Here is a 57,671-nt window from a genome sequence, read left to right on the forward strand (position 1 = left end):
TGTTTTTGCACTTACAACAACATTATTTGGAACATAACCGCCAGCACCATCAGACATAACCCCATCTCCTACAAGACCAGTTTCACGTCCAATTAAAGATTCTTCTAAGGTTCCAGCATATCTACCCCAAGCATAGGTCATAGAGTGAACGTCACCGCCAACTTTAGCATCAATTAAAGTGCTGAAATCGAAACCTTTGTATTTCATAGTAAAGTTAGCTCCTCCAGTCCAGTCCGGTGTGATATTGCCTAATACTTTTTTATCACTTTCAATAACAGGTAATCCATTTACATAAATCACATTTCCGTTTGGATCTTTTGAAAATCCTCTCCCAACCAAAGCACCATAAGATTGTCCTTTTCTTGCTTCTAATGTAATACCCCATTGTTGACCTAAAATATAAGTATCTAATCCGCCAAGTGAAGTAACAGTATTATCATTCTTTGCAAAATTTAAATCGATATCAAAACTAAAATCTTCAGTTTTCAAAGCAGTAACTCCTAACTGCAACTCAATCCCTTTATTCTCCATTGAAGCAATGTTATCCCAAACACTTGTGAATCCTGTAGATGCTGAAACTTGAATTGGAACCAATAAATCAGAACTTTTTTTAGTGTAATAAGTACCTGCAAAACGTAATCTGTTTTTGAAAGCATTTAAATCAATACCTACTTCGGTACCTACAACGGTTTCAGGTTTTAAATTTGGATTAAATTGAGTATTGGGTGTTGAAGCTTGATTTCCCCATCCGCTATTTGACAGGGCATAAGTAGAGTTTAAATTATAAGCCCCTAAAGCTCCCGTTCCTCCTACTTTTGACCATCCTCCTCTTAATTTAATATAGTTAACAGCAGATTGTGTGGTGTTAAAAATCTCAGATAGGACTAAAGATCCTGAAACTGCAGGATAGAAAAAAGAGTTGTTTTGGACTGGAAGTACACTTGCCCAGTCATTTCTTCCTGAAAAATCAAGATAGAAATAATTTTTATAAGAAACTTGTCCAAAACCATATAAAGATCCAATTCTAACTTCATTGTAATTATTCCCAAATTGAGGAGTAGTACCTGATTTTATATTAGATAAATTATAGAAATTAGGTAATTCTAAAGCTGTAATGGCTCCAAATGTTTGAGTTGATTTTCTTCTCATCTGGTTGGCGCCAAAATTAATGTTGAAGGCAATGTTTTTAGTAATATTGTTTTTGTATCCTAAAAGCATTTCTGTGTTTATCTCAGAATATCTTAAAGTATTTTCGCTAAAAGTTCCATCAGGGGCTGAATTTGAACCCCATGCCTGTCTTTTAGTAATTACTTGAGAGTAATGGTCTAAGGACATTTTACCGGTTGCGGTAAGATTTTTTCCAAGTTCGTAGGTCATAAATGCTGAGCCAGTAAGCCTGTCTTTGTCAAATGTGTTTCTATTGGTAGCTAAAACCCAATATGGATTGTTTTGGAAGTTATTGTTCCAGTTGATTGGAGTTCCAGCAGCAGGTGTGTTTTCTGGAGCTAAAGGCAAATTATTAAAATCCTTAAAATCACTGAAATTCACATTTCTAGCTGACCAGATGAATTGTTGAGCTACATTTTCATTATCATATCCACCAGTTGGTAAATTATTACTTTTATCATTAAAATACATTAATGACACACCTGAAGAAAGTCTTTCGTTTAATTTTATATTTCCATTTAGACTAACACTTAATTTTTTAAAGTCTGTTGAAGGTAACATTCCTTTTTCATCCGTATTACCAATAGACATTCTAAAATTAGCATCTTCATTGCCTGAAGATAAGGATAGGTTGTTAGACGTTGATACAGCTGTTTCGTAAAAACTTCTTACATTGTTAGGGTGGGAAATCCAAGGTAACGGTGCACCACCTACTTTGTATGAATCCCATTGAACAAAAGATAAACCTTTGTCTAATGCAGGACCCCAGCTTTCATCCACACCGTCATTGTAACCACCACCAGCACCGTCAACATATTCAAAATAATCAGAAGTGGCACCTTGACCATATGAATTTTGGTAATTTGGCACTACCAAAGGGTTTGAAAATGTAGTATTTGTATTAAAGGAAACAACGCTTTTTCCTTTTCCAGATTTACCGGATTTTGTAGTAATAATGATTACCCCATTACTTGCTCTAAGTCCATATAATGCAGCAGCATTTGGCCCTTTTAATACTGTCATACTTTCAATGTCATCAGGATTGATACTGGCAACACCATTTGGCAAATCATTTCCTCCATTTGAATCTGATTTACTGTAAGATGAGTTGTCAAAAGGAACGCCATCAACAACAAATAAAGCTTGGTTATTTCCCGTGATAGAAGAGTTACCTCTTAATACTACTCTTGAAGATGCCCCTACTGCTCCGGAACTATTGGTTACTTGAACTCCGGCAATTTTACCGCTCAAGGCATTTACTAAATTACTTTCTCTTGCTTCAGTAAGCGATTCTCCTTTAATGCTTTGAGCAGCATATCCTATTGCTTTTTCTGATTTTTTAATCCCCAAAGCAGTCACTACAACTCCTTCAAGCTCCATGGCTTCACTAGCTAATTTAACCTTTAGGTTTGTAGAACTAGCTGACATTTGTATGGTTTTCATACCCACGTAGCTAAAAATCAGCATATCAGTTGACTTTGCTTTGATGGAATATTTCCCATCAAAATCAGTTTGTGTTCCAGTATTTGTTCCTTTCACTAATACACTCACGCCTGGTATTGGCAATCCTGCATTATCAGAAACAACACCTGAAACAGATCTTTCTTGCGCAAAAGTAAGCTGCGCCATAAGTACTACAAGTAGTACAAAGAATCCATTGAACTTTAGTTTCATTTTATAAATATTTTGAATTAGTTTAGCAAATCTCTTAATAATTTGTTAATATTCCTAATTATTTATCGTTAAAATTTAACAATAATTTAATATTTTCAATAAATACTATTAATTAGTCAATATTTTTGTTTTTTTTAAACAAAAATCAGGAGATATCTCATGAAAACATAATATTGTTTAAATAGGATGATAATTGTTTGCGGATATCTAGATTTTTTTTTACTGCTATGTTTGTCTGTAGTGTAAATGTTCTGTTAAAAAAAGTATGGGCTGGATATTGTGCCTTACTGGATGCAAAGAAATAGAGACGAAAACTGTTTGCCATGTCAAAAAATGTTTTCTAATTCTTTTATTTAAGTTTTGAAGTAAATTAGAAATTAATTTTAATATGCTATTCGCAATGTTTTTTGATTTTTAAATTTTGACTATTTTTAATAGAACAAAAGTCGTATAATCGGTTTCTAATGTTTTAAAAAGTGACATTATAGCTGATGTGTACAATTGTATTGTTTATTTCTAGTGGTTGATTTGTGGTGCTCCCACTGGCAAGTGCTAATTTGAATAATCCATTTTTTGTTAGTAATCCCAATCCCATTCCAATGCCTATTAAGTTTTCTTTTTTGTCTTGTTGGTCTATTGCGGATTTATCTTTGAAAATACTGTAATCTAAAATTGAATGAACGTAAAGATTGGGAGATACAATATAGCGATACTCCGTGAGTAGTGAAGTCATGAGGTAGGCTTGCAGGCTATTTTCAGCAAAACCTCTTACGCTGTTGAATCCCCCAAAACGATATAATTCGTTTGTGACATAATTATTGCTTTGTAGATAATAATTTAGACTATTTACATAGATGGAATTTTTTTTATTCAGGTTAAAGTTGTGTACACCTTGAATGTTTATAAAAAACTGGTTGCTTTTTGTTGTATTTTCGGATAGGGTATAAAGAACTCTGCTTCCTATTCCGGATTGTAGTGTGAGACTTGATTTTATTGAAAAAATAGAATTGGCTGCGTTTAATTTGATATAATTAAAACTCGACGTTAGGAACGAATTATTGAAATCGCTAATTGGATTATTGTTTAAATTTTGGATAGCGCTGGATTCTGTTTTTTGGTATCCTAAATAAAACCGGGTGTTGTAATTAATGAAGTAGCTCAGGTCTATTGCGGTTTTAGTGTTTTGAAAGGTCGTGTCTTGTCGGAATAGCTGAATCTGTGCTTTTAGGCCTATTGGAGTTTTTAGTAAATAGGGCAATTCTACACTTGCTTTAAATGTTTTTTGGTCATTGCCATCGCTTTTCCAATATACTGAAAGTTGTTCGCCGGTACCTAAAATATTTTGGAGTTGTACATCTAAATATCCATTTAATGTGATTTTTTGATTTTCATTGTTAGAAAACCCAATGAAACCGTCAAATGTGTTTGATTTTCTTTTTTGAAGATATACGTATACTTTTGTGGTATCTTTTGTAAATAAAATTTCCGGATATTTTATTTGACTGATGAATCCAAAATTTTCAAAATCAGTGTAAATCTGATCGAGTACTTTTTGGTTAAAAATGCTTGTTTTGTATTTTCTGTTTAGTTGAGCAAAATGTCCGGATGGGAATTTTGTAGTTGAATTTGTGTCTTCGTAATTTATGGTTATCGCATTTAAGATTCTTTTCTTGTCGGTTTCTATTTTTAAATTGGCATACAAAACGGCATTTATTCTTTTGATGTTTGTCAGCTTTAGTTTAGCTAATGCAAACCCATTTTGTTCTAATTCTTGTATTTTTTTACGCAAGTAAAAATCTATTTCTGGGTAAGGTAGTATAATAGTATCTTCTTCTTCTTCTTTTAAAAGTATAGGAAGGTTTGGTTTTTTGTTGCTACCTATATATATATGTATCGCTTTTATTTTTTCTCCTAAATGTATTTTAGCAAGATAACTGGAGTCATTTATTTGGATTGGTGGTCCGGTAATGTTGTCAATGTATCCAATTCTTGAAAGATCTTCGGACAGCCTGTTTAATTCAATCTCAATTGATTTTGTGTTTGTGTGTTTTGGGTTATATTTTAAAGAGTCGATTGTCTTTGTTTCCAATATTGATTTTCCTGTAATGAGTACCTGAAAGCTTTGAGCAGAGCAGTGTAGGCCCAAATTAAAAAGGAGAATATAAATAAGGAAGTGCTTCAAGTGAATTTTGTTTTATTAAATAGAATGTAAATATCTGCTTTTTGCGATTAAAATCGAATGATAAAATAATCTTATTGAAAATTAGTGGATTAACGTTTGTAGAATAAAAAATATTTTCTACATTTGCAACCCCGTAAAAAGCGGGAATTTAATATAATAAGAAATTTTTAGTATTAATTATGCCAACAATTCAACAATTAGTAAGAACAGGAAGAACTCAGATAACTAAGAAGAGTAAATCGGTTGCTTTAGATTCTTGTCCTCAAAGAAGAGGGGTTTGTACGCGTGTTTACACTACAACACCAAAAAAACCAAACTCTGCAATGCGTAAAGTAGCGCGTGTACGTTTGACAAATGGTAATGAAGTAAATGCCTACATCCCTGGTGAAGGACACAATCTACAAGAGCACTCGATAGTATTAGTTAGGGGTGGAAGGGTAAAAGATTTACCAGGAGTTAGATATCACATCGTTCGTGGTGCCCTTGATACGTCAGGAGTAGCAGGAAGAACGCAAAGAAGATCTAAGTACGGAGCAAAACGCCCAAAAGAAGCAAAAAAGTAATTTAAAAAGTTATTCTTGTAAAGCCGCGATTCGTCGCGACTATATTAGTATGACGTTTTATTAAAAAAAAGACATGAGAAAAAGAGCGGCAAAGAAGAGACCACTTTTACCAGATCCTAGGTTTAATGACCAACTGGTAACACGTTTTGTGAACAACTTAATGTGGGATGGAAAAAAATCGACAGCGTTTAAAGTATTTTATGATGCAATTGACATCATTGAGTCTAAAAAACAAGATGCGGAGAAACCATCATTAGAAATTTGGAAAGATGCCTTAACCAATGTTATGCCTCACGTAGAAGTACGTAGTCGTAGAGTAGGTGGAGCTACATTCCAAATTCCGATGCAAATTCGTCCAGACAGAAAAATTTCTATGGCGATGAAATGGTTAATTCTTTATTCTAGAAGAAGAAACGAAAAATCGATGGCTCAGAGGTTAGCTTCAGAATGTTTAGCTGCGGCTAAAGAAGAAGGAGCTGCTGTTAAGAAAAGAATGGATACTCACAAAATGGCAGAAGCTAATAAAGCATTCTCTCACTTTAGATTTTAATTCTTAAGAAATGGCTAGAGATCTAAAATATACAAGAAACATAGGAATTGCTGCTCACATTGATGCTGGTAAAACAACAACAACAGAGCGTATATTATTCTACACTGGAAAATCACACAAAATTGGTGAAGTACACGATGGTGCTGCAACAATGGACTGGATGGCACAAGAGCAAGAAAGAGGTATTACAATTACTTCTGCAGCTACAACTTGTGAATGGAATTTTCCAACTGAACAAGGTAAAGTTTTATCTGAAACAGCTCCTTATCACTTCAATATTATCGATACACCGGGACACGTTGACTTTACAGTTGAAGTAAACCGTTCTTTGCGTGTTCTTGATGGTTTGGTTTTCTTATTTAGTGCTGTTGATGGTGTTGAGCCACAATCAGAAACGAACTGGAGATTGGCAGATCAATACAGGGTGCCACGTATTGGATTCGTTAATAAAATGGATAGACAAGGATCTAACTTTTTGATGGTTTGTCAACAAGTAAGAGATATGTTGAAATCAAACGCAGTTGCAATCACTTTGCCTATTGGTGAAGAAAATGATTTCAGAGGTGTTGTGGATTTAGTTAAAAATCAAGCTATAGTATGGCATGAAGAAGGTTTAGGAGCAACGTATGATATTGTGCCTATTCCAGAGGATATGCTTGAAGAAGTGAAGGAGTACAGATCGATTCTTATTGAGGCAGTAGCTGATTATGATGAGACTTTACTTGAAAAATTCATGGAAGATGAAAACTCTATTACAGAGGAAGAAATCAATATTGCATTGAGAGCTGCTGTAATGGATATGGCTATCATTCCTATGATTGCTGGTTCTTCTTTTAAAAATAAAGGAGTTCAATTCATGTTAGATGCAGTATGTAAATATTTGCCATCTCCAATGGATAAAGATGGTATTGAAGGAATTCATCCTGATGATGCTGAATTGTTAGAAGAAGATCAAACTAAAATATTGCGTAAGCCCGATGTTAAAGAGCCATTTGCTGCTTTAGCTTTCAAAATTGCTACTGACCCATTCGTAGGTCGTTTAGCTTTCTTCCGTGCTTACTCAGGACGTTTAGATGCGGGTTCTTACGTTTTGAACACACGTTCAGGAAATAAAGAAAGAATTTCTCGTATTTACCAAATGCATGCAAACAAACAAAATCCAATCGATTATATCGAAGCGGGTGATATTGGAGCGGCAGTTGGATTTAAAGATATCAAAACTGGAGATACGTTGTGTGATGAAAAACACCCAATTATTCTTGAGTCTATGAAATTTCCAGCACCGGTTATTGGTATTGCAATTGAACCTAAAACTAAGGCTGACGTAGATAAAATGGGTATGGCTTTGGCTAAATTAGCTGAAGAGGATCCTACATTTACGGTTAGAACAGATGAGGCTTCTGGGCAAACTATTATCTCAGGTATGGGTGAGCTTCACTTGGACATCTTAGTTGATAGAATGAGACGTGAATTCAAAGTTGAAGTAAACCAAGGTGAGCCTCAAGTTGAATACAAAGAAGCATTTACAAAATCTGCTCAACACAGAGAAACGTACAAGAAACAATCTGGTGGTCGTGGTAAATTCGGTGATATCGTATTTAGATTAGAGCCAGCTGATGAAGTTGATGGTAAAGCTCCTGTTGGATTGCAGTTCGTTAATGCTGTCAAAGGTGGTAACGTTCCTAAAGAATATATACCATCTGTAGAAAAAGGTTTTAGAGAAGCTATGAAAACTGGTCCTTTAGCAGGATATCAAGTAGATAGTTTGAAAGTAACTTTATTGGATGGGTCTTTCCACCCTGTGGATTCTGATGCACTTTCTTTTGAGCTTGCAGCAAGAATGGGGTATAGAGAGGTAGCTAAAGCAGCTGGTGCTGTTATATTAGAGCCAATCATGAAAATGGAAGTGATTACACCTGAAGAAAACATGGGAGATATCGTAGGTGATATCAACCGTCGTAGAGGTCAGGTAAATGATATGGGTGATAGAGCGGGTGCTAAAACCATTAAAGCCGATGTGCCATTATCAGAAATGTTTGGTTATGTTACTACTTTAAGAACTTTATCTTCAGGTCGTGCAACATCAACAATGGAATTTTCACATTACGCTGAAACTCCTTCGAATATTTCGGAAGCAGTTATCAAAAAAGCAAAAGGAAACGCTTAATCTTTAAGAAAATGAGTCAAAAAATCAGAATAAAACTAAAATCTTACGATCACATGTTAGTAGACAAGTCTGCTGAAAAGATTGTAAAAACAGTTAAAAGTACAGGAGCAGTTGTTACAGGTCCAATACCATTACCAACTCACAAAAAACTTTTCACAGTATTACGTTCTCCACACGTTAACAAAAAAGCAAGAGAGCAATTTGAAGTAATGTCATACAAGAGATTGATTGATATTTATTCCTCTTCATCAAAAACTATTGATGCCTTGATGAAACTGGAATTGCCTAGCGGTGTTGAAGTAGAGATCAAAGTTTAAGTAGCTTACTAGTAAGAAAAGGACGCTGTTTTTAATCGAAAATTATTTTTTTGGTTTGTGTGTAAATAAGTTATACATTTGCACCCACTTAAAAAATAGGATTTGGTTAAAAGCTGCGTTCTATATTTATATTTAATAATTAATAATTAATAATTATGTCTGGGTTAATTGGTAGAAAAATCGGCATGACTAGCATTTTCGACGAAAACGGGAAGAATATTCCTTGTACAGTAATCGAAGCTGGACCATGTGTTGTTACCCAAGTCAGAACCAAAGGTGTTGACGGGTATGAAGCGTTGCAACTTGGTTTCGATGACAAAAACGAGAAACATTCCACAAAAGCGGCTTTAGGTCACTTTGCAAAAGCGGGAACTGTAGCTAAGAAAAAAGTCGTTGAATTCCAAGATTTCGCAACAGAACAAAAATTAGGGGATCTTATTGATGTTTCTATTTTTGCTGAAGGAGAATTTGTAGATGTGCAAGGTGTATCTAAAGGTAAAGGTTTTCAAGGGGTTGTTAAACGTCACGGTTTTGGTGGTGTTGGTCAAGCAACTCACGGTCAACACAACCGTTTAAGAGCGCCGGGTTCTGTAGGAGCGTCTTCTTATCCATCCAGAGTATTCAAAGGAATGCGTATGGCTGGACGTATGGGAGGAGACAATGTAAAAGTTCAAAACCTTAGAGTTTTAAAAGTAGTGGCTGAAAAGAACCTACTTGTTATTAAAGGATGTATTCCTGGATGTAACAACTCTTATGTAATCATTCAGAAGTAATGGAAGCAAAAGTATTAGATTTCAACGGAAAAGATACTGGAAGAAAAGTGCAACTTTCTGATTCAGTATTTGGTATAGAACCAAACAATCACGCAGTATACCTTGATGTTAAGCAATATCTTGCTAATCAAAGACAGGGAACGCACAAAGCTAAAGAAAGAGCTGAAGTAGCGGGAAGTACGCGTAAGATTAAAAAACAAAAAGGAACTGGTACTGCTCGTGCGGGTAGTGCAAAGAATCCATTGTTTAAAGGTGGTGGAACAGTTTTTGGACCAAGACCAAGAAGCTATTCATTTAAATTGAATAAAAGCTTGAAACGTTTGGCTAGAAAATCTGCTTTCTCTATTAAAGCTAAAGAATCGAATATTATCGTTCTTGAAGACTTTAATTTTGAAACACCAAACACTAAAAATTTCATCAACGTTTTGAAAGCTTTAGAGTTAGAAAATAAAAAATCCCTGTTTGTGTTGGGTGATGTAAATAAAAATGTATATTTGTCGTCACGCAATTTAAAAGGCTCTAGCGTAGTAAGTAGCTTAGAACTAAGTACTTATGCTATATTAAATGCTAATAATTTAGTGCTTTTAGAGAGTTCTTTGGAGATAATTGAAGAAAATTTAAGTAAATAATAGGATATGAGCATCATAATTAAGCCTATAGTAACGGAAAAAGTAACCAAAGAAAGTGAAGTTTTAAACCGCTTCGGATTCGTTGTTGATAAAAAAGCAAACAAAGTGCAAATTAAGAAAGCTGTTGAGGCTGCTTATGGAGTAACTGTTTTAAGTGTCAATACGATGAATGTAAGGCCAGATAGAACTACTAAATACACTAAAAGTGGTTTAATAAGTGGAAAGACGAATGCAACTAAAAAAGCAATTGTTCAAGTACAAAAAGGAGAAACAATTGATTTTTACAACAATATCTAAGATAGAAAAATGTCAGTAAGAAAATTAAAACCTATTACCCCAGGTCAGCGATTTAGAGTTGTGAATGGTTATGACGCCATTACAACTGATAAGCCGGAACGCTCTTTGATAGCGCCGATAAAAAACTCTGGTGGTAGAAATAGTCAAGGAAAGATGACCATGCGTTATACGGGTGGTGGTCACAAGCAGAGATATCGTATCATTGATTTTAAACGTACTAAAGAAGGAATTCCTGCTACGGTAAAATCAATTGAGTATGATCCGAATCGTACTGCATTTATCGCTTTGTTAGCGTATGCTGATGGAGAGAAAACGTATGTTATTGCTCAAAACGGATTGAAAGTTGGTCAGAAATTAGTTTCTGGTCCAGAATCTCAACCCGAAATTGGGAATACATTACCGTTGAGCAGAATTCCTTTAGGAACTGTTATTTCTTGTATCGAATTGAGACCAGGTCAAGGAGCTGTAATAGCTCGTTCTGCTGGAACATTTGCTCAATTAATGGCAAGAGATGGAAAATACGCAACAATCAAAATGCCTTCTGGTGAGACAAGATTGATCTTGTTGACTTGTTCGGCTACAATTGGAGCGGTTTCTAATTCAGACCATCAATTAGTTGTATCAGGAAAAGCTGGTAGAACAAGATGGTTAGGTAGAAGACCTAGAACAAGACCTGTAGCGATGAACCCTGTCGATCACCCAATGGGTGGTGGTGAAGGTCGTTCTTCTGGTGGACATCCACGTTCAAGAAATGGAATACCAGCAAAAGGTTATAGAACTCGTTCTAAGAAAAACCCGAGTAACAAGTATATCGTAGAACGTAGAAAGAAATAATAAGATATGGCACGTTCATTAAAAAAAGGACCTTTCGTTCATTATAAGTTAGACAAGAAAGTTCAAGAAAACATTGCAGGTGGAAATAAAGGAGTTGTTAAGACATGGTCTAGAGCTTCTATGATTACTCCAGACTTTGTTGGGCAAACTATCGCAGTTCATAACGGTCGTCAATTTGTGCCAGTTTACGTAACAGAAAACATGGTAGGTCACAAATTAGGAGAATTTTCACCAACTAGATCTTTTAGAGGTCATGCTGGAGCAAAAAATAAAGGTAAAAAATAAGAAGCAATGGGAGTTCGTAAAAGAGAAACAGCAGATGCGAGAAAAGAGGCTAATAAGTCTATTGCTTTCGCAAAATTGAATAACTGCCCCACTTCACCTAGAAAAATGCGCTTAGTAGCGGACTTGGTAAGAGGTCAGAAGGTAGAAAGAGCATTGAACATCTTAAGATTTAGTTCTAAAGAAGCTTCAAGAAAATTAGAAAAATTGGTTTTGTCTGTAATTGCCAACTGGCAAGCAAAAAACCCTGACGCTAATATGGAAGAAGCAGGTTTATTTGTAAAAACGATTACAGTAGATGGTGGAATGATGTTGAAAAGACTTCGTCCAGCTCCACAAGGTCGTGCACACAGAATAAGAAAACGTTCTAATCACGTTACAATCGTGCTTGGATCTATTAATAACACACAAGCAATTTAATAAAGATGGGACAAAAGACAAATCCAATTGGAAATAGACTTGGTATCATCAGAGGATGGGACTCAAACTGGTATGGTGGAAATGATTACGGTGATAAACTTGCCGAAGATTATAAAATCAGAAAGTACATCCATGCTCGTTTATCAAAAGCTAGTGTATCAAAAGTAATCATCGAGAGAACTTTGAAACTTGTAACCGTTACTATCACTACAGCCAGACCGGGTATTATTATCGGGAAAGGTGGACAAGAGGTAGACAAGTTGAAAGAAGAACTTAAGAAAGTTACTGACAAAGAGGTTCAAATCAACATCTTTGAAATCAAAAGACCTGAGCTTGACGCGTATCTAGTTGCTACCAGCATCTGTCGTCAAATCGAAAGCAGAATTTCTTACAGACGTGCAATCAAAATGGCAATTGCCGCCTCTATGCGTATGAACGCAGAAGGTATCAAAGTTTTGATTTCTGGTCGTTTGAATGGTGCTGAGATGGCTCGTTCAGAAGGTTTCAAAGAAGGTAGAATTCCTCTATCAACTTTCAGAGCTGATATTGATTATGCTTTGGCAGAAGCTCATACTACTTATGGTAGAATGGGGATCAAAGTGTGGATCATGAAAGGTGAAGTTTATGGAAAGAGAGATCTTTCTCCACTTGCCGGAATGGACAAAAAACAATCTGGTGTTGGTGGTAAAGGTGGCGATTCTCCTAGAGGAGACAGAAAGCCTTTTAATAAAGGTGGTAAACCAGACGCTCGTAAACGAAAGTAAATTTTTAAATTAAAGAAAAATGTTACAGCCTAAAAGAACAAAATACCGTAAGGTACAAAAAGGTAAAATGAAAGGGAATTCTCAAAGAGGACATGAACTTTCTAATGGAATGTTTGGTATTAAATCTGTACATGAAGATGGAATGTTCTTAACTTCTCGTCAAATAGAAGCTGCACGTATCGCTGCAACTCGTTTTATGAAAAGAGAAGGGCAGTTATGGATCAAAATATTTCCAGACAAACCAATTACTAAGAAGCCTCTTGAGGTACGTATGGGTAAAGGTAAAGGAGCAGTTGAGTATTGGGCTGCCGTTGTTAAACCCGGAAGGATTATGTTTGAAGTTGGAGGAGTTCCTTTGTCAGTTGCTAAAGAGGCGTTACGTCTTGCAGCTCAAAAGCTTCCAGTAAAAACTAAATTCGTCGTTGCTAGAGATTTCGAAGCATAATCTATATTATATTATGAAACAATCAGAAATAAAAGATCTTTCTGCAGCAGAGTTGCAAGAAAAGCTTAGCCAAACTAAGAAAACATACGCTGATCTAAAAATGGCTCACGCTATTTCACCAATTGAGAACCCACTTCAAATTAGAAGTGTAAGAAGAACAGTTGCAAGATTAGCTACTGAACTTACTAAAAGACAATAACTGTAGTCTGCTGAAAGATGGAAGAAAAAAGAAATTTAAGAAAAGAAAGAGTTGGTGTTGTAACTTCGGACAAAATGGATAAATCTATTGTTGTTGCAGAAGTGCGTAAAGTAAAACACCCATTATACGGTAAGTTCGTGTTGAAAACTAAAAAGTATCACGCACACGACGAAATGAACGACTGTAACATTGGAGATACGGTAAGGATTAGCGAAACGCGTCCTTTAAGTAAAACCAAATGTTGGAGGTTAGTTGAAATCTTAGAAAGAGCTAAATAATTATGGTACAACAAGAATCAAGACTAAAAGTAGCAGATAATACTGGAGCAAAGGAAGTTTTAACTATCCGTGTTTTAGGAGGTACCAAAAGAAGGTATGCCTCTGTTGGTGACAAGATTGTAGTTTCTATCAAAGATACTGCTCCCAACGGAAGCGTTAAAAAAGGAGCTGTTTCAACTGCAGTTGTTGTACGTACCAAAAAAGAAGTAAGAAGAGCCGATGGTTCATACATTAGGTTTGATGACAACGCATGTGTGTTATTGAATGCTGCTGGTGAAATGAGAGGAACTCGTGTTTTTGGTCCGGTAGCAAGAGAACTTCGTGAAAAACAATTCATGAAAATTGTATCATTAGCACCAGAAGTGCTTTAATTCGTTTTAAGATGATAAAGCTAAAAATAAAATCAGGTGATATAGTAAGAGTAATTGCTGGAGACCATAAAGGTGCTGAAGGTAAAGTATTACGTGTTTACCGTGAGAAAAACAAAGCGATTGTTGAAGGTGTTAACATGGTATCGAAACATACGAAACCAAGTGCAAAAAGCCCTCAAGGTGGTATCGTAAAGAAGGAAGCTTCTATACAAATATCTAATATTTCTTTAATAGATCCTAAAACTAAGGAAACAACAAGAGTTGGTATTAGAGTAGAAGGAGATAAGAAAGTAAGATTTTCAAAAAAATCTAATCAAGTACTATAGTAATGGAGTATATACCTAGACTAAAAGAAGAATATAAGAGCAGAGTAATTGCTGCTCTTAAAGAGGAATTCGGATACGTAAACGTAATGCAAGTTCCAAAATTGGAAAAAATCGTTTTAAGTAAAGGAGTTGGTGCAGCTGTATCTGATAAAAAACTAATCGACTACGCGGTTGATGAGTTGACAAAGATTACTGGACAGAAAGCAATATCTACTATTTCAAAGAAAGACGTTGCGTCATTCAAATTGAGAAAAGGGATGCCTATTGGAGCAAAAGTTACTTTGCGTGGAGAAAGAATGTATGAGTTTTTAGATAGACTTATTACTTCAGCTTTACCACGTGTAAGGGATTTCAGTGGTATTAAAGCTACTGGTTTTGATGGAAGAGGAAATTATAACCTTGGAGTTTTGGAGCAAATCATTTTCCCGGAAATTGATATTGATAAAGTTAACAAAATTTCAGGTATGGATATTTCTTTTGTAACTACTGCAAAAACAGACAAGGAAGCAAAATCATTATTGGCTGAACTAGGTTTACCTTTTAAAAAGAATTAAGACATGGCTAAAGAATCAATGAAAGCCCGCGAGGTTAAGAGAGAAAAAACAGTTGCTAAGTATGCTGAGAAAAGAAAAGCTTTGTTAGAAGCTGGAGATTTCGTAGGTTTGCAAAAGTTGCCAAAAAATGCTTCACCAGTTCGTTTGCACAATCGTTGTAAATTAACAGGTAGACCAAGAGGGTATATGCGTCAATTCGGTCTTTCACGTGTTACATTTCGTGAAATGGCAAATAACGGATTGATACCAGGTGTTAAAAAAGCATCTTGGTAAAATTCAATTATGAATTTCAAATTATGAATTACCTTTTAAAAAGTAATTCGTAATTTGAAATTTGTGATTATAGAAATTTATAAATTGGTTTCAGGTTCGACAAATACTTTGTCGAAAACCGTTGCCGCAAATCAATACACATGTATACAGATCCTATTGCAGATTATTTGACGAGAGTTAGAAACGCTGTGGCTGCAAACCACAAAGTCGTTGAGATTCCTGCATCTAATCTAAAAAAAGAAATAACTAAGATCTTATTTGATCAAGGTTATATCTTGAGTTACAAATTTGAAGACAACGCTGTTCAGGGTTCAATCAAAATTGCTTTGAAGTATGATAAAGATACTAAAGAGTCCGTAATTAAAGATATCCAAAGAATTAGTAAACCAGGTTTACGTAAATATTCAAGTTCTTCTACCATTCCTAGAATCCTTAATGGATTAGGCATCGCTATTGTATCTACTTCTAAAGGGTTGATGACAGGAAAAAAAGCGAAGCAATTGAATGTAGGTGGTGAAGTAATTTGTTACGTATACTAATTTAAAGACTATAATAAGATGTCAAGAATAGGTAAAAGTCCGGTTGTAATCCCTGCTGGTGTAACTGTTGAAGTTGCAAATGGTATTATTACAGTAAAAGGAAAAAATGGTCAACTAACTCAGGAGTTTTCGGACGTTACTGTTACAGTTGAAGGGGATCTAGTTCAAGTAGAAAGATCTTCTGATCACAAAGACCAAAGAGCAAAACACGGTTTGTATAGATCTTTGATCAATAACATGATTATCGGTGTAACAGATGGTTTTACTAAGTCATTAGAATTGGTAGGAGTTGGTTACAGAGCTTCAAATCAAGGACAAAAATTAGATTTAGCACTTGGTTATTCTCACAATATTGTTTTAGAAATTGCTCCAGAAGTGACTTTAGAAACAATATCTGAAAAAGGTAAAAACCCTATCGTGAAATTAACATCATTTGACAAACAACTTTTAGGGCAAGTAGCTGCGAAAATCAGAGGTTTCCGTAAGCCTGAGCCGTATAAAGGAAAAGGTGTTAAGTTTGTAGGGGAAGTATTAAGAAGAAAAGCAGGTAAATCAGCTTAAAAAATAAGATTATGTCATTAACAAAACCTGAAAGAAGACAACGAATTAGATTCAGAATTAGAAAAACAATTAGTGGTACTGCTACTAATCCAAGACTATCTGTATTTAGAAGTAACAAAGAAATTTACGCGCAACTTATTGATGACGTAAACGGAGTTACTATATTGGCGGCTTCTTCAAGAGAAAAAGAAATAGGTAACGGTACGAACATTGAAGTTGCTACAGCAGTTGGAAAACTAGTTGCTGAAAAAGCTTTAAAAGCTGGGATAGACGTAGTAACTTTCGATAGAGGAGGTTATTTATATCACGGACGTATTAAATCATTAGCGGAAGGCGCAAGAGCGGCTGGACTTAAATTCTAATATAGTATGTCTAATAGTAAATACAAGAATGTAGAGTTAGTAAAACCAAGTGGTCTTGAATTAAAAGATCGTTTGGTAAGTGTAAATCGTGTTACTAAGGTTACAAAGGGTGGTAGAGCTTTTGGTTTTTCTGCTATTGTAGTTGTAGGTGATGAAAACGGAGTGGTTGGACACGGATTAGGAAAATCTAAAGATGTTTCTGAAGCAATTGCGAAAGCAGTAGAAGATGCTAAGAAAAATTTAGTAAAAATTCCTTTGAATGGTCAGTCAGTTCCTCACGAACAAAAAGGTAAATTTGGTGGTGCACGTGTATTCTTAATTCCTGCCTCTCATGGTACAGGAGTTATTGCTGGTGGAGCTGTTCGTTCAGTTCTTGAATCAGTAGGAATTCATGATGTATTATCTAAATCTCAAGGATCTTCAAATCCTCACAACGTGGTAAAAGCAACTTTTGATGCTTTATTACAAATGAGAAGTGCTTATACTGTTGCAAAACAAAGAGGCGTTTCTTTAGAAAAAGTTTTTAAAGGTTAATTCAAGGAAATTATGGCTAAATTATTAGTAAAACAAGTTAGAAGCAAAATCAACTGTCCTCTTACTCAAAAGAGAGGTTTGGAAGCTTTAGGTCTACGTAAAATGGGACAAGTTGTAGAGCATGATTCAAACCCTACAATCCTTGGGATGATAAATAAAGTTAAACACTTAGTTTCTGTTGAAGAAGCTAAATAACAAATACTGTTATGAATTTAAGTAACTTACAACCTGCTGAAGGTGCTACACACAATCAAAATAAAAGGTTAGGTAGAGGAGAAGGTTCTGGAAAAGGTGGTACTTCTGCAAGAGGTCACAAAGGAGCCAAATCTCGTTCTGGTTATTCTAAAAAGATTGGTTTTGAAGGGGGACAAATGCCTCTTCAAAGACGTGTACCTAAGTTTGGTTTTACAAACATCAATCGTAAAGATTACGAAGGTGTAAATCTTGATACACTTCAACTATTAGTTGATAATGGTGTTATTAAAGATACTGTTGATATGACAGTTTATGTTGCTAATCGTTTAGCTACTAAAAATGAAATCGTTAAGATTTTAGGTAGAGGTGAATTGACAGCAAAATTAAAAGTAACCGCTCACAAATTTACTGCTACTGCAAAAGCTGCTATTGAAGCTGCTGGTGGAGAAGCTGTAACAATGTAATTTTTCAATTAATATGAAGAAATTTATTGAGTCAATTAGTAATGTTTGGAAAATCGAAGAACTGAAAAATAGAATCCTAATTACATTGGGTTTGCTTTTAGTGTATCGTTTTGGGGCTCAAGTAACCTTACCAGGTATTGATGCTACACAGTTGGGTAATTTAGCCGGGCAAACTAAAGAAGGAATTGGTTCAATTCTTGATATGTTTACTGGAGGAGCTTTTTCACAGGCTTCTGTTTTTGCCTTAGGAATAATGCCTTACATTTCTGCTTCAATTGTTGTTCAGTTGATGGGAATTGCGGTTCCATACTTGCAAAAACTTCAAAGCGATGGAGAAAGCGGTAGAAAAAAAATTAATCAAATTACACGTTGGTTGACTATTGGTATCACCTTGGTTCAAGGTCCTACTTACATCTACAATTTATATAGAACGTTACCTAATAATGCATTTTTATTGGGATTCAATTCATTTGAATTCTTATTTTCGTCAGTAATTATTTTAGTCACAGGTACAATTTTTGCGATGTGGTTAGGAGAAAAAATTACAGATAAGGGAATAGGAAATGGTATATCTTTGTTGATTATGGTGGGTATTTTGGCAAGATTGCCTCAGGCATTCATCCAAGAATTTACCACGAGAGTGACTAATAATAACGGTGGTCCGATGTTGTTAGTTATCGAAATTATCATTTGGTTATTGGTTATTGTTTGTTGTGTATTGTTGGTTATGGCGATTAGGAGAATTCCTGTTCAATATGCCAGACGTACTACTTCAGGGGATTTTGAACAAGACATGTTAGGTGGAAATAGACAGTGGATCCCTTTAAAGCTTAATGCTTCTGGGGTGATGCCAATTATTTTTGCTCAAGCAATTATGTTCATTCCAGCTGCTTTGGCAGGGCTGTCTAAATCAGATGCTTCGCAGTCAATCGTTGGCGCTTTTAGTAATATGTTTGGTTTCTGGTATAATTTAGTTTTTGCAACGTTAATAATTGTATTTACTTTCTTTTATACTGCAATCACAGTTCCTACTAACAAGATGTCTGATGATTTAAAGAGAAGCGGTGGTTTTATACCGGGTATCAGACCAGGAGTTGAAACTTCTGATTATCTTGATAAGGTGATGTCTTTAATAACTTTTCCAGGATCTTTATTTCTTGCTTTGATTGCCGTGTTCCCGGCGATAATTGTAAGTGTTATGGATGTTCAACAATCCTGGGCAATGTTTTTCGGAGGTACTTCATTGATAATTATGGTAGGTGTTGCCATTGACACAATGCAGCAAATCAATTCATATTTGCTAAATAAGCATTATGATGGTTTAATGAAAAGTGGTAAAAATAGAAAAGCAGTAGCTTAACTTTATGGCAAAACAATCAGCAATAGAACAAGACGGATCGATCATTGAAGCATTATCAAATGCAATGTTTCGTGTAGAGTTAGAGAATGGACATATAGTAATTGCACATATATCTGGAAAAATGCGTATGCATTATATCAAATTATTACCTGGTGATAAAGTGAAACTAGAAATGAGCCCTTACGATTTGTCAAAAGCAAGAATTACTTATAGATATTAAAGGATATTCAAAATGAAAGTTAGAGCTTCAGTAAAAAAGAGAAGTCCCGAGTGCAAAATTGTGCGAAGAAAAGGGAGATTGTACGTAATAAACAAAAAGAATCCTAGATTTAAACAAAGACAAGGATAATTATGGCAAGAATAGCAGGGGTAGATATCCCAAAAAATAAGAGAGGTGTTATAGCACTTACCTACATCTTCGGATTAGGAAATAGTAGAGCTATTGAGATTTTAGAAAAAGCTCAAGTAAGCCAAGATAAAAAGGTTCAAGACTGGAATGATGATGAGATCGGAGCGATTCGTGAAGCAGTGTCCACTTTCAAAATTGAAGGAGAATTGCGTTCAGAAGTTTCTTTAAACATCAAACGTCTAATGGATATTGGGTGTTACAGAGGTATTCGTCACAGAACTGGTCTTCCATTAAGAGGACAAAGAACTAAGAATAACTCCAGAACAAGAAAAGGTAAAAGAAAAACTGTTGCCAACAAGAAAAAAGCAACTAAATAATAAGTAATATGGCTAAAGCAACTGCAAAAAAACGTAAAGTTATCGTTGAATCAACGGGAGAAGCTCATATTTCTGCTACCTTCAATAATATCATCATTTCTTTGACTAACAAAAAAGGTGAAGTTATTTCTTGGTCTTCAGCTGGTAAAATGGGTTTTAGAGGTTCTAAAAAGAATACTCCATACGCAGCCCAAATGGCAGCAGAAGATTGTAGTAAAGTAGCTCTTGAAGCAGGACTTAAAAAAGTTAAGGTGTATGTTAAAGGACCAGGAAACGGACGTGAGTCTGCGATCCGTTCTTTGCATAACGGTGGAATTGAAGTGACTGAGATTATCGATGTTACTCCAATGCCTCACAACGGATGTCGTCCTCCAAAAAGACGTAGAGTTTAATAATATTTTTTTAGTATAACCTAGATAGAATACCGATTATCGAAGGATAAGACCTGAATTCATAATCTCTATCTTAAACAATTTAAAATGGCAAGATATACTGGTCCAAGTACAAGAATCGCCCGTAAATTCGGCGAAGCAATTTTCGGAGACGATAAAGCGTTCGAAAAAAGAAATTATCCACCCGGACAACACGGGATGGCTAAAAAAAGAGGGAAAAAATCTGAATTTGCTATCCAGTTAATGGAAAAACAAAAAGCTAAATATTCTTACGGAATTTTAGAAAAACAATTCAGAGGTTTATTCAAAAAAGCATCAGCAACTAAAGGTGTTACTGGTGAAGTTCTTTTACAATTATGTGAAGCACGATTAGATAACGTTGTTTTTAGAATGGGTATTGCCCCTTCAAGAAGAGGAGCTAGACAACTTGTTTCTCATAGACATGTCACTGTTAATGGTGACGTTGTAAATATAGCTTCTTACCACCTTAAACCTGGTGATAAAGTTGCAGTTCGTGAAAAATCTAAATCTTTAGAAGCAATCGAACGTTCTTTGTCTAATTCAAGTCATGTTTATGAATGGATTACTTGGAATAATGATATCAAAGAAGGTACTTTCGTTTCTGTACCAGCTAGACTTCAAATCCCAGAAAACATTAAAGAACAATTAATCGTAGAGTTGTACAACAAATAATAATTGACTTAGTCGAAATTTATGGCAATATTTAATTTTCAGAAGCCCGATAAAGTTATCATGATCGATTCAACCGATTTTGAAGGTAAATTTGAATTTAGACCTTTAGAACCGGGTTACGGATTGACCGTTGGTAATGCACTTAGAAGAGTTTTGCTTTCAGCATTAGAAGGTTATGCTATTACATCTGTTCGTATTGAAGGTGTAGATCATGAGTTTTCTACTATTTCAGGAGTTGTTGAGGACGTTACCGAAATTATCCTTAATCTTAAACAAGTACGTTTCAAACGACAAATTGAAGATATTGATAATGAATCAGTTACTATTTCTGTTTCCGGTAAAGATCAATTAACAGCTGGTGATTTTCAAAAATTTATTTCAGGTTTCCAAGTTTTGAATCCAGAACTAGTTATCTGTAATTTAGATCCTAAAATTAAACTTAATTTCGATTTAACGATCGAAAAAGGTAGAGGATATGTTCCTGCTGAAGAGAACAAAAAACAGAATGCTGCAATTGGAACTATTTTTACAGATTCAATTTTTACTCCGGTAAAAAATGTAAAGTATGCAATTGAAAACTTCCGTGTAGAGCAAAAAACAGATTATGAAAAATTAGTTTTTGAAATTAAAACTGATGGTTCTATCAATCCAAAAGATGCCCTTACTGAAGCTGCTAAAGTTTTGATTCACCATTTCATGTTGTTCTCTGACGAAAGAATTACACTCGAGGCTGACGAAATTGCACAAACAGAATCGTATGATGAAGAGTCATTACACATGAGACAATTGCTTAAAACTAAGCTTGTTGATATGGATCTTTCTGTAAGAGCATTAAATTGTTTGAAAGCGGCTGAAGTTGATACACTTGGTGATTTAGTATCGTTCAACAAAAATGACCTAATGAAATTCCGTAATTTTGGTAAAAAATCTTTAACTGAACTTGATGAACTTGTTGCAGTTAAAAATTTGAACTTTGGTATGGATTTAGCAAAATACAAACTAGATAAAGAATAAATTACTTCATATTTTGATCTCCAAAATGGATAGCATCAAGATGAAAGTATAAAAAAACACGTCATGAGACACGGAAAAAAATTCAATCACTTAAGCAGACAGACTGCACATAGAAAATCTATGTTAGCTAATATGGCTTGTTCTCTTATAGAGCACAAACGTATTAACACTACTGTTGCTAAAGCAAAAGCGCTTAAACAATTCGTTGAGCCTTTAATAACAAAATCAAAACAAGATACGACTCACAATCGTCGTATCGTTTTTGCTTACTTACGTAGCAAATATGCGGTAACTGACTTGTTCAGAGACGTAGCTGCTAAAGTAGGAGACCGTCCAGGTGGATACACGCGTATCATTAAAGTTGGGAATCGTTTAGGAGATAATGCTGATATGGCAATGATCGAGTTAGTAGATTTCAATGAACTTTACAATGGTGGTAAAAAAGAAGTTAAAAAAGCAAAAAGCCGTCGTGGTGGGAAAGCTAAAAAAGCAGATGAGGCTACTGAAGCTCCAGCTGCTGAAAGTGAACCAACTGCAGAGACAGCTGCTGAGTAATTATGAAAATAATCATTCAATAAAAATTAAGGATAAGCTATTTATAGTTTATCCTTTTTTTTTGATTTTTTCGGAACAAAAAACGTATTATTTAATAGTGAATTGTCTTGCTGTTCACTGTATCTTTTGCTTTTAAAGAAAAATCAAAAAGATGCCTCCAGACGCTCCAAGGTCATCAGGGCTCTAGGGTAGAATTTTTATTATACAATAAATTTCAAAAACTTGCATCCATTGCTTTAAACAATTAAATTTGCACAATATTTAACTATATATGAAACCCGCTTTGCGAGTTCCATGAGACTATTAAAATAACATTAGATAGCAACGAATGAAATATACAACAAGACAAAGCGCCATTCTTTTATTGAGTGACGGAACCATATTCCATGGTAAATCTATTGGAATCAGCGGAACTACCTTTGGGGAAGTTTGTTTTAACACCGGAATGACAGGTTATCAGGAAATATTCACTGACCCTTCTTATTTTGGACAATTAATGGTTGCCACGAACGCTCATATTGGAAATTATGGAGTAAACGATTCAGAAATAGAATCAGGTAGTGTCAAAATTGCCGGGTTGGTTTGTAAAAATTTTAGCTTTAATTATTCTCGTTCCGATGCTTCAGGGAGTCTAGAAGATTATTTTATTAAACAAAACTTGATCTGTATATCTGATGTAGATACGCGTGCCCTGGTTAGTTATATTCGGGAGAACGGTGCTATGAATGCTGTAATTTGTACAGATGATACCTCAGTAGAAGAACTAAAAATTGCTTTATCAAAAGTCCCTGATATGAAGGGTTTAGAATTAGCATCTAAAGTTTCTACTACGGAACCTTATTTTTTTGGTGAGGAGAAGGCAACGTATAAAATCGCAGCACTTGATTTAGGAATAAAAATGAATATCCTTCGTAATCTGGCTAAAAGAGATTGTTATATCAAAGTATTTCCTTTTGATTCTTCGTATCAGGATTTAGCTGCATTTAATCCAGATGGATACTTCTTATCTAATGGTCCCGGGGATCCTGAGCCTCTTTCAGGTGCGATTCAAGTGGCTAAAGAAATTCTTGACAATGATAAACCTTTATTTGGAATCTGTCTTGGACACCAAATAATTGGTCTTGCTAATGGAATTTCTACTTATAAAATGTTTAATGGGCACAGAGGAATAAATCATCCTGTAAAAAATATCATCACTGGAAAAGGGGAAATAACTTCTCAAAATCATGGTTTTGCGGTTAATAAAGAGGAATTGGACAATCATCCAAATCTTGAAATTACGCATCTTCATCTTAATGATGGAACTGTTGCAGGGATGCGCATGAAAAACAAAAATTGTTTTTCTGTTCAATACCACCCTGAAGCAAGTCCTGGGCCCCATGATTCGTCGTATTTATTTGATCAGTTTATTGAAAATATTAAAGGATAAAGACAGTTATTTAATTGTCAAAATTTTAAAACAGAAGGGTTTGACTTTAATCATAAAGTCAGGCCTTTTTTTATGCGAAAAATAATTTTTATACTACTATCTATGATATTTTAGTCCTATTTTGCGCTGTCTCGATGCAATACGCATCTTGACTGTAAATTTTAAAGAAAAAAAGCACTTTCAAAAGTGAATATAATTTCACGAATATATAATGAAAAAAGTAAAATTAATTTGATACTGCAAAATAAAATTTTAATAAAGTAGAAAAGTGTTATTTCTAAAATAATTATAACGTTTTCGTTAATAACATTCATTATTTTCATAATGTCATTACAAAAGATAGAATATATTTGTATTACTAAATAAAAATTAGAAAATATGAGTATAATTATCAAAATTCACGCAAGACAAATTTTTGATTCAAGAGGAAATCCTACAATTGAAGTAGATGTAATTACAGACAATGGTGTTTTAGGAAGAGCAGCAGTTCCATCTGGAGCTTCTACCGGTAAACATGAAGCAGTGGAGTTACGTGACGGAGGAAAAGCTTTTCTTGGTAAAGGAGTTTTGAATGCGGTGAAAAATGTGAATACCCTTATTTCGGAAGAACTTCTTGGAGTTTCCGTTTTTGAACAAAATGTTATTGATCAAATGATGATTGATTTAGATGGCACGCCTAATAAATCAAACTTGGGAGCAAATGCAATTTTGGGTGTGTCTTTGGCTGTTGCCAAAGCGGCAGCAAATGAATTAGGATTGCCTTTGTATAGATATGTAGGCGGTGTTTCTGCGAATACATTGCCCGTTCCTATGATGAATATCATCAATGGAGGTTCACATTCTGATGCGCCAATTTCGTTTCAGGAATTCATGATCATACCAGTTAAAGCAACTTCTTTTACGCATGCAATGCAAATGGGGACTGAGATTTTTCATAGCCTTAAAAAAGTATTACATGATAGAGGTTTAAGTACAGCTGTTGGTGATGAAGGTGGTTTTGCACCAAACCTTGCCGGTGGTACAGAGGATGCATTGGACACGATCAAAAAAGCAGTAGAGGCTGCTGGTTATACTTTTGGAGATGAAATCATGGTGGCTTTAGACTGTGCGGCTTCTGAATTTTTTGTAAACGGAAAATACGATTATACGAAATTTGAAGGCGAAACGGGTAAAATTAGAACTTCAGAGGAGCAAGCTGATTATTTAGCTGAATTAGCAGCTAATTACCCTATTATTTCTATCGAAGACGGAATGGATGAAAATGACTGGGATGGTTGGAAATACCTGACGGATAAAATTGGTAATAAAGTACAATTAGTAGGGGATGATTTATTTGTTACTAATGTTGAACGATTGTCAACAGGAATCGAAAAAGGAATTGCAAATTCAATTTTGGTTAAAGTAAACCAAATAGGTACTTTGACTGAAACTATTGCAGCGGTCAATATGGCTAAAAACGCAGGCTTTACCTCGGTAATGTCACACCGTTCCGGAGAGACGGAGGATAATACTATTGCAGATCTAGCAGTAGCATTAAATTGTGGACAAATCAAGACCGGTTCTGCTTCTCGTTCAGACCGTATGGCTAAATACAATCAATTATTGCGAATTGAAGAAGAATTAGGCGATACCGCTTATTTTCCGGGAAAAAACGCTTTTAAAATAAAATAAGTTCTAATACTATCTTTTTTAGCCATTCACTTCGTGTGAATGGCTTTTTTTTGGTAATATTTAACATTTTCATTGTATTATTCTCTTTTTAATTAGTGTTTAATTCCCTAGATTTGATAAATTATTATTTTAAAAGTTTATTTTCAAATATATTATGTCAAAAACAGCAACATTAGAAATCGACGGAAAAAAAATTGAACTGCCTATAGTAGTAGGTAGCGAAAATGAAGTTGCCATCGATATTAACAAATTACGTGATTTATCCGGTATAATTACTCTTGATCCGGGCTATAAAAATTCAGGTTCTTGTAAGAGTGATATTACTTTTCTGGACGGAGAATTAGGAATTCTTCGCTACAGAGGATACGCTATTGAAGATTTAGCAGAAAAAGCTGATTTTCTTGAAGTGTCTTATCTTTTAATTTTTGGAGAATTGCCTACTACTAAACAGTTGGCGCAATTTGAAACGGATATCAGAAAATACACGCTGGTCAATGAAGAAATGAAAAACATCATTGATGGTTTTCCAAAAACAGCCCATCCAATGGGTGTTTTAGCTGCTTTGACGAGTGCATTGACTGCGTTCAACCCTAAATCGGTTAATGTAGAGAATGAAAAAGAAATGTATGAAGCAGTTTGTAAAACCATGGGGAAATTCCTGGTTATTGCCACTTGGACCTACAGAAAAAGTATGGGTTATCCTTTGAATTATTATGATAACACTAAAGGGTATGTGGAGAATTTTATGCATTTGATGTTTGAATTGCCTACAGAGCCGTATACGCCAAACCCTGTGGTAGTAGATGCATTAGACAAGTTGTTTATACTTCATGGCGATCATGAGCAAAACTGTTCCACTTCTACCGTTAGAATGGTGGGTTCCTCACATGCGGGATTGTTTGCATCAATATCTGCCGGAGTTTCAGCTCTTTGGGGTCCTTTGCACGGAGGTGCCAATCAGGCAGTTCTTGAAATGCTGGAAGAAATCCATAGAAATGGCGGTGATGCAGATAAATATATGGCTAAAGCCAAAGATAAAAATGATCCTTTTAGATTGATGGGTTTTGGACATAGAGTCTATAAAAACTTTGATCCAAGAGCAAAAATCATCAAAAAAGCAGCAAATGAAGTTTTAGCAACTTTAGGAGTTGAAGACCCAATTCTTGCTATTGCTAAAAAGTTAGAAGCAGCGGCTTTGGAAGATGAGTATTTCAAATCAAGAAATTTATATCCTAATGTAGACTTCTACTCTGGAATTATTTACAGAGCGCTAGGAATTCCTACCGATATGTTTACGGTTATGTTTGCCATAGGGCGTTTGCCGGGTTGGATTGCACAATGGAAAGAAATGCGAGAAAATAAAGAGCCTATCGGAAGACCAAGACAAATTTACACAGGACATCCTTTGCGAGAATTCAAGACCTCTGATAAAAGATAAAAGATAAAAAGCTTCACAAATTTGTGAAGCTTTTTTTATATTTGCTAAAAGTTAAAGATACATGTTAGAATTAAATGTAAATAATGAAACTTCAAGACTAAGGGCAGTTGTTTTGGGTTCTGCAGTACATAACGGGCCAACGCCAAAACGAGAAGAGGCCTATGATCCAAAATCGTTAGAGCATATATTGGCAGGGACTTATCCGATCGAGATAGATATGGTTCGAGAAATGGAAGCCTTCAATCGGGTTTTTGAAAAATATGATGTAACGGTGTTTCGTCCTGAAATGATTGAAAATTACAATCAAATATTTACCAGAGATATTGGCTTTGTAATTGGAGATGTTTTTGTAAAATCGAATATATTGCCGGATCGCGAGCGGGAATTAGACGCGATTCAGTACGTAATAGACCAAATGGATCCTCAAAAAGTAGTGCGCCCCCCAGAAGAAGTACACATAGAAGGAGGGGATGTGATGTTGTGGAATGACTATATCTTCGTTGGTACATATAAAGGAAGTGATTACCAGGATTATATTACAGCACGGACGAATCTTCAGGGTGTGCAGTACATCAAAGACCTGTTTCCTACTAAAATTGTAAAGGGATTTGACCTAGTAAAGTCTAAAATTGAAGCAAGGGATAATGCCTTGCATTTAGACTGTTGTTTTCAGCCTGTTGGAATTAATAAAGGGATTATATACAAAAATGGATTTCGAGAAGAAGCCGATTATTTATTCTTGGTTAATCTTTTTGGGAAAGAAAATTTATTTCACGTCACTAGAGACGAAATGTATCACATGAATTCTAATATTTTTTCTATCGATACCACTGTTGTGGTTTCCGAAAGAAATTTCACCCGACTGAACAATTGGTTGCGAGCAAACGGTTTTCTGGTAGAAGAAATTCCTTATGCCGAAATTGCAAAACAAGAAGGGCTATTGCGCTGTTCGACCTTGCCTTTGATTCGAGATTAATTCAATTTTAAAAACGTATTGTGGTAGAGACGCACGATAGAGACGCACTGCAGTGCGTCTCTACCACAAAAATAAAACACAAAAACCCATGAAACAAACAACAAATTCGATATTGATGATTCGCCCAGTAGCGTTTAGAATGAACGAACAAACGGCAGTAAATAATTATTACCAAAAAGTAGTAGACGGTCTTTTGCCTGCAACGGTAAACGCTAAAGCACAACAAGAATTTGATGCTTTTGTCGAAAAACTAACAGCAGTCGGGGTTGATGTTACGGTTGTTGATGATACCCTGAATCCAGATACACCAGATAGTGTTTTTCCAAACAACTGGATTTCTTTTCACGAGAATGGAGATGTGGCTTTATATCCTATGTTTGCTGAAAATCGCCGTCACGAGCGCCGCGAAGATATTTTAGATGTTCTGGAAGACAAAGGATTTGTGATTCATAATATTGTTGATTATACATCGGCAGAGGAAGATGGATTCTATTTGGAAGGAACAGGAAGTTTGCTTTTGGATAGAACTAATGCTAAAGCATATTGCGCTTTGTCACCAAGGGCTGATGAAGAGTTGTTTATCGAATTCTGTGAGGATTTTGACTATGCTCCAGTTATTTTTGAAGCATTTCAAACCGTCGGTTCGGAACGAAAATTGATCTACCATACCAATGTGATGATGTGTCTGGGGGACACTTTTGCTGTGATTTGTTCGGAGTGTATTGATGATAAAAAAGAACGTAAAATGGTCCTGGATAGCCTAAAAGAAAACGGGAAAGAAATCATTTTAATTACGGAAGCCCAAATGAATACTTTTGCAGGAAACATGCTTGAAATTCGTGGGGCAAAGGACAAACGATATTTAGTGATGAGTGCTGCTGCACATCAGAGTTTAACTTCAAAACAAATAGAACAACTGGAACGACATGCTGAAATTTTGAGTTCGAGCCTGGATACTATTGAAGCATGTGGGGGTGGCAGTGCCAGATGTATGATGGCTGAGATCTTTTTGCCAAGAAAATAATTGTACAATTCAGGCAAATACACTGCGTTTTGCCTGAATTTAATCTTAGATCAAATTGCCTTTAATAATATTGATAATCGCACTTACAATATATTGGATTCCTATAGCAATTACAATAAAACCAATGATTCTGGAGATCGCTACAATTCCGGATTCTCCAAGTATTTTTGCTAAATAATGAGCACTTTTCAAGATGATGAAAATAGCAACTGCGATAGCAAGAATGGCAAAGGATGAAATGATAATTTCGCTAGTTGTATTGTGTTCCTGATAAAAAGCAATCAGCAGCGAAATAGATCCAGGTCCGGCTAGCATAGGGATAGCTAGTGGAGTCAGAGCGATGTCATTTCTTTTTTGAGCATCGTTTTCTGCTTTTTTGGTGATCCCCCTCTTTTTGTTAAATTGTCCCGAGAGCAATGAAAATCCCGAGTTTACTATGATAAGTCCTCCGGCAATTCGAAGCGCATCGATGCTAATGCCAAAAAAAATCAGCATATATTGCCCAATAAAAAAAGAGACAATTAAGATGATAAACACATTTATCGCTGTCCACAATGAAATCCTGGAACGTTCTTTTTTTGTGTCATGTTGTGTAAGTCCTACAAAAATAGGAACAGTACCAATAGGGTTCAACACGGAGAAAAGTGCGACAAACAGATAAATAAAAAGATCCATATTTTATATTTAAGGGTGTAAAAATACTCTTTTTTTACTTTTTAATGTTAGGGAAATGTTTTTATTGCATTGATAACTAAACTTGAAAATTCCGAAACGGACAAACCTTTTTGATTACTTTTGCTGCATATACTTATAGAAAATGACAAAGAATAAAAAAACACTAGTTCTGGGAGCAACTACTAAACCAGAGAAATACGCCTTCAAAGCGATCACTATGTTGGTAGACAAAGGACATTCGGTGCTTGCTTTAGGACAAAATGCTGGTGAAGTGGCCGGTGTGAAAATCCAGACCAAAGCCATTCCCATAAAAAATATAGATACCGTTACCCTTTATTTGAACCCTGCACGTCAGCGCGATTATTACAATTATATCGTCGAGGCTAAACCTAAACGTGTTATTTTTAATCCGGGAACTGAAAATCCAGAATTGTACCAATTGCTGAAGCTGAATGATATCAAAGTAGAAATAGCCTGTACCTTAGTATTATTGACTACTAACCAGTATTAATATTTTTTTTGGAGCTACCTCCAGCTGTTCGCTATATCTTTTCTTGTCCCGTTTTTAAAACGGGACAAGAAAAGGATGCCGCTGCCATCTGGGCTAAAACTAAAATCGTGTTTCTGAAGCCGCTTTTTTGCTAATCAACCACAATCCAAGAAAAGTAATAAGCCCGTTTACAATGATCAGCTCATTGTCAAAGACGTATCCAAAAAACAATGTTTTTGAATGTTCGCTGATAAGGTATGTGAGTGCAGGAGACAACAAACAAATTATCGGGACCAGTTTGTCTTTGACCGTTTTTGACTGTGCAAACAGCCCGAAACAATACAATCCTAAAAGTGGTCCATACGTGTAGGAGGCCACCCTGAAAATCATTCCTACTACGGAACTGTCATTTATGGAATTAAAGAAAATAATGACCAGAAACATCAAAAAGGAAAACGCAACATGAACCAGATGTCTGTCTCGGACTACATTAGGTTTGTTCAGGTTCTCCGCTTTGTCCATTCCTAAAAAATCCACACAAAACGAAGTCGTAAGCGCTGTTAATGCAGAGTCAGTCGTAGCAAAAGTTGCGGCCGTCAATCCCAATAAGAATATAACTGAAGGTATCAGAGCCAGGTGATTAAAAGCAATTTCCGGGAAAAGCAAATCGGTTCTGGGCTTTCCGGTGTTTAAATCGGTGGGGATTTCAACCCCGTTTTTAGCGGCATAAACATACAGTAGCGCACCTACGCTCAGGAAAAATATATTGATAAGTACAAATATTCCGGTAAATGTGAACATGTTTTTTTGAGCTTCACCAATGGTGGCACAACTCAGGTTTTTTTGCATTAAATCCTGATCCAGACCTACCATGGCAATGGTTACAAAAATCCCTCCCAGAATTTGTTTGACAAAATGGAACTTACTCGACACGAAATCCTCAAAGAAAAATACTTTCGAATAGTTACTGTTTTTTACGGTTTCAAAAGCTTCAAAAGCATTTAAATTCAAGCTTCTGCAAATAAAGAAAAGAGTCATAAAAACAGAGGTCACTAAGAAAAAAGTTTGTAAGGTATCCGTAATGATAATGGTTTTGAGTCCGCCACGATAGGTATATGCAAAAATTAAAGCCAGCGAAATCAGCACGGTAAAGGCAAAGGGAATGTTGTAAAAGTCAAAAACATAGCGCTGTAAAACGATCACCACAAGGTACAATCGAAACGCAGAGCCTATTGTTCGGCTGATCAGGAAAATTGTTGCGGCAGTTTTATAGGAATACAACCCCAATCGCTGCTCGATATAGCCGTAAATCGAAGTCAGATTCATCCGGTAGTATAGAGGCAACAGCACTTTTGCAATAACTATAAAGCCAATGGCATTTCCCAGAACAAATTGAAAATACTTGAATTGTTCTCCGTTTGGCGCACCCACTTCTCCCGGCACCGAAATAAAAGTTACCCCGGAAAGCGCAGTCCCAATCATCCCGAAAGCCACTAAATACCATTTTGAGTTTTTATTGGCTTTGAAAAAAGCCTCATTGCCACTGTCTTTTCTACTTACAAAATGGGAAATCAAAAATAAAATCCCGAAGTAGATTACAATTAACGATAGAATGGTGAATGGTGTCATTTTTTTGAGTTTACAGGCAGCAAAATACGATTTTTTGTTTAATGAGTCATTTCTGGATCCGGATTCCCTTTGGCATATCACGAATAGCTACTGCTTAATTGGTTTGTATGCAACATTATAAACGATTTTATTTTAATATCGCCTACTAAAAGTATTGCTTTACGTCCAAAGCATTTCTGTTGAAAAAGGATTCTTTTTTATATAATGGCTTTTGCAAGCGACTCCATTTGTCAGTTTGGGTGTAGCCGAGAACCCTTGTTGCCTATCGACTGCACTCGATAAAAATGGCATTAAGTTTTTTTCATCAGTTCGAGGTGAGAAAAATTTGCGACAGGAAAAAGTTCCACCAGGCATCAAGAATTCTAACGTTTTGATAGCTTCTCGACACAATTTTAATCAGTAACGCTTTCGCATTACTATTCAAAAGTACTCGAAGTGAGGGCAGAAACAGCGCAGTCTTAATGACATTGCGCCCAATAGTAGAAAAAACGGCGGACTAAAATCGAATAACTAAAGTATACAATCGATTCAAGAAATAACCGATTAAACAAATAAACAAATTGCTACATTTGCAGTTATGGAATTTTCTTCAAAATTAATAGAAAGGGCAGTCAATGAAATGTCTCAGTTGCCAGGAATTGGTAAGCGAACTGCACTGCGACTGGTGTTGCATTTATTAAAACAGCCCAAAGAGCAAACAGGATTTCTAGCGCAAGCCTTGGTGGCAATGCGGGAGGATATAAAGTATTGTGCGAGTTGCCATAATATATCGGACAGTGCGTTGTGTGAAATTTGTGCCAACAAAAACAGAAATCATCAAATTGTTTGTATTGTGGAGGATATCCGTGATGTTATGGCGATCGAGAATACAGGACAATTCAGAGGAATTTATCATGTTTTGGGCGGTAAAATTTCACCTATTGACGGTGTGGGCCCTAGTCAGCTGAACATCAATACTGTAGTCGAAAAAGTAAAATCCGGTAGTGTCAATGAGATTATATTTGCGTTAAGCTCCACAATGGAGGGAGATACTACCAATTTTTATATTTACAAACAAATTGGGGATTGCGGGATTATTATATCAACAATCGCCAGAGGAATTTCAGTAGGTGATGAGCTGGAATATGCGGATGAAGTTACCCTGGGCAGGAGTATTTTGCAAAGAGTTCCTTTTGAAAAGACTTTTAAAAATAATTAATTTGTTTAATGAATAATGTTGCTTTTTAAATCGTAAATGAAAAGTTATATTTGTCGCTTAAAAATATTGTAAATGAGCAAGTCGGTACTCTGTTTGTTGTTAGTTATAAGTGTGTTGCTTTTTTCCTGTATCCCTACTAAAGATTTAATTTATCTTCAGAAAAAGGATACCTCAGCACAAGAATCTACTATTGCTGTGGTAGGATCTAAGCCTTATCGGTTGCAAACAAATGATGTGTTGAGTATTACTATAAAAGCGATAGATCCTAAATTAGTTGCTATTTTTAGTCCTACAAGCGAAGTCGGTTCGGTAGGAAAATCAGAATCCGCATTGTATTTTGATGGATTTACAGTAGACGATCATGGAAATATAAGGGTTCCGGTCTTAGGAGAATTAAATGTTATTGGTTACACGCTGGATGAAATCAGAGTGAGAATCGAAAAGCAATTGTTAGCGGAGTATTTTAATGCCGAAGCTAATATTTTTGTAACCGTAAAATTATCGGGGTTTAGATATACGATCAACGGGGAAATTGGCAGCACGGGAACAAAAACATTATTTCAAGAGCAAGTAAATATAATGGAAGCCATAGCAAATGCCGGAGATATCTCTATAATAGGAGACCGAAAAGCAGTTACCATCATACGAAAAACACCAACAGGAGTTCAAATGCATGATCTGGACTTGACGGACATCAATGTGATGCAATCTCCTTATTATTACTTACAACCTAATGATTATGTTTATATCAAACCGCTCAAGCAAAAAACCTGGGGAACCGGGAAAACAGGAATTGAATCCTTAGGGACTATTATTACGTTGCTGTCTTTGGCCACAACGACCTTTCTACTATTAAGAAATTAAAACAGCATTCAGAAAATGTTAGATATAAAAGATTTTTCGATTTTTGAAAATCAAGTCAGTTTTGATTTTAAGGGATTTTTAATGAAAATCGGAAGTTATTGGAAGTGGTTTTTACTGAGTTTAATAATCACTTTTACTATTGCCTATCAGGTCAACATCCGTAAAGAAAAAATATATGGCATGGAGACCCTCATTGCCGTAAAGGAGGAAAGTAACCCTCTTTTTACTTCTAATACCAGTTTGGTTTTTAATTGGGGCGGTACCTCTGATCAGGTTCAATCCATCTCTACAACACTGCAATCCAGATCACACAATGAGTTAGTGGTAGATAAACTGCAGTATTATATTGATTACTTAGTTCAGGGCGAATACAATATGGTAGATGCCTACGGAGCAGTTCCATTCTATGTAAATATTGATAAATCGAAAGGGCAGTTAGCAGGAAATTTAATTGGAATTACGTTTCTAAGCGAAAATGAATATGAAATCAGAATTCCATTTGGGAATCAAAACGTCTCGGTCGTCACGTACTCCAATAATTCCTATGGCAATACAGCAGTCGAAATTGGTGATTTTGTAAAAAGATACAAAGTAGGAGAGTCTGTTTCATTACCCTTTTTGAATTGGAAATTACAAATAAAAGACAATCCCGGTTTTTACAAAGGAAATGAATATTTTGTGCGTTTTAATGATTTTGACGGAACAGTAGCCGGATATAAAGGGATCAGTTTGCGCTCAGATGATAAAGGCGGTTCTATAATTACCCTGGGAATGCAGGGTACTAATAAAGCCAGAATGGTCGAATATTTGAATTCGACTGTTGAAATGCTGATCAAAAGACAGTTAGATAGTAAAAACCAGTTTGCTACCAATACGATTGCTTTTATAGACAGTACACTGATTGCCATGGAATCCCAGCTCAAAGAAACCGGGAATGAGCTAAAAACATTTAGAAAAGATAAAAACATTTATGATATTGAAGCGGGTGGTGCTAAATTCTCGGATAAGATTCTGGAATTTGATGTAGCCAAAGATGAAGTGACCCGTAAACTGTCCTATTACAATTCGTTAAAGGCTTATTTGAAAAACAGCACCAACTATGCAAAACTTCCAGCGCCATCTGTAGCGGGAATAGAAGATCCTAATATTGTAGTTAATGTTTCAAAATTGATCGCCTTGTCTACCCAAAGATCCGAAATGGCCTATGCCGTAAAAAGCGAGAAGATATTTAAGGATTTTGACAATCAAATGGAGGCGGTCAAAAATGTACTGTTAGAAAATATAGCTACTGCAAAAGCTTCGCTGCAATATGATTTAGCGATGGTGAGCAGTAAAATTAATGAAACCGAAAGTACCATAAAACAACTCCCGGAAGACCAGCAAGAGCTCGTTAAAATCAAAAGAAAATATGATTTGAGTGATAATATTTACAGCACCTTTCTTCAAAAAAGAAGTGAAGCGGATATTGTCAAAGCAGCGAATCTATCGGATGTTCAGTTTATAGATCCCGCAAAGGATATTGGCGGCGGATTAATAGGCCCTAAAACATCCGTCAATTATATATTGGCCTTATTTCTGGGAATACTTGTTCCGTTGATTTTTGTATTTGGCATTTTTTTTGTCAATAATTCGATTCAAAATACGGAGGACATCAGTAAGTTGACAAAAATTCCTTTGATAGGCGTAGTCGGTGTCAATAAAGAAAATACAAATTTAGCAGTGTTTGACAGGCCTAAATCATCGTTGTCGGAATCTTTTAGAGCCATTCGGTCCTCGCTCCAGTTTTTGTACAAACAACAAAATGTAGATGGTGCCAAAACACTGATGATAACCTCCTCAGTTAGTGGTGAGGGAAAAACATTTTGTTCCATAAATATCGCTACCGTATTTGCCCTGAGCGAGAAAAAAACAGTTGTTATTGGCCTTGATTTAAGAAAACCAAAACTGGCTACTGAATTTAATTTATCTAATGAAGCCGGGATTGTAAATTACCTGATCAAGCAAAATACGGTTGACGAAATTATAAATCACACCCACATTCCTTTTCTGGATGTGATTCTCTCCGGACCGGTTCCTCCCAATCCATCGGAGATGATCATGAGTGACGGAATGGGAGAGCTGATTGAAGAATTAAAGAAAAAATACGATTATATAATATTAGATACACCTCCGGTAGGGTTAGTGTCAGATGCACTAGAATTAGCACAATATTGTGATGTTACCCTTTATATTGTGAGGCAGAATTTCACTAAAAAAGACATGATTACCTTGTTGAATAATCGTATAAAACGAGGGGAATTAAATAATGCCAGTATAATTTTGAATGGTCTGGAGAATAAAGCTAAATACGGAACGGGGTATGGGTATGGCTACGGATATGGTACCTATACTAATGACTATTACGAAGAAGACAAACCCAAAAGTATGTATGAAAGAGTGGCTCAGAAAATACTTAATAGACCCAGAAAGTAATTTATTGATTACAGATATAGTTAAAAAGATGCATTTTAGGGCATTTACTTTTTAGATTCAAAAACTTTTACCACGAATTTCACAAATTTTCACAAATTAATTCGTGATAATTTGTGAAATTCGTGGCAAATAAATAAGGGATACCACCGTGTAGACTTTAAGTCTGCCAACAAAAACTATGAACTTTTAATTTATAGTGGTTTATTTTTTTTAATACAGAAAAATCAAATGAAAGAAGATATAAAAAAAACAGTGTTAATCACTGGAGGAGCGGGATTTATAGGCTCTAATCTGTGTGCCCATTTTTTGTCTAAAGGCTATAAGGTGGTTTGCCTGGATAATTTTGCCACCGGGCACCTGCATAATTTAAAAGACTGCATAAACCATCCTGATTTTCGTTTGATAGAAGGCGATATTCGGAATCCGGAAGAGTGTCAAAAAGCAGTCAAAGGCGCAGATTATGTGTTGCACCAGGCGGCTTTGGGATCTGTTCCCCGTTCTATCAATGATCCGGTGACCACGAATGACGTGAATGTATCCGGATTTTTGAACATGCTGGTGGCAGCAAGAGACGAAAAAGTGAAGCGATTTGTGTATGCGGCAAGTTCCTCTACCTACGGCGATTCAGAAGCGTTGCCCAAAGTAGAAAATACTATTGGGAAGCCTCTTTCTCCGTATGCAATAACAAAATATGTAAATGAATTGTATGCCGAAATTTTTAGCACAACCTATGGTTTAGAGACCATAGGACTGCGTTATTTCAATGTTTTTGGACGGAAGCAAGATCCCAATGGCGCTTATGCAGCCGTTATCCCGAAATTTGTGATGCAATTCATGCAACACGAAAGCCCAAAAATAAATGGTGACGGGAATTATTCCCGCGATTTTACTTATATTGACAATGTTATTCAAATGAATGAGTTGGCGATGTTAACTCAAAATCCAGAGGCAATCAATACGGTGTATAACACGGCGTGTGGCGACAGGAATACGTTGAATGATTTAGTGGGCTATTTGAAAGATTTTTTAACAAAATACGATTCTGAAATTGCAAACGTTACTGTAGTGTATGGTCCTAACAGAGCGGGTGATATTCCACATTCCCTGGCCAGTATTGATAAAGCAAAAGCCCTGCTGGGATACAATCCAAAATTTGGTATGCAAGAAGGATTGAAAGAGGCGGTGCACTGGTATTGGGATAATTTATCGTAATACCGTATGCCGTAGAGAGGCGATAAATCGCGTCTGTACTGGGATTAAAAAAAATAAAAAAATATATAGATGAAAATCACAAAAATTTGTTGCATTGGAGCTGGGTATGTTGGTGGTCCGACGATGGCGGTTATTGCTCAAAAATGTCCGGAGATACAAGTTACAGTAGTCGATTTGAACGAAGAGCGCATTGCGGCTTGGAATGATACCGACACGGCCAATATTCCTATATATGAACCCGGATTGGACGTTATTGTTGCCGAGGCTCGGGGAAGGAATTTGTTTTTTTCTACGAATGTTGATAAAGCCATAGACGAAGCCCAGATTATATTTATCTCCGTGAATACCCCCACTAAAACGTATGGTAAGGGAAAAGGTATGGCGGCTGATTTAAAATACATAGAGCTTTGTGCCAGACAAATTGCACGTGTAGCCAAAGATAATAAAATAGTAGTGGAGAAATCGACACTACCGGTGCGAACTGCAGAAGCAATTAAGAGTATACTTGATAATACCGGGAATGGAGTACAGTTTCAAATCCTGTCAAATCCTGAGTTTTTAGCAGAGGGAACAGCTGTTACTGATTTGTTGCATCCGGATCGGATTCTTATTGGAGGCGATCCTTCGGAGGAAGGTAAAAAAGCGATTCAGGCCTTAGTCGATGTCTATTCGAATTGGGTGCCTGCCGCTAAAATATTGACCACTAATGTTTGGTCTTCTGAATTGTCTAAGCTTACCGCCAATGCTTTTTTGGCACAACGTATTTCTTCCATCAATGCCATGTCAGAACTGTGTGAGAAAACGGGAGCCGATGTCAATGAAGTCGCTAAAGCGATTGGAATGGACAGCAGGATTGGATCTAAATTTCTAAAAGCCTCCGTTGGTTTTGGAGGTTCTTGCTTTCAAAAGGACATTTTAAATTTAGTGTACATTGCAAAATCCTATGGTTTGAATGCCGTTGCAGATTATTGGGAGCAAGTTATTATCATGAATGACCATCAAAAAAGACGTTTCTCCAATTCTATAGTTCAAACGCTTTACAATACGGTTTCCGATAAGAAAATTACTTTTTTGGGTTGGGCATTCAAGAAAGATACGAATGATACCAGAGAATCAGCAGCAATTTATGTAGCTGATGATTTGATCAATGAACACGCAAAAATTGCGGTGTATGATCCTAAAGTTTCTAACAAGAAGATCTTGGGGGATTTAAATTATTTGGAAACCAGAAATGCAGAGGCGAATGCGAACAGTGTGCGTTCCTTTTTGGACCCGTACGAAGCCTGTCAGCAGGCACACGCTATTGCGATACTGACAGAGTGGGATGAATTTATCCACTACGACTGGCAAAAAATATATGATTCGATGCAAAAACCCGCTTTTATTTTTGATGGTAGAAATTTGCTGAACGGCCCGGAATTAAAAGCGATTGGTTTTGTGTATCAGGCGATAGGTTCGTGAGGGGTTAAGCGGTTAAACGATTAAACGGTTAAACATTTAAAAGCTGATTGTGCTCAGCGGATTGCTAGTAGTTTTCAAGTAATGAAATAGAACAAAACGTCTCGCTACGCTTCGCACTCGAAGTGTCGTGTATTGAGAACCGTTTTTAAATAAATAATTCAAAAAGTGTATTCTGAATTCGGATAGGGAGAATTAATTTTATGGCAATACAAGATAAAAGATGAATTGGTATGTAGTGTATACAAAACCCAAATGGGAAAAAAAAGTGGCAGAACAATTACAAAAGATAGGTGTGGAATGCTACTGTCCTTTGGTAACCCAAATGCGACAATGGTCTGACCGCAAGAAAAAAGTGGAAGTACCTCTTTTTAATTCCTATGTTTTTGTACAATTAGAAGATTCGAAACGGAATTTGGTGTTTCAATCCGTTGGCGCAGTCCGCTATTTGTATTGGTTAGGAAAACCAGCAATTGTGCGTGATGAAGAAATTGAAGTCATCAAGAAATGGCTCAACACTTCGGATTGTGTTGATCTCACTGTGGCCTCATATCAAATTGGGGAAACGATACAATTAGAATCGGGACCTTTTGCCGACCAAAAAGCCACAGTTCAGGAAATGACCAATACCCATTATGTGCTGGTTTTGGAATCTTTAGGATGTGTGTTGAAAATGAAACGATGAGTTTTTAGTGTGCGAAGTGAGGAGAAGAAAATAGAGAAAAGGATAAGCTGTTTCAACCGTCACTTCGAGTAATTTAGAAGAGTAATGCGAATGCTTTACTATTCTAAATTGTATCGAGAAGCCTTCATAACACAAGGGTTCTCGATACTTCGCCGCAATTTTCTATCGCAAATTGCTGCTCCACTCGAACTGACGTATCTTTATAGTAATTAATTGCGGCAATTAGTGAGTAGTGAAGTTCGTTTATAGTACAACCTAATGCTCATTAAAAGGCCCATTTAAAAAAAAGATTCCAAAAAATGAAAGACATTATATTAAAAGCCGAAAACATCTCCAAGCAATACCGACTGGGCCAGGTAGGAACGGGTACTATGGCGCATGATTTGAACCGCTGGTGGCATCAAGTGCGTGGTAAGGAAAATCCGTATCTCAAAATTGGCGACACCAATGACCGCAGTACCAAAGGTACGAGTGATTATGTCTGGGCATTGCAGGATATTAATTTTGAAGTAGAACGCGGTGAGATTCTTGGGATTATTGGCAAGAATGGCGCAGGAAAGTCTACTTTGCTCAAAATATTATCCCGTGTTACAGCACCTACAACGGGAAGCATTAAGTTTGGAGGCCGTGTGGCTTCCTTGCTCGAAGTAGGAACCGGATTTAATGGCGAAATGACCGGCAGAGAAAACATTTATCTCAATGGGGCTATTTTAGGGATGACCAAAAAAGAAATAACCTCAAAGATTGATGCCATTATTGATTTCTCCGGTTGCGAACGCTACATTGATACCCCCGTAAAACGCTATAGCAGCGGAATGTATGTGCGACTGGCTTTTGCTGTAGCCGCATTTCTGGAGCCTGAAATTTTGATTGTAGATGAGGTTTTGGCCGTAGGCGATGCCGAGTTCCAAAAGAAAGCGATTGGCAAGATGCAGGATATTTCCAGAACTGGCGGCAGAACGGTTTTGTTTGTGAGTCATAATATGGCGGCGGTGAAGAGTTTGTGTACGAGGGGGATTGTATTGGAGAATGGGCAGGTAGTTTTTGATGGGGGGATTGAGGAGAGTGTTGATTTATATCATAATGCTTCTTCAAATTTTGAATCTTTTTATAAAAGAGATATTTCGAAAGACTTTAGCGAAATTGTAATAGATGAAATAAATATCAATAATGAGGGAGGAAACTTAGAAAGCCGTTTTTATTATGATCAAAATATTGTAATTGATTTTAAATTGAATTCAAAATTTGAAATAAAAGATAATAATCGGTACAAAATGTTTTGTACAATTGTCAGCAAGAATGGTCAAAGAGTATGTTCATATGAAACCAATCTGATTAAATCTGAAAAAATACGATTAACTATTGAAGCAGAATTTTTGGTAAGAGGCGAGTATTTTTTAAATGCGTTTATACATGTCCCTCAACAATTAAGAATTGATGAAGTAAATGAAGTTTGTCTGTTTGAGATTTTAGATGAAAAATCTAGTTTGAGCATTCATGGATTATACAATTACGGACAAGTATTTGGAAAAGGGAAATGGGATTCTATTTTTTAGATGAAAAATTTTTATAAATTGTAATTCTGTCTCAAGACCTAATTGGTTTAAAAGCATTGATAAAATAAAATGAAAAAAACAATTAAGATTATATTTAAACATATCAAATATTATTTTTGGTATTCTTCTTTTCAAAGAAATCTTTTAAGTAGTATTGATAAAATGGAAGGTAGGATAAAATTAAATGGCAATTTTTTTTATTATCATTATGGCAGACCTTTTTATGATACTTATATAGAATTATTTGTTAAAAACATCTACGAATTTAAAACAAATAATCAGTGTCCAGTTATTATAGATTGTGGCGCTAATATGGGTTTAAGTATTTTGTATTTTTCAAAAAAATATCCTAATGCAGAAATTATTGCATTTGAGCCTGATGAAACAGTTTTGCCTTTTTTGGATAAAAATATTATTTCACAAGAAATCAAAAACATTAAGTTGTATAAAAATGCTGTATGGACAGAGGAAACAGAACTTTCCTTTTATACCGATTATGGGTTAGGTGGTCGTGTCGGAACGGAATATAAAAATCAAACCCCCAAAATTATCAAATCGGTAAGACTAAAATCTTTTTTAGATAAACCGATAGATATGCTTAAAATTGATATTGAAGGAGCAGAATATTTAATTTTGAAAGATTGTGAGGATGTATTATTCAATGTTGAGAATATTTTTATAGAGTATCATAGTTTTTATGAGGATGAACAACATTTAGAAGATATTTTGAGTATTTTAAAAAGACAAGGATTTAGATATCATTTAAAAGAATCTTTTTCACAACAAAGACCATTTATTGATAATGTTCTTGTTTGTGAAAAATTTGATATGGCAATAAATATTTTTGCTTATAAAAGTAAAAAATAATTTTAGGTTGATTTTTTTACAATTTCAAAGCTATTTTCTATAACAAGTTATTATAAAACGTTTCTGGAAAAAATAAAATAAATGGAAAATAGCCTACCGCTAGTCTCAGTGATAGTCCCTAGTTACAATCACGATAAATACTTGGAACAACGTTTGAAGAGTATTTTTAATCAAACGTATCTTAATTTTGAAGTGATTTTATTAGATGACTGTAGCACTGATTCCAGTGGAAAAATTCTCGCAAAATATGCTAAAAATCCAAAAGTAAGTCATTGTATCTTTAATGAAACCAATTCAGGAAATACTTTTATACAATGGAACAAAGGAATAGAATTAGCTAAAGGCGATTATATCTGGATAGCTGAATCGGATGATTTTTGCGAACTAAATTTTTTGGAAGAATTAATACAATCCGTTCTTCAAGATTCTGAAATAATGTTGGTTTATTGCCAATCCAATAGAGCTGATGAAACCGGCAAGATTACAGGAAATTGGCTAAATCATACTGATAATTTGGATGCCAAATTATTTTTAACAAGTTTTGTAATGGATGGAAACGAATTCATAGAACGTTTTTTAATTTATAAAAATGTGATTCCAAATACCAGTGGAGTTTTGTTTAGTAAAGAGTGTGCCGTTCAATTAGGTACATTGGATATGGATCCAGGAATGAGAACATGCGGAGATTGGTTGTTTTATTTTAAATTAATCAACAATAACAAAATATCGTATATTAATAAATCTTTGAATAATTTTAGATATCATTCACAAAGTGTTATTGCTAATGCAGTTAAAAAATTAAATTGGGCAACAATTATTGAAATAGATTTTTTAATGCGAAAAAAAATGTTTGATTTTCTATCTATAAATAAGCCTCATAATTACGTGCCTGTTTTTAAAATTAATAAAAGTATTATTAAAAAAATGGAATATGAACGGGGAATGTTTTATTATAAAAAGGGTAGAAAAATAAAAGGAGGACTAATTTTATTTTCAGTGATTGATATTTTTATTAAAAAATATAATTTCAAAAAGAATTTTAAATTGAAGTGTAACAGATTTTTTAAATTAAGGATTAAATAAATAATGGTTTCAATTATAATCTGTTGCCGAACCCAAATAATCAGTAACGACTTATCCGATAATATCAAAAAAACGGTTGGTTGTGAATATGAATTGATTGTTATCGATAATTCTGAGAATACATATTCCATTTTTGAGGCTTATAATTTAGGAATTGATAAGAGCACGGGAGATTATTTATGTTTTATACATGATGATATTTTAATTCATACTATTGGTTGGGGTAATACTATAGAGGGTGTTTTTAAGAATGACAATCAAGTAGGATTGATTGGAGTGGCGGGAGCTAAATTAAAAACAAAAATGCCATCACCATGGTGGAACTGCCCAGAGGATCAGAAAGTCATTTGTATAATTCAACATCATGCAGATAAGAAAGAAGAAAAAATGATATCAGGATTTGATAATGATGCTTTAGTTGAGGTTGTAGTAATTGATGGTATTTTTATGGCTATGAGAAAAGATGAGCATGTTTTGTTTGATACTACTTTGAAAGGCTTCCATAATTATGATCTAAATATTTCTTTTGAATATAAAAAACGAGGATATAAAGTTGTTGTAACAAATCAAGTTATTATTGAGCATTATTCTACAGGAAATATAAATGCACAGTGGGTTAAATCAACTTACAAAATTCATAAAAAGTATAAAAATAGTTTGCCTTTAAAAAATGAATCAAGTACTATAAAAAAAGGGACTGAAATTGCAAATGCAATAAATTTCATTGAAGAATCTGTAAAATTTAAAAAATTTAATATTGCTTATTTAATCTGGTGGAAACTTTTTTGTTTGTATCCCAATATTAAATATCATATTAAATTTTGGAGAAATGTATTAAACAGAAAAAGATGTTAGCTATAATTATTCCGTATTATAAATTTACTTACTTTGAAGAAACGCTAAAATCGCTATCTAATCAAACAGATAAACGCTTTAAAGTATATATTGGAGATGATGCCAGTCCTGAAAATCCATTGGTATTATTAAGTGGTTATAAAGATAAATTTGATTTTACATATCATCGGTTTGAAAAAAAATTAGGAGGAATTTCACTTACAGAGCAATGGGAAAGATGTATTGCCTTAAGTAAAAATGAAGAATGGCTTATGATTCTTGGAGATGATGATTATCTAGAAAATACGGTAGTTGCTTCTTGGCATGAAAATTATAATATTTTTTATAAAAAAGCTGAAGTAGTTAGGTTTGCTTCTAAAATAGTTGTTCAAGAAAATAATAAAATTTCAGATAAATTTGAACATCCTATATGGGAAAAAGCGACTGATGCTTATTTAAGAAAATTCAATCATCTCACTCGTAGTTCTTTGTCAGAATATGTTTTTTCTAAAAAAACATATAATAAATATCATTTTTATAATTATCCAGTGGCATGGAATAGCGATGATCAGGCGTGGCTTGATTTTTCGGATAATAAGTCTATTTTTACCATAAATGAATGTGTGGTGTATATTCGTTTATCAAGTTCAAATATTTCTGGGAAAACAGATAATTTTTGGTTAAAAAATAATTCTCAAATCTTATTTTATAAAAAATTAATAAAAGAGAAGCTCAATTATTATGAACACTCCCAGCGTTTACTTTTTTTAAGGAGGTACGAGAATGATATTCTTAAAACAAGAAAATTAACTTCTGCAGATTGGTTTTTTTTGTTTGTTTATTATGTAAAATGGTTTGGTTATGAAGATTTTAAAAAAATATTAAAAAGATTTTTAAATACTGTTTTGAAACGCGATGAGCTATAAAAAAGTTTCCATTATTGTACCCTGTTACAATCAAGCACAGTACTTGGATGAATGTTTAATTTCGGTTTTGAATCAAACATACTCGAATTGGGAATGCATTATTGTTAATGATGGCTCACAAGATGCGACAGAAACCGTTGCAATGTATTGGACAGCAAAAGACAACCGAATTAAGTATATTCAAAAATCAAACTCAGGACTTAGTGCAGCAAGAAATTCAGGGATTACTTTGGCTCAAGGAGAGTTTATTTTACCCCTAGATGCTGATGATAAAATTAGTCCGGATTACGTAGCGCACGCAATACAAGTGTTTGAAAATGATAACTCTCTTAAAGTGGTGTATTGTTTTGCAGAAAAATTTGGTGATGAGAGTGGACGTTGGGAACTACCAGATTTTAGTTTGTACAACCTGAGTCAAAACAATTTGATTTTTTGTACCGCTCTATATCGCAAGATAGACTGGGCATTTGTTGGCGGATATGATGTTAATATGATTTTTGGTTGGGAAGATTGGGAGTTTTGGATCGCTATGCTTAAGAATGGTGGTAACGTTAAAAGAATTAAAGAAGTTGGTTTTTATTATCGAGTTAAATCAAATTCTATGTTGAATACTATTAATGATAAAAATGCAGATTATTTATCGGACTATTTGAGTGTGAAGCACGCAGATTTTTTTGTGAAGTATTATGGGTCTTTTAAAAAAATGAAACAAGAACTACTTCAAAATAAAAATGAATATGAGCATAAATTAAAGAGCGAAAAATTTGCAATTGATGTTTTTTGTTCTGTTTTTTTTGGATTTTCTATTTTTGGGAAGTATAAAAAACCAAAAAATAATTAATTATTATTTTAATCCGATTGAGATGCCCGAAGATAAAATACAATTTTTAGTGTATTACTTACCACAGTTTCATCCTATTCCTGAGAATAATGCATGGTGGGGAAAAGGTTTTACAGAGTGGACTAATGTAGCGAAAGCGAAACCGCTATTCAAAGGGCATGAGCAACCTATTTTGCCGGCTGATTTAGGATTTTATGATTTACGTTTGCCAGAAGTTCAACTCCAACAAGCACAATTGGCACAACAATATGGTGTAGATGGTTTTATCTACTATCAATATTGGTTTGGAGATGGTAAAATGTTATTGCAACAACCAGCTGAACAAATGTTGAAAAATAAAGATATTACATTACCGTTTTGTTTTTGTTGGGCCAATGAAACTTGGAAAGGGATTTGGCACGGATTAGATAATCCAGAAGTTCTGATAGAACAAACGTATCAAGGAGAAATGGGATATAAAACTTATTTCGAATATTTGCTTCCTTTTTTTAAAGATGACCGCTATATAAAGATTGGAAAAAAGCCGATGTTTCATATTTATAGAATAGAAGATATACCCGATTTAGAGGTATTTACAGAAACATTTAATTTATTGGCAATACAAGCAGGATTCGATGGCATATATTTGATTTCTACAGTAATTTCAAATCCGGATTATGTTTTGAAAAACCCGAGTTTTTATGGTCAGGTAGGTTTAGATGTTTTTTTTAAAATGCGATACGCCAAGCTATCTATTTTTAAAACAAAAAGTTTTTTTGGAAAAATAGAAAATAAACTCAAAGATAAATTAACGCGATCTTATAAAATAGGAGTAAGAACCAAACCGTTGGTGTTTGATTATAAAAAAGGAGTATCTCATTTTAATGTAAAATTTCCTCATGATAAGTATATAACGTGTGTTTTTCCTAATTGGGATAATTCAGCTCGTAGCGGTAAAAAATCTTTAATTTTTAAGAATGCAACCCCTGAAGCTTGGCAACAACATTTACAAATTGCATTAGATGAGTTGCTGAAAAAACCTACCAATCCTCCATTTATCATTATAAAATCGTGGAATGAATGGGCTGAAGGAAATCACTTAGAACCTGATGCAAAATATGGATTGGATTGGCTTAAGGCAGTAAAAAGAGTAAAGGATAATTTGATAATAGTAAGATAATTGAAAATAAATTTAATTAGTATTGTACTTCCTGTTTATAACGGTGAAAAGTATTTAGCATCCTCTATCGAAAGTTGTCTGAACCAGACTTATCAAAATATTGAGTTAATTATTGTTAATGATTGTTCAACTGACGGTACATCAGGAATAATTAATAGATTTGCCGAAAAAGATAAGAGAGTTAGAATCATAAATAATACAATAAATATAAAGCTTCCTGCGAGTCTAAATGTGGGTCATGTAGTAGCTAAAGGTGATTTTATAACTTGGACAAGTGATGATAATTATTATGAAGCAAATGCAATTGAAGAGCTTTTAAAAAGTCTTTTAGAAAAGCAAGTTGATATAGTTTATAGTGATGTTTTATTAATTGATTATGAGGCAATAAAAGTAAGAGAAGTCAATTTTTTAAATTTTGAAAATATAATTTTCGGTAATTTTGTCGGTTCATGTTTTCTTTATAAGAAGGAAGTCTTTGAGAGAAATAATGGTTACAACGAAGAATTATTTTTGATTGAAGATTATGATTTTTGGTTACGGGCGATTATCCATAGTAAATATAGCCATTTAAACAAAACACTTTATAATTATAGAAAGCATGAAAATAGTTTAACCAATCAAATTTATATAAATGATGAAAAAGAAAAAATATTTTTGCAGAATATAAAAAAAATGTATGATAATTTTTGTTTTTTAATAATGGATAGGCAAAATACAATACTTTCTGAATTCTGTACAAATGTTATGACGCATCAAAAAATAGAATTTAATTGGATTATTAAAAATGATTTAGTCCTTAAAATGTTTAAGAAACAACTTTTATTGAATAATAATTTTATCAATAAAATATTGTTAGAAAGAGTTTTTTTAAATAAAACAATTCAAATAATGATTAATCAAAAAGATTCACAAATTTATCTTATAAAATCATTGTATATAATAAAAAAATATTTGTTTTTTTTAGATAAAAATTCTATCAAGACATTAATAAAGTATTCGTTTTTTAACACACATAAATGAGACCACTAGTCACCATCATCATGGCCACCTACAACCGAGCTCATTTTATTGTAGAAACGTTGCAGTCCATACAATCTCAAGTTTTCACCAATTGGGAATGTTTGATTATTGATGATGGTGGATCTGATAATACTATTGATGTTATTGCTCCACTACTTGAGAAAGACACAAGATTTCAATTTTTTAAGCGACCAGACTCTTATATAAAGGGGTTACCTGGAAGTCGTAATTACGGTCTGGATTTAGCTCAAGGAGACTATGTTATTTTTTTTGATGATGATGATATTGTCCATCCCCAAAATTTGGAATTATGTGTGAAAGAATTAAGCAAACAAAATGTTTCTTTTTGCAGGTATCTTCGAAATGTTTTCTTTGATGATTTTGACTATAATTTTGAATTTTCAAAAGACTATGCTTCTTTTTTTGTAACTAAATCAGATGTTGAGAAACTATTAATAAACGAACTTCCGTTTAATTCTTGTGCAGTGATGTGGCATAGAACCTGTTTTGATGGGAATCGATTTGTGGAACATTTGATGTATGCAGAAGAATGGGAGTTGTATTCCAGAATTTTGTCCTCTGATATTAAAGGAATTTCTATTGAAAAATGTTTGTTTTTTGGACGTAAACATGCGGACTCCAATACCGGAGAATTTTATAGCAATAACCCCATACGCAGGGCTTCTAAAAAAGACGCTATTTTGTTGGTTATCGAAAGTTTAAAGGAGAAACAGTTGCTGTCTTCTTTGCTCCTTCGTTATTTTGTAACCATGGCAACCGACTTTAAGGAGTACAATTTGTTTACTCAAATCATCACTTTACTTGAATTGTCTATCTTTGAAAAAATAAAATGGCAGTTTTTTTATAGTACATTCCCTTTGCGGTTGTCTGTCTATAAATTAAAAAAAAAAATTCCGAAAAATATAATCCATGAAAATTCTACTTTGTTTTGGCACACGTCCGGAAGCCATAAAAATGGCACCGCTATATCACGAATTAAAAAAAAATAATTTTGATGTAAAAGTCTGTGTCACGGCACAACATCGAGAGATGCTGGATCAAGTGTTGGAATTTTTTGTTATTGCTCCCGATTATGATTTAGATTTGATGCAACCCAATCAAAGCCTGAACGGATTAAGTGCTAGTATTTTGTTAAAGATGGATGGCGTATTTGCTGATGCAAAACCAGATTTGGTTTTGGTCCATGGAGACACAACAACTTCATCGATGGTGGCGTTGGCCGCCTTTCATAATGGCATAACCGTAGGACATATAGAAGCTGGTTTACGTACGTATAATAAAAAGGCGCCCTTTCCGGAGGAAGTGAACCGGCAGTTGACCAGCAGAATAGCCGATATTCATTTTACCCCTACCGCTGCAGCCACACAGAATTTACTGAATGAAGGCATTCTGCCAACTGCTATCGTCGAAACTGGAAATACCGTTATTGATGCGCTATTGTGGACCGTTGAAAAAATTGGAGCAGAAGATTACATCAATCCTGAAATTGAACGATTGAAACGTTTGCTTCCTACCGATAAAAAAATGGTTCTGGTTACAGGGCATCGCAGAGAAAATTTTGGAGCAGGTTTTGAGAACCTGTGTGATGCGCTTTTATCTGTTTCAGAACGGGATGATGTTACTATAGTTTATCCTGTACATTTAAATCCCAAAGTGAAAGATGTTGTATATGAGAAATTGTCCAACACTAAAAATATTTATTTGATACCACCGGTTTCCTATCCCGTTTTTGTGTGGTTGATGCAACAATCTTTGTTGATTGTCACAGATTCCGGTGGTATTCAGGAAGAAGCCCCTTCCTTAGGTAAACCTGTTTTGGTTACTCGTGATGTTTCAGAAAGACCTGAAGGGGTTACTGCCGGATTTTCTATTTTAGTAGGTACCGATCAACAAAAAATCAGCACTACTATTTGTTCTTTTTTAGACGGATTCACGGGATTTGGGCATTCCATCAATCCTTATGGAGCCGGTGATGCCTGCCAAAAAATAGCAGCATATTTATTAAAACACTATTAAAATGAAAATTCTTGTTGTAGTAGACTCCATCAATATTGAAGACAGTAGTGGTTCAAAAGCCAATGTCGCTTTGATTAAGAACTTAGCCGAGGCGGGTTTTGACGTTTTAGTCTATCATTATACGTTGCGAAACATACATTTAGCGGGTGTGAGGTGTTATGCGATACCTGAAATAAAATTCAGTCCCTTGTATTTTTTAAGTCGGATACAAAGGGTGTTGAGTCGGAATTTAAAGGTCAATCCAGCTCCTTTTTTAGAACAATTATTTGGGTTTTCTTTTACTTTTTATAATGATACCCGCAGTATTACTGCCGCATTGCAGCATCAAAAATTTCAGCCCGATTTAGTAATAACTTTGAGTAAGGGTGGTAGTTTTAGGCCTCATTATTCCGTTCTTCAATTTCCGGAATTACATGACAAATGGATGGCGTATGTGCATGATCCGTATCCTGCGCATTATTATCCAAGACCATACAATTGGGTAGAATCCAGTCATAAAGCCAGAGAAGCCTTTTTTAGGGCAGTTTCTACAAAAGCCAGATATAGTGCCTTTCCGAGCTTGTTGTTGCACGAATGGATGTCGAGTTATTTCCCTAATTTTGCCCAAACAGGAGTTGTTATTCCGCATCAAAATGCAAAGTACGTCGTTCAGGACACTTCTTTTCCATCCTATTTTGATGTTTCAAAATTCAATGTACTCCATGCCGGTAATTTGATGAAGCAACGTTCGCCTGAGGGTTTGATAGCTGGTTTTCAACTGTTTTTACAACACTATCCGGAAGCTGAAAAAGAGTCGCGATTGCTGTTGCTCGGACCAGCTTCTGATCACGCCCAATTATTTGAAAAACACCAAAAAAAAACTCCTGAACTCTACATTCATAATGGTATGATTCCTTTTGATACGGTTTATTTGCTTCAACAAAGTGTATCGGTTAATGTTATTTTGGAGTCAAAAGCGGAAATTAGTCCGTTTTTACCCGCTAAATTCCCGCATTGCGTTGCAGCTAATAAACCTATCTTAGCTTTAGCGCCTTATTACAGTGAAACAAAGCGGTTGTTAGGCAATGACTATGCGTATTGGGCGGAAGTGGATGATGTGCCACGAATAGCTGTATTAGTGGGAGAATTGTATTGCTTGTGGAAACAAAATCCGAAGCAACTGCTTTTAAACAGAAGTGATTTAGCGGAATATCTTTCGGTTTCATATTTAAAAAAAATAATTAATAAATTAAATTAATAATAATTTTGTCCTGATATTTTTTTTAATTTATACTTCTCTTAAAAATTCCTTTTTTTAATAAACATGATATGAAAGCCTCTATTTTAATAATATCTAAAAATAGGAAAGACGAATTAGCGCTAACCTTAGAAATTCTGCAGCCTATGATTGAAGTTGAGGAGCATGAAGTTTTAGTTTTTCTGGATGGTTGTACAGATCAATCCGCTTTGTTGATAGATCAATTTAATTGGGTGAAGTGGTTTTCTTCTGAAAAAAGCATAGGAGCTTCTGCTGCCAGGCATCAACTATATCCAAAAGCCAAAGGGCAATTTTTAATAGGTTTTGATGATGATGCCCATCCTTTACAGTCCGATTTTATTACAAGAACCCTAAGTGTTTTTGAAAGATATCCTACTGTTGGCATTGTTGCTTTTCAGGAAATAAAAGGTGTGTTTGGATCTGATCAAGAGGCTTTAAGTCAGGTTAACTCAATAGCGGAAGAATATTTTACCAATGAATTTATAGGCTGTGGATTTGCTATCCGCAAAGAGGCGTATCAGGATACCAATGGCTTTCCGGTTTGGATTGATATTTATGGAGAAGAATCATGCGTTTCGATTGAAGTGTTAGCTGCGGGGTACGATATAATATATACCAACACAATACAAGTGAACCACCGTGTTAATTTAATAGAAAGAAAGAAAGCGGGACAAAATTATTTTAGATTTGGAAAACAATTAAAAAATTCTACCTATTATTTTTTAGTGTATTATCCGTATCCTTTAGGTAATATTTTGAAATTGTTTTGGCATAATTTCAACAAGTATGCATTACGTGACATTAACTGTTTTAAGATTTTTTTTAGCGTTAGTGTTAAGGTTCTTAGGAGTATGCCCAGGATACTTACCTACAGAAAACCAGTTACTGCATTAGTACTTGATAAAATGAGAAAAGTAAAAGGGATGCAATTTTGAAACGCTAAAAAGCAAATTGATAAGACATTGTATCAGAAAAAGTAATAAATCTCGAAGCCCCTTTGAAATTCAAAAAAATAAGTATTTTTACAAGGATATAATTTTACTAATGAAAACGATTGCTATTATTCCTGCTCGTGGAAACTCTAAACGGTTGCCAAATAAGAATTTATTACTTTTAGGAGGAATTCCTTTATTGGTGCACAGTATTTTATTTGCCCAAAAAAATCCATCTATTATTGATGAAATCTATGTAACGACCGATAACGCAGCCATAAAAAACATTGCGCTGCAGTATGGAGTTACAGTAATTGACAGACCAGATGCTTTTTCAGGAGACTTGGAACCAACGATTAGTAGTGTCCAACATGTTTTAGAGACTATTACTCATGCAGTTGACACGGTTGTTTTGTTACAACCCACTAATCCGTTGCGACCAGAAAATTTGCTTCAGGAAGCCTATGTACGGTTTTGCATGAATGATGCTGACAGTCTTGTCACCGTAACCAGGAATCATCAAAAATTGGGAAAAATAATCAACAACAGTTTTGAACCTTATAATTACACAATAGGGCAACGCAGTCAGGATTTAGAGCCTCTTTATTTTGAAAATGGGTTGTTGTACATTACCAAAGCTAAAGTAATACTGGAGGGTAAAATAGTTTCTGAAAATAGTATCCCTTATGAAGTAAATCATATTTTTGCCAATGTTGATATCGATACGCTGGATGATTTTGATTATGCGGAGTATTTAATCAATAAAGCGTCTCGACTGTGCTCGACGTGACAGTTGTAATGATTTGATTATTTAGTTGTACTATGAATTTGAAATAAATCGTCTCGGCTTTACTCCGACTACGCTCAGTACAAACTTTCGACGTGACAGTTGTAGTGACTTCAGGATTTTATTGTCAAATCGAGCGCAGTCGAGATTGTCTTCATTGACTCTCGCTCAACGCAGGCTCGGTCGAGATTGAGTCTTGGAGTTATTATAAAATTTAATTTGTAACCATTCATTAAAAAAATGAACCCATATATTGAAATTGCAGGAAGAAAAATAGGTCCCGATTATCAGCCGTTAGTGATTGCTGAAATAGGAATTAATCATGAAGGTTCTTTGCAAATAGCCAAAGAGATGGTAGATGCTGCTCACAGAGCCGGTGCTGAGGTGGTCAAGCATCAAACGCATATTGTGGAAGACGAGATGAGTGGGGTAGCCAAAAAAGTAATTCCGGGCAATGCTACAGTTTCGATTTATGAAATTATGGAACGTTGTTCTTTGAACGAAGTCGATGAATTAGAACTAAAAAATTATGTAGAAAGCAAAGGAATGATTTTCATTTCTACCCCTTTTTCTCGTGCTGCCGCTGAACGCCTGAAAAAATTTGATATTCCTGCTTACAAAATAGGATCTGGAGAATGTAATAATTATCCTTTGCTGGAGCACATTGCTGCTTTTGGTAAGCCCGTTATTTTGAGTACCGGAATGAATACAATTGAAAGCATTACTAAAGCGGTGGCAATTTTTGACAAGTACAACGTACCCGTAGCGCTATTGCATACTACAAATTTATATCCAACTCCAATTCATCTGGTGCGTTTCGGCGCAATGATGGAAATGCATAAAGCTTTTCCGGATAAAGTTTTTGGATTGTCCGATCATACTTTGAATAACAATGCGTGTTTAGGAGCTGTAGCTTTAGGAGCCAGTATTTTGGAACGTCATTTTACGGATCATACACATCGTACTGGTCCGGATATTGTGTGCAGCATGGATGAGCAGACATGTGGGGAACTTATCGTTTCTTCTCATGAAATGTGGCACATGCGGGGTGGAACAAAAAAGCCTGCTTTAGAAGAACAAGTAACTATTGATTTTGCATTTGCAACGGTTTGTACGATTGCTCCAATAAAAAAAGGAGCGTTATTTACTACGGATAATATATGGGTAAAACGTCCGGGAACTGGAGCTATTTTGGCTGAACATTTTAATGATTTGATTGGGAAAATCGCTACTCGAGATATTGATAACGACGAGCAATTAGATTTTAATGATTTTGAACAATAGTTTCTTTATTTTGCCTTTTTTTGGATAGCAATTAAAAACTTAAAAATAGAGACAATTACAAAATAAATACAGTTCCCTCGAGCGCAATCGACCGGTATTTAAGATTTAAAAGTATCTCGACTGCGCTCGACATGACAAAAAAATAATGAAAAAAATCCTATTTCTTACCGGAACCCGAGCGGATTTCGGAAAAATAAAATCATTGATTTCAATTCTTGAACAACAAGAAGGATTTGAGGTGTTTGTTTTTGTTACCGGAATGCATTTGCTAGAGCGATATGGTTACACGCTATTGGAAATAGAACGCTGTGGCTTCAAAAATATTCATACGTTTATCAATCATACCCATGAAACTACAATGGATTTGACCTTGGCCAAAACCATTGAAGGACTCTCTGCTTTTATCAAGACCATTAATCCGGATATGATTATAGTTCATGGAGATCGCGTAGAAACACTTGCCGGTGCTATAGTAGGATCGCTTAATAATATTTTAGTGGCGCATATCGAGGGAGGCGAGTTATCCGGAACGGTAGATGAATTAATTCGGCATAGCGTCAGTAAATTAAGTCATATCCATTTTGTTTCTAATGCTGATGCAGCCAAAAGATTGATTCAAATGGGCGAAAAAAAGTCTTCTATATTTACCATTGGATCTCCTGATATTGATGTTATGTTTTCGGATGCGTTACCAAATTTGAGCGTTGCCCAATCTTATTATCAAATTCCTTTTGATACGTATGCCATTGCCATGTTTCATCCTGTTACCACAGAAGCTGCCGAAATGCAGCATCATGCGAATCATTTTGTTACCGCTTTACTGGAAGATACACATAATTATGTTGTTGTTTTCCCTAATAATGATTTGGGAACTAACACTATTTTGGAAGCTTATAAAAGACTGGAAAACAATACCCGTTTTCGAATATTTCCTTCTTTGCGGTTTGAATATTTTCTGACTTTGCTCAAAAACGCACAGTACATCCTAGGGAACAGTAGTGCTGGAATTCGGGAAGCTCCTTGCTATGGTATTCCTATTATTAATATTGGAACACGACAGCAAAACAGAGCGGTTCACGCGCACATTATTAACGTGGATTATGAACAAAAAAATATAACAGACGCACTAGCGCTAATAGATATTCAAAAAACCATTCCAACGGCTAGTGATTTTGGGAAAGGGAACAGTGCGCAGTTGTTTCTGGAGTCTATAGAAACGGATGCAATTTGGGCAATCAATCATCAAAAACAATTTAGAGATATTTAATGAAAAAACTAGGTATAGTAATCACTGATGGCGTTGGATTCCGGAATTTTGTTGCGGTATGGTTAGAATAATTTGATGTTATAACTATTAAGTTGCTTTCATTATTATGTGCTTATTACTACTATTTTTAAATTGATCTAATCAATACATAACTTAAACTGATTCATTCTTTGGAATTGCCTCTATAAATTAATGTGTTTTATGAAAAATAATTTGTTAGAAAACTTTATAGTTTACCTATTTAATTCCAAGACAATTTTTTACCTAATTTTAATTGTTGCAACGTTAATTGTAATACCTAATATTGATAGAGAATCTTTATGGTTGGATGAAATTTTTTCTGCAACAGCCTCTTTAAAAACATCTTCATTAGATTTAATGTTTTCTAAATATATATCAAGAGATGGAAATCCTCCTTTGTACTATGTATTATTGTTTTACTGGGGAAAAATATTTGGTTCTGGCGATTTTGAAATAAGGTTACTGAGTTATGTTGTTACTTTGCTAGGTTTAATATTGTCTTATTTACTAATAAAAAAACATTTTAGTAGAAAATTAGCAATTTTATTTTTATTCTTAAGTGCGTTTACACCTGGGGTATTATATTATGCTCAAGAGGCACGAATGTATTCTCTTCTTTATGCATTATCTAGTTTAGCAAGTATTATTTTTTTAATTTTTTTAAAGAGAATAAGGGGTAGTCAGAAAATTGAAAATATGTTGTTAATTTATTACTTTTTAGTAGGAGTTTTGATTTGCTATACTCACCATTTTGGTAGCCTAATTATCTTTTTACTTTCTTTTGTTACAATTATATATTCTTTAGTCTTAAAAAAAAATAGATCAGCAATAACTATATTAGTTGTATCTATTTTTATTGGAATATTAGGAATGATCTGGCTCATTTTTCAGTTTTACTTTGTTGATATGGGGAATCATATTAAACAAATTTCTTGGGATAGGAATAATTTAAAAAATATTATTTTTAATTTCTCTACCATTTTTGCTGTAAATAAGTTTGGTGTAGCCGCTTTATTAATTTTACTAGCTCCAATTTTAAGAAATTTCAATTACTTTTTAATATTGGTAAAGAAGTATAGTATAATCTTACTTCCAGTTTTGTTATTATTTTTAACTTCATATTTAATCAGTATCATGATATTTACAATATCGGAAAGATATTTAATTGTAACAGTACCTTTAATTCTTCTCTTTATTTCTTTTATTTTTAATGAATTATTTGATAATAATAAAATATTTGTATTCTTATACATTATCGGATTACTAATTTTATCTGTGTTTGGGAATTATACTTATAAAAAACAAAACTGGAGAGATGCATCAAAATACATTCAAAACAAGATTTATTTTTCACCGAATTCTAAGGTGCCAATTAAATCATTGTTAGATGGGTCCTTTGATCGATTGATGTTTGTTTCCTATTATTTTATGGAGTCTAAATATGTTTATTCTCCCGATGGTCCCAAAATCCAAGATAATTGTGATTTGATTTATGTAGATGGTCACACCAATGAAGAAGAGATTAAGAGAACTCTTGTTGAGTATAATATAAATATCCCCTATGAAATTTTAAACTTCAACAAGGTTTTTGTGGTAATAAAAAAGCGAAATTAAGATACTAAGTATTAATTAAAAAAATATTTAATAGTTTTTGGATGTAAGAATTATTTTAAAATAATCAAAAATTGTAAGTTTAAAAGCGATGAAAAAACTAGGTATAGTAATCACTGATGGCGTTGGATTCCGGAATTTTGTAATGAGTGACTTTTTAACAGAAGCCAGACTCCAATTTGATACTATTATCATTTATTCGGGGTTGCCTATCAGTGCTTATCCTGCGGATTTACAGTCTACAAGTACTATAAAAGAATTGGATGTTTTTGTAGAAGGCAAATGGACCTGGTTTTTCAGGAAATGGAAAGAGCTAGCTCATCTACAACACTATAAGTCTTTTTATGGTATGAAAGACAACCTGGAATCCGGGTATCCCAAAACAATCTCTGCCCGGTCTCTTTTAGTCAAAATTATTTATTTTTTTACGCAGAGAGTGCACTCTTCTGCCAGTATTCTGTTTGTAGAAAAATTACAGTTTTTGTCTTTTTCTAAACATAGAATAGC

General features: G+C 34.7%; 65 protein-coding genes (2 of these 65 only partly in view). 61 read left to right on the plus strand and 4 right to left on the minus strand.

Translation table 11 applies throughout. The annotated features are described in order from the left end of the window. Both EKM01_RS03075 and EKM01_RS03080 read right to left on the minus strand, forming a co-directional pair. Positions 1-2,841: the 5' portion of a SusC/RagA family TonB-linked outer membrane protein gene (locus EKM01_RS03075; RefSeq protein ID WP_126766783.1), read on the minus strand. 297 nt of this gene lie to the left of the window's left edge; the window shows 2,841 of its 3,138 coding nt (coding positions 1-2,841); it begins with the start codon at positions 2,839-2,841; the stop codon falls past the left edge of the window. Between the two features lie 469 nt (positions 2,842-3,310). Then, complete coding sequence (locus EKM01_RS03080) at positions 3,311-4,930, minus strand: hypothetical protein (protein ID WP_233589286.1); 1,620 nt, start codon at positions 4,928-4,930, stop codon at positions 3,311-3,313. Between the two features lie 272 nt (positions 4,931-5,202). Between EKM01_RS03080 and rpsL the strand changes: the two genes are divergently transcribed. The 37 genes from rpsL to ctlX all read left to right on the plus strand — a co-directional run bounded on the left by rpsL (position 5,203) and on the right by ctlX (position 28,998). After that, the gene (gene rpsL / locus EKM01_RS03085; protein WP_007136570.1) at positions 5,203-5,586 is read left to right on the plus strand and encodes a 30S ribosomal protein S12; all 384 of its coding nucleotides are present in this window, start codon (positions 5,203-5,205) and stop codon (positions 5,584-5,586) included. Positions 5,587-5,659: 73 nt separating this feature from the next. Beyond that, a complete protein-coding gene (rpsG, locus tag EKM01_RS03090; RefSeq protein WP_035668130.1) occupies positions 5,660-6,136 on the plus strand; it encodes a 30S ribosomal protein S7 in 477 nt (158 codons plus the stop codon). A gap of 10 nt (positions 6,137-6,146) precedes the next feature. After that, entirely contained in the window at positions 6,147-8,303 is a 2,157-nt protein-coding gene (fusA, locus tag EKM01_RS03095; protein WP_126451835.1) for an elongation factor G, read from the plus strand. A gap of 11 nt (positions 8,304-8,314) precedes the next feature. Next, positions 8,315-8,620, plus strand: a complete 306-nt coding sequence (gene rpsJ, locus EKM01_RS03100; RefSeq protein WP_011963470.1) for a 30S ribosomal protein S10 — start codon at positions 8,315-8,317, stop codon at positions 8,618-8,620. 155 nt (positions 8,621-8,775) lie between these two features. Beyond that, a complete protein-coding gene (gene rplC, locus EKM01_RS03105) occupies positions 8,776-9,393 on the plus strand; it encodes a 50S ribosomal protein L3 (protein ID WP_126451836.1) in 618 nt (205 codons plus the stop codon). Continuing rightward, positions 9,393-10,022 (plus strand): 50S ribosomal protein L4, encoded by a 630-nt coding sequence (gene rplD / locus EKM01_RS03110; RefSeq protein WP_091173690.1) that lies wholly within the window; start codon positions 9,393-9,395, stop codon positions 10,020-10,022. The genes rplC and rplD overlap by 1 nt, the downstream gene beginning before the upstream one ends. Before the next feature lie 6 nt (positions 10,023-10,028). Further along, positions 10,029-10,319, plus strand: a complete 291-nt coding sequence (rplW, locus tag EKM01_RS03115; RefSeq protein WP_126451837.1) for a 50S ribosomal protein L23 — start codon at positions 10,029-10,031, stop codon at positions 10,317-10,319. Positions 10,320-10,328: 9 nt separating this feature from the next. Further along, positions 10,329-11,153, plus strand: a complete 825-nt coding sequence (gene rplB / locus EKM01_RS03120) for a 50S ribosomal protein L2 (protein ID WP_059114053.1) — start codon at positions 10,329-10,331, stop codon at positions 11,151-11,153. Positions 11,154-11,159: 6 nt separating this feature from the next. Then, positions 11,160-11,438 (plus strand): 30S ribosomal protein S19, encoded by a 279-nt coding sequence (gene rpsS / locus EKM01_RS03125; protein WP_007136562.1) that lies wholly within the window; start codon positions 11,160-11,162, stop codon positions 11,436-11,438. A gap of 6 nt (positions 11,439-11,444) precedes the next feature. Then, on the plus strand, positions 11,445-11,855 hold the full coding sequence (gene rplV, locus EKM01_RS03130; RefSeq protein ID WP_007136561.1) for a 50S ribosomal protein L22: 411 nt from the start codon (positions 11,445-11,447) through the stop codon (positions 11,853-11,855). A gap of 5 nt (positions 11,856-11,860) precedes the next feature. Next, positions 11,861-12,619, plus strand: a complete 759-nt coding sequence (rpsC, locus tag EKM01_RS03135; RefSeq protein ID WP_126766785.1) for a 30S ribosomal protein S3 — start codon at positions 11,861-11,863, stop codon at positions 12,617-12,619. A gap of 19 nt (positions 12,620-12,638) precedes the next feature. Further along, positions 12,639-13,064, plus strand: coding sequence for a 50S ribosomal protein L16 (rplP, locus tag EKM01_RS03140; RefSeq protein WP_007803637.1), 426 nt, complete (start codon positions 12,639-12,641; stop codon positions 13,062-13,064). A 13-nt stretch (positions 13,065-13,077) separates the two neighbouring features. Further along, positions 13,078-13,263 carry a 50S ribosomal protein L29 gene (rpmC, locus tag EKM01_RS03145; RefSeq protein WP_091203666.1) on the plus strand — a complete coding sequence of 62 codons (186 nt, stop codon included), beginning with the start codon at positions 13,078-13,080 and terminating at the stop codon, positions 13,261-13,263. A gap of 17 nt (positions 13,264-13,280) precedes the next feature. Next, positions 13,281-13,541 carry a 30S ribosomal protein S17 gene (rpsQ, locus tag EKM01_RS03150; protein WP_066081027.1) on the plus strand — a complete coding sequence of 87 codons (261 nt, stop codon included), beginning with the start codon at positions 13,281-13,283 and terminating at the stop codon, positions 13,539-13,541. 2 nt (positions 13,542-13,543) lie between these two features. Further along, positions 13,544-13,912: a 50S ribosomal protein L14 gene (gene rplN / locus EKM01_RS03155; RefSeq protein WP_026717863.1), complete on the plus strand. Its 369-nt coding sequence runs from the start codon at positions 13,544-13,546 to the stop codon at positions 13,910-13,912. An 11-nt stretch (positions 13,913-13,923) separates the two neighbouring features. Then, a complete protein-coding gene (gene rplX / locus EKM01_RS03160) occupies positions 13,924-14,238 on the plus strand; it encodes a 50S ribosomal protein L24 (protein ID WP_035668111.1) in 315 nt (104 codons plus the stop codon). A gap of 2 nt (positions 14,239-14,240) precedes the next feature. Beyond that, positions 14,241-14,792, plus strand: coding sequence for a 50S ribosomal protein L5 (gene rplE, locus EKM01_RS03165; RefSeq protein WP_126451840.1), 552 nt, complete (start codon positions 14,241-14,243; stop codon positions 14,790-14,792). Between the two features lie 3 nt (positions 14,793-14,795). Further along, positions 14,796-15,065: a 30S ribosomal protein S14 gene (rpsN, locus tag EKM01_RS03170; RefSeq protein WP_007136553.1), complete on the plus strand. Its 270-nt coding sequence runs from the start codon at positions 14,796-14,798 to the stop codon at positions 15,063-15,065. Positions 15,066-15,205: 140 nt separating this feature from the next. Further along, the gene (gene rpsH, locus EKM01_RS03175) at positions 15,206-15,604 is read left to right on the plus strand and encodes a 30S ribosomal protein S8 (protein WP_066081018.1); all 399 of its coding nucleotides are present in this window, start codon (positions 15,206-15,208) and stop codon (positions 15,602-15,604) included. An 18-nt stretch (positions 15,605-15,622) separates the two neighbouring features. Continuing rightward, on the plus strand, positions 15,623-16,165 hold the full coding sequence (gene rplF / locus EKM01_RS03180) for a 50S ribosomal protein L6 (protein WP_126451841.1): 543 nt from the start codon (positions 15,623-15,625) through the stop codon (positions 16,163-16,165). Positions 16,166-16,176: 11 nt separating this feature from the next. Then, on the plus strand, positions 16,177-16,527 hold the full coding sequence (rplR, locus tag EKM01_RS03185; protein WP_113636694.1) for a 50S ribosomal protein L18: 351 nt from the start codon (positions 16,177-16,179) through the stop codon (positions 16,525-16,527). A gap of 6 nt (positions 16,528-16,533) precedes the next feature. Further along, complete coding sequence (rpsE, locus tag EKM01_RS03190) at positions 16,534-17,061, plus strand: 30S ribosomal protein S5 (protein WP_035668102.1); 528 nt, start codon at positions 16,534-16,536, stop codon at positions 17,059-17,061. A 12-nt stretch (positions 17,062-17,073) separates the two neighbouring features. After that, complete coding sequence (gene rpmD / locus EKM01_RS03195; RefSeq protein ID WP_027310825.1) at positions 17,074-17,256, plus strand: 50S ribosomal protein L30; 183 nt, start codon at positions 17,074-17,076, stop codon at positions 17,254-17,256. Between the two features lie 11 nt (positions 17,257-17,267). Next, positions 17,268-17,720 carry a 50S ribosomal protein L15 gene (rplO, locus tag EKM01_RS03200; protein ID WP_126451843.1) on the plus strand — a complete coding sequence of 151 codons (453 nt, stop codon included), beginning with the start codon at positions 17,268-17,270 and terminating at the stop codon, positions 17,718-17,720. Positions 17,721-17,733: 13 nt separating this feature from the next. Then, complete coding sequence (secY, locus tag EKM01_RS03205) at positions 17,734-19,080, plus strand: preprotein translocase subunit SecY (RefSeq protein WP_126766787.1); 1,347 nt, start codon at positions 17,734-17,736, stop codon at positions 19,078-19,080. Between the two features lie 4 nt (positions 19,081-19,084). Continuing rightward, positions 19,085-19,300 carry a translation initiation factor IF-1 gene (gene infA, locus EKM01_RS03210; RefSeq protein WP_007136545.1) on the plus strand — a complete coding sequence of 72 codons (216 nt, stop codon included), beginning with the start codon at positions 19,085-19,087 and terminating at the stop codon, positions 19,298-19,300. A 12-nt stretch (positions 19,301-19,312) separates the two neighbouring features. Continuing rightward, on the plus strand, positions 19,313-19,429 hold the full coding sequence (gene ykgO / locus EKM01_RS03215) for a type B 50S ribosomal protein L36 (RefSeq protein WP_008992256.1): 117 nt from the start codon (positions 19,313-19,315) through the stop codon (positions 19,427-19,429). Between the two features lie 2 nt (positions 19,430-19,431). After that, the gene (gene rpsM, locus EKM01_RS03220; RefSeq protein ID WP_091173715.1) at positions 19,432-19,806 is read left to right on the plus strand and encodes a 30S ribosomal protein S13; all 375 of its coding nucleotides are present in this window, start codon (positions 19,432-19,434) and stop codon (positions 19,804-19,806) included. A gap of 8 nt (positions 19,807-19,814) precedes the next feature. Next, positions 19,815-20,198: a 30S ribosomal protein S11 gene (rpsK, locus tag EKM01_RS03225; RefSeq protein ID WP_024981527.1), complete on the plus strand. Its 384-nt coding sequence runs from the start codon at positions 19,815-19,817 to the stop codon at positions 20,196-20,198. Between the two features lie 87 nt (positions 20,199-20,285). Continuing rightward, positions 20,286-20,891: a 30S ribosomal protein S4 gene (rpsD, locus tag EKM01_RS03230; RefSeq protein WP_073210389.1), complete on the plus strand. Its 606-nt coding sequence runs from the start codon at positions 20,286-20,288 to the stop codon at positions 20,889-20,891. A 21-nt stretch (positions 20,892-20,912) separates the two neighbouring features. Beyond that, entirely contained in the window at positions 20,913-21,905 is a 993-nt protein-coding gene (locus tag EKM01_RS03235; RefSeq protein WP_126451845.1) for a DNA-directed RNA polymerase subunit alpha, read from the plus strand. Between the two features lie 63 nt (positions 21,906-21,968). After that, complete coding sequence (rplQ, locus tag EKM01_RS03240; RefSeq protein WP_126458909.1) at positions 21,969-22,460, plus strand: 50S ribosomal protein L17; 492 nt, start codon at positions 21,969-21,971, stop codon at positions 22,458-22,460. 328 nt (positions 22,461-22,788) lie between these two features. Beyond that, positions 22,789-23,889, plus strand: coding sequence for a glutamine-hydrolyzing carbamoyl-phosphate synthase small subunit (gene carA / locus EKM01_RS03245; protein ID WP_126458912.1), 1,101 nt, complete (start codon positions 22,789-22,791; stop codon positions 23,887-23,889). Positions 23,890-24,267: 378 nt separating this feature from the next. Beyond that, positions 24,268-25,560 (plus strand): phosphopyruvate hydratase, encoded by a 1,293-nt coding sequence (gene eno / locus EKM01_RS03250; protein WP_126458915.1) that lies wholly within the window; start codon positions 24,268-24,270, stop codon positions 25,558-25,560. A gap of 154 nt (positions 25,561-25,714) precedes the next feature. Further along, the gene (locus EKM01_RS03255) at positions 25,715-26,998 is read left to right on the plus strand and encodes a citrate synthase (RefSeq protein ID WP_126458918.1); all 1,284 of its coding nucleotides are present in this window, start codon (positions 25,715-25,717) and stop codon (positions 26,996-26,998) included. 61 nt (positions 26,999-27,059) lie between these two features. Continuing rightward, positions 27,060-27,974, plus strand: a complete 915-nt coding sequence (locus EKM01_RS03260) for a dimethylarginine dimethylaminohydrolase family protein (RefSeq protein WP_126554525.1) — start codon at positions 27,060-27,062, stop codon at positions 27,972-27,974. 88 nt (positions 27,975-28,062) lie between these two features. Next, a complete protein-coding gene (gene ctlX, locus EKM01_RS03265; RefSeq protein ID WP_126458924.1) occupies positions 28,063-28,998 on the plus strand; it encodes a citrulline utilization hydrolase CtlX in 936 nt (311 codons plus the stop codon). A gap of 45 nt (positions 28,999-29,043) precedes the next feature. Here ctlX and EKM01_RS03270 read toward each other — a convergent pair whose 3' ends face one another. Further along, positions 29,044-29,673 carry a MarC family NAAT transporter gene (locus tag EKM01_RS03270; RefSeq protein WP_126451852.1) on the minus strand — a complete coding sequence of 210 codons (630 nt, stop codon included), beginning with the start codon at positions 29,671-29,673 and terminating at the stop codon, positions 29,044-29,046. A 142-nt stretch (positions 29,674-29,815) separates the two neighbouring features. Here EKM01_RS03270 and EKM01_RS03275 point away from each other — a divergent pair, with 142 nt between their 5' ends. Continuing rightward, on the plus strand, positions 29,816-30,184 hold the full coding sequence (locus EKM01_RS03275; protein ID WP_126458928.1) for a CoA-binding protein: 369 nt from the start codon (positions 29,816-29,818) through the stop codon (positions 30,182-30,184). 99 nt (positions 30,185-30,283) lie between these two features. Here EKM01_RS03275 and EKM01_RS03280 read toward each other — a convergent pair whose 3' ends face one another. After that, positions 30,284-31,792, minus strand: coding sequence for a sodium:solute symporter (locus EKM01_RS03280; protein WP_126766790.1), 1,509 nt, complete (start codon positions 31,790-31,792; stop codon positions 30,284-30,286). Between the two features lie 577 nt (positions 31,793-32,369). Between EKM01_RS03280 and recR the strand changes: the two genes are divergently transcribed. The 23 genes from recR to EKM01_RS03395 all read left to right on the plus strand — a co-directional run. Continuing rightward, positions 32,370-32,990: a recombination mediator RecR gene (gene recR / locus EKM01_RS03285; RefSeq protein ID WP_126451855.1), complete on the plus strand. Its 621-nt coding sequence runs from the start codon at positions 32,370-32,372 to the stop codon at positions 32,988-32,990. Positions 32,991-33,062: 72 nt separating this feature from the next. Further along, the gene (locus EKM01_RS03290) at positions 33,063-33,854 is read left to right on the plus strand and encodes a polysaccharide biosynthesis/export family protein (protein WP_126766792.1); all 792 of its coding nucleotides are present in this window, start codon (positions 33,063-33,065) and stop codon (positions 33,852-33,854) included. Between the two features lie 15 nt (positions 33,855-33,869). After that, complete coding sequence (locus EKM01_RS03295) at positions 33,870-36,326, plus strand: polysaccharide biosynthesis tyrosine autokinase (protein ID WP_126766794.1); 2,457 nt, start codon at positions 33,870-33,872, stop codon at positions 36,324-36,326. A 228-nt stretch (positions 36,327-36,554) separates the two neighbouring features. Then, on the plus strand, positions 36,555-37,538 hold the full coding sequence (locus EKM01_RS03300; RefSeq protein ID WP_126458940.1) for an SDR family oxidoreductase: 984 nt from the start codon (positions 36,555-36,557) through the stop codon (positions 37,536-37,538). 69 nt (positions 37,539-37,607) lie between these two features. After that, positions 37,608-38,999: a nucleotide sugar dehydrogenase gene (locus tag EKM01_RS03305; RefSeq protein ID WP_126458943.1), complete on the plus strand. Its 1,392-nt coding sequence runs from the start codon at positions 37,608-37,610 to the stop codon at positions 38,997-38,999. Between the two features lie 220 nt (positions 39,000-39,219). Then, complete coding sequence (locus tag EKM01_RS03310) at positions 39,220-39,681, plus strand: UpxY family transcription antiterminator (protein WP_126458948.1); 462 nt, start codon at positions 39,220-39,222, stop codon at positions 39,679-39,681. A gap of 299 nt (positions 39,682-39,980) precedes the next feature. Beyond that, positions 39,981-41,237 carry an ABC transporter ATP-binding protein gene (locus EKM01_RS03315; RefSeq protein WP_126766796.1) on the plus strand — a complete coding sequence of 419 codons (1,257 nt, stop codon included), beginning with the start codon at positions 39,981-39,983 and terminating at the stop codon, positions 41,235-41,237. A 69-nt stretch (positions 41,238-41,306) separates the two neighbouring features. Beyond that, positions 41,307-42,104 (plus strand): FkbM family methyltransferase, encoded by a 798-nt coding sequence (locus EKM01_RS03320; RefSeq protein ID WP_126576620.1) that lies wholly within the window; start codon positions 41,307-41,309, stop codon positions 42,102-42,104. 81 nt (positions 42,105-42,185) lie between these two features. Further along, entirely contained in the window at positions 42,186-43,187 is a 1,002-nt protein-coding gene (locus EKM01_RS03325) for a glycosyltransferase (RefSeq protein ID WP_126766798.1), read from the plus strand. A gap of 3 nt (positions 43,188-43,190) precedes the next feature. Beyond that, on the plus strand, positions 43,191-44,042 hold the full coding sequence (locus tag EKM01_RS03330; protein ID WP_126766800.1) for a glycosyltransferase: 852 nt from the start codon (positions 43,191-43,193) through the stop codon (positions 44,040-44,042). Then, positions 44,036-44,947, plus strand: a complete 912-nt coding sequence (locus EKM01_RS03335; RefSeq protein ID WP_126576623.1) for a glycosyltransferase family A protein — start codon at positions 44,036-44,038, stop codon at positions 44,945-44,947. Before EKM01_RS03330 ends, EKM01_RS03335 begins: the two co-directional genes overlap by 7 nt. Further along, complete coding sequence (locus EKM01_RS03340) at positions 44,937-45,788, plus strand: glycosyltransferase family A protein (protein WP_126576624.1); 852 nt, start codon at positions 44,937-44,939, stop codon at positions 45,786-45,788. The genes EKM01_RS03335 and EKM01_RS03340 overlap by 11 nt, the downstream gene beginning before the upstream one ends. Before the next feature lie 22 nt (positions 45,789-45,810). Continuing rightward, complete coding sequence (locus tag EKM01_RS03345; RefSeq protein ID WP_158616082.1) at positions 45,811-46,947, plus strand: glycoside hydrolase family 99-like domain-containing protein; 1,137 nt, start codon at positions 45,811-45,813, stop codon at positions 46,945-46,947. Then, a complete protein-coding gene (locus EKM01_RS03350; RefSeq protein WP_126576626.1) occupies positions 46,948-47,967 on the plus strand; it encodes a glycosyltransferase in 1,020 nt (339 codons plus the stop codon). Next, positions 47,964-48,977 (plus strand): glycosyltransferase family 2 protein, encoded by a 1,014-nt coding sequence (locus EKM01_RS03355; RefSeq protein WP_126766804.1) that lies wholly within the window; start codon positions 47,964-47,966, stop codon positions 48,975-48,977. The genes EKM01_RS03350 and EKM01_RS03355 overlap by 4 nt, the downstream gene beginning before the upstream one ends. Further along, a complete protein-coding gene (gene wecB / locus EKM01_RS03360) occupies positions 48,898-50,004 on the plus strand; it encodes a non-hydrolyzing UDP-N-acetylglucosamine 2-epimerase (protein WP_126766806.1) in 1,107 nt (368 codons plus the stop codon). Before EKM01_RS03355 ends, wecB begins: the two co-directional genes overlap by 80 nt. Before the next feature lies 1 nt (position 50,005). Then, complete coding sequence (locus tag EKM01_RS03365; protein WP_233589287.1) at positions 50,006-51,241, plus strand: UDP-glycosyltransferase; 1,236 nt, start codon at positions 50,006-50,008, stop codon at positions 51,239-51,241. A 71-nt stretch (positions 51,242-51,312) separates the two neighbouring features. Continuing rightward, the gene (locus EKM01_RS03370; RefSeq protein ID WP_126766811.1) at positions 51,313-52,197 is read left to right on the plus strand and encodes a glycosyltransferase family 2 protein; all 885 of its coding nucleotides are present in this window, start codon (positions 51,313-51,315) and stop codon (positions 52,195-52,197) included. Positions 52,198-52,306: 109 nt separating this feature from the next. After that, on the plus strand, positions 52,307-52,984 hold the full coding sequence (locus EKM01_RS03375; protein WP_126766813.1) for a cytidylyltransferase domain-containing protein: 678 nt from the start codon (positions 52,307-52,309) through the stop codon (positions 52,982-52,984). Between the two features lie 237 nt (positions 52,985-53,221). Then, positions 53,222-54,265, plus strand: a complete 1,044-nt coding sequence (locus EKM01_RS03380) for an N-acetylneuraminate synthase family protein (protein WP_126766815.1) — start codon at positions 53,222-53,224, stop codon at positions 54,263-54,265. 145 nt (positions 54,266-54,410) lie between these two features. Next, complete coding sequence (neuC, locus tag EKM01_RS03385) at positions 54,411-55,532, plus strand: UDP-N-acetylglucosamine 2-epimerase (RefSeq protein WP_126766817.1); 1,122 nt, start codon at positions 54,411-54,413, stop codon at positions 55,530-55,532. Between the two features lie 201 nt (positions 55,533-55,733). Continuing rightward, positions 55,734-57,167, plus strand: coding sequence for a glycosyltransferase family 39 protein (locus EKM01_RS03390; protein WP_158616083.1), 1,434 nt, complete (start codon positions 55,734-55,736; stop codon positions 57,165-57,167). Between the two features lie 88 nt (positions 57,168-57,255). Further along, positions 57,256-57,671, plus strand: the beginning of a protein-coding gene (locus EKM01_RS03395) for a hypothetical protein (protein WP_126563328.1). 988 nt of this gene lie beyond the right edge of the window; the window shows 416 of its 1,404 coding nt (coding positions 1-416); its start codon is at positions 57,256-57,258; its stop codon lies off the right edge, out of view.

Origin of the sequence: Flavobacterium sp. RSP46 (genome assembly GCF_003984825.1) — a bacterium.
GTDB lineage: Bacteria > Bacteroidota > Bacteroidia > Flavobacteriales > Flavobacteriaceae > Flavobacterium.

Bases quoted from the DNA above. Each gene is read 5' to 3' on its own strand.
- rpsL (WP_007136570.1), top strand. From the start codon at position 5,203: ATGCCAACAATTCAACAATTAGTAAGAACAGGAAGAACTCAGATAACT.
- rpsG (WP_035668130.1), top strand. From the start codon at position 5,660: ATGAGAAAAAGAGCGGCAAAGAAGAGACCACTTTTACCAGATCCTAGG.
- fusA (WP_126451835.1), top strand. From the start codon at position 6,147: ATGGCTAGAGATCTAAAATATACAAGAAACATAGGAATTGCTGCTCAC.
- rpsJ (WP_011963470.1), top strand. From the start codon at position 8,315: ATGAGTCAAAAAATCAGAATAAAACTAAAATCTTACGATCACATGTTA.
- rplC (WP_126451836.1), top strand. From the start codon at position 8,776: ATGTCTGGGTTAATTGGTAGAAAAATCGGCATGACTAGCATTTTCGAC.
- rplD (WP_091173690.1), top strand. From the start codon at position 9,393: ATGGAAGCAAAAGTATTAGATTTCAACGGAAAAGATACTGGAAGAAAA.
- rplW (WP_126451837.1), top strand. From the start codon at position 10,029: ATGAGCATCATAATTAAGCCTATAGTAACGGAAAAAGTAACCAAAGAA.
- rplB (WP_059114053.1), top strand. From the start codon at position 10,329: ATGTCAGTAAGAAAATTAAAACCTATTACCCCAGGTCAGCGATTTAGA.
- rpsS (WP_007136562.1), top strand. From the start codon at position 11,160: ATGGCACGTTCATTAAAAAAAGGACCTTTCGTTCATTATAAGTTAGAC.
- rplV (WP_007136561.1), top strand. From the start codon at position 11,445: ATGGGAGTTCGTAAAAGAGAAACAGCAGATGCGAGAAAAGAGGCTAAT.
- rpsC (WP_126766785.1), top strand. From the start codon at position 11,861: ATGGGACAAAAGACAAATCCAATTGGAAATAGACTTGGTATCATCAGA.
- rplP (WP_007803637.1), top strand. From the start codon at position 12,639: ATGTTACAGCCTAAAAGAACAAAATACCGTAAGGTACAAAAAGGTAAA.
- rpmC (WP_091203666.1), top strand. From the start codon at position 13,078: ATGAAACAATCAGAAATAAAAGATCTTTCTGCAGCAGAGTTGCAAGAA.
- rpsQ (WP_066081027.1), top strand. From the start codon at position 13,281: ATGGAAGAAAAAAGAAATTTAAGAAAAGAAAGAGTTGGTGTTGTAACT.
- rplN (WP_026717863.1), top strand. From the start codon at position 13,544: ATGGTACAACAAGAATCAAGACTAAAAGTAGCAGATAATACTGGAGCA.
- rplX (WP_035668111.1), top strand. From the start codon at position 13,924: ATGATAAAGCTAAAAATAAAATCAGGTGATATAGTAAGAGTAATTGCT.
- rplE (WP_126451840.1), top strand. From the start codon at position 14,241: ATGGAGTATATACCTAGACTAAAAGAAGAATATAAGAGCAGAGTAATT.
- rpsN (WP_007136553.1), top strand. From the start codon at position 14,796: ATGGCTAAAGAATCAATGAAAGCCCGCGAGGTTAAGAGAGAAAAAACA.
- rpsH (WP_066081018.1), top strand. From the start codon at position 15,206: ATGTATACAGATCCTATTGCAGATTATTTGACGAGAGTTAGAAACGCT.
- rplF (WP_126451841.1), top strand. From the start codon at position 15,623: ATGTCAAGAATAGGTAAAAGTCCGGTTGTAATCCCTGCTGGTGTAACT.
- rplR (WP_113636694.1), top strand. From the start codon at position 16,177: ATGTCATTAACAAAACCTGAAAGAAGACAACGAATTAGATTCAGAATT.
- rpsE (WP_035668102.1), top strand. From the start codon at position 16,534: ATGTCTAATAGTAAATACAAGAATGTAGAGTTAGTAAAACCAAGTGGT.
- rpmD (WP_027310825.1), top strand. From the start codon at position 17,074: ATGGCTAAATTATTAGTAAAACAAGTTAGAAGCAAAATCAACTGTCCT.
- rplO (WP_126451843.1), top strand. From the start codon at position 17,268: ATGAATTTAAGTAACTTACAACCTGCTGAAGGTGCTACACACAATCAA.
- secY (WP_126766787.1), top strand. From the start codon at position 17,734: ATGAAGAAATTTATTGAGTCAATTAGTAATGTTTGGAAAATCGAAGAA.
- infA (WP_007136545.1), top strand. From the start codon at position 19,085: ATGGCAAAACAATCAGCAATAGAACAAGACGGATCGATCATTGAAGCA.
- ykgO (WP_008992256.1), top strand. From the start codon at position 19,313: ATGAAAGTTAGAGCTTCAGTAAAAAAGAGAAGTCCCGAGTGCAAAATT.
- rpsM (WP_091173715.1), top strand. From the start codon at position 19,432: ATGGCAAGAATAGCAGGGGTAGATATCCCAAAAAATAAGAGAGGTGTT.
- rpsK (WP_024981527.1), top strand. From the start codon at position 19,815: ATGGCTAAAGCAACTGCAAAAAAACGTAAAGTTATCGTTGAATCAACG.
- rpsD (WP_073210389.1), top strand. From the start codon at position 20,286: ATGGCAAGATATACTGGTCCAAGTACAAGAATCGCCCGTAAATTCGGC.
- EKM01_RS03235 (WP_126451845.1), top strand. From the start codon at position 20,913: ATGGCAATATTTAATTTTCAGAAGCCCGATAAAGTTATCATGATCGAT.
- rplQ (WP_126458909.1), top strand. From the start codon at position 21,969: ATGAGACACGGAAAAAAATTCAATCACTTAAGCAGACAGACTGCACAT.
- carA (WP_126458912.1), top strand. From the start codon at position 22,789: ATGAAATATACAACAAGACAAAGCGCCATTCTTTTATTGAGTGACGGA.
- eno (WP_126458915.1), top strand. From the start codon at position 24,268: ATGAGTATAATTATCAAAATTCACGCAAGACAAATTTTTGATTCAAGA.
- EKM01_RS03255 (WP_126458918.1), top strand. From the start codon at position 25,715: ATGTCAAAAACAGCAACATTAGAAATCGACGGAAAAAAAATTGAACTG.
- EKM01_RS03260 (WP_126554525.1), top strand. From the start codon at position 27,060: ATGTTAGAATTAAATGTAAATAATGAAACTTCAAGACTAAGGGCAGTT.
- ctlX (WP_126458924.1), top strand. From the start codon at position 28,063: ATGAAACAAACAACAAATTCGATATTGATGATTCGCCCAGTAGCGTTT.
- EKM01_RS03270 (WP_126451852.1), bottom strand. From the start codon at position 29,673: ATGGATCTTTTTATTTATCTGTTTGTCGCACTTTTCTCCGTGTTGAAC.
- EKM01_RS03275 (WP_126458928.1), top strand. From the start codon at position 29,816: ATGACAAAGAATAAAAAAACACTAGTTCTGGGAGCAACTACTAAACCA.
- EKM01_RS03280 (WP_126766790.1), bottom strand. From the start codon at position 31,792: ATGACACCATTCACCATTCTATCGTTAATTGTAATCTACTTCGGGATT.
- recR (WP_126451855.1), top strand. From the start codon at position 32,370: ATGGAATTTTCTTCAAAATTAATAGAAAGGGCAGTCAATGAAATGTCT.
- EKM01_RS03290 (WP_126766792.1), top strand. From the start codon at position 33,063: ATGAGCAAGTCGGTACTCTGTTTGTTGTTAGTTATAAGTGTGTTGCTT.
- EKM01_RS03295 (WP_126766794.1), top strand. From the start codon at position 33,870: ATGTTAGATATAAAAGATTTTTCGATTTTTGAAAATCAAGTCAGTTTT.
- EKM01_RS03300 (WP_126458940.1), top strand. From the start codon at position 36,555: ATGAAAGAAGATATAAAAAAAACAGTGTTAATCACTGGAGGAGCGGGA.
- EKM01_RS03305 (WP_126458943.1), top strand. From the start codon at position 37,608: ATGAAAATCACAAAAATTTGTTGCATTGGAGCTGGGTATGTTGGTGGT.
- EKM01_RS03310 (WP_126458948.1), top strand. From the start codon at position 39,220: ATGAATTGGTATGTAGTGTATACAAAACCCAAATGGGAAAAAAAAGTG.
- EKM01_RS03315 (WP_126766796.1), top strand. From the start codon at position 39,981: ATGAAAGACATTATATTAAAAGCCGAAAACATCTCCAAGCAATACCGA.
- EKM01_RS03320 (WP_126576620.1), top strand. From the start codon at position 41,307: ATGAAAAAAACAATTAAGATTATATTTAAACATATCAAATATTATTTT.
- EKM01_RS03325 (WP_126766798.1), top strand. From the start codon at position 42,186: ATGGAAAATAGCCTACCGCTAGTCTCAGTGATAGTCCCTAGTTACAAT.
- EKM01_RS03330 (WP_126766800.1), top strand. From the start codon at position 43,191: ATGGTTTCAATTATAATCTGTTGCCGAACCCAAATAATCAGTAACGAC.
- EKM01_RS03335 (WP_126576623.1), top strand. From the start codon at position 44,036: ATGTTAGCTATAATTATTCCGTATTATAAATTTACTTACTTTGAAGAA.
- EKM01_RS03340 (WP_126576624.1), top strand. From the start codon at position 44,937: ATGAGCTATAAAAAAGTTTCCATTATTGTACCCTGTTACAATCAAGCA.
- EKM01_RS03345 (WP_158616082.1), top strand. From the start codon at position 45,811: ATGCCCGAAGATAAAATACAATTTTTAGTGTATTACTTACCACAGTTT.
- EKM01_RS03355 (WP_126766804.1), top strand. From the start codon at position 47,964: ATGAGACCACTAGTCACCATCATCATGGCCACCTACAACCGAGCTCAT.
- wecB (WP_126766806.1), top strand. From the start codon at position 48,898: ATGAAAATTCTACTTTGTTTTGGCACACGTCCGGAAGCCATAAAAATG.
- EKM01_RS03365 (WP_233589287.1), top strand. From the start codon at position 50,006: ATGAAAATTCTTGTTGTAGTAGACTCCATCAATATTGAAGACAGTAGT.
- EKM01_RS03370 (WP_126766811.1), top strand. From the start codon at position 51,313: ATGAAAGCCTCTATTTTAATAATATCTAAAAATAGGAAAGACGAATTA.
- EKM01_RS03375 (WP_126766813.1), top strand. From the start codon at position 52,307: ATGAAAACGATTGCTATTATTCCTGCTCGTGGAAACTCTAAACGGTTG.
- EKM01_RS03380 (WP_126766815.1), top strand. From the start codon at position 53,222: ATGAACCCATATATTGAAATTGCAGGAAGAAAAATAGGTCCCGATTAT.
- neuC (WP_126766817.1), top strand. From the start codon at position 54,411: ATGAAAAAAATCCTATTTCTTACCGGAACCCGAGCGGATTTCGGAAAA.
- EKM01_RS03390 (WP_158616083.1), top strand. From the start codon at position 55,734: ATGAAAAATAATTTGTTAGAAAACTTTATAGTTTACCTATTTAATTCC.